Below are 57671 nucleotides of genomic sequence, written 5' to 3' on the forward strand. Positions count from 1 at the left end.
CGCGCACCAGTCTCGATATCGGTGCCCGCTTTATGCTGGACAACCTGCCCATCCACAGTGCCCGCAAGGTGATCGATCTGGGCTGTGGCAACGGGGTGCTGGGTCTGTCGCTGCTCGCCAAAGACAGCGAGGTGGAGGTGACCTTTATCGATGAATCCTATATGGCGGTCGCCTCGGCACAGCTCAACGTCGAGCACAATCTGCCCGATGCACTGCCGCGCGCCCACTTTATGGTCAATAACTGTCTCGACGGGGTGGCGGTCGGCTCGGCGGATCGGATCCTCTGCAACCCTCCTTTCCATCAGTTGCAGGCGATCACCGATCATATCGCCTGGCAGATGTTCAGCGATGCGCGCCGGGTGTTGCCTCAAGGGGGTGAACTCTGGATAGTAGGCAACCGTCATCTGGACTATCACAACAAACTCAAGCGCTTGTTTGCCAACGCACAAGTCGTTGCGTCGAACAGCAAATTCGTTATTTTGAAAGCCATCAAACGCTAAAGCCAAAGGAAACCATGATGAAAAAGTCACTCTTGCTGCTGGCCGCCCTGATGCTGGGCGGGTGTGCCACTCATTGGCCGGAGACAGCGCTGCTCAATCCGCAGGTGATCCCCGCCAACCAGCAATACTACTCTGGCAATCGCATCACCATGGAAGGGGTAGACAAGCGTGAGGCTGCCTACGTCTTCTCCATCAAACATAAAGAGAAAGCGCCCGTGCTGGTCAACAGCGAGCGTCCGCTCAACCTGCTGATGGCCGAGCGGCTGGCCGAAGGTCTGCGCAGCCAGGGTCTGGAAGTGGGCAACAGTGGCACCACCAACCTGACGCTGGTGATTTCCAACGCCGCAGTCAATGTGGAAGAGAAGACCTTTACCTATGTCACCAAATCCCGCGTCAGCCTGCAGGTGATCGCCGATTTTCAGGGCAACCGTCTGACCAAGCAGTTCAACATGTCCTCCAGCAAGGAGAGCCCGAGCGAGCCAAGCATGGCCGACCTGGAGTCTACACTGAACCTGCAACTGGGTAGCGTGCTGCAGCAGATCATGGCGGATGACGCGCTGCGCGGTTACCTGAAAGGTCAACCGAACGGTGCAGGGGTCTGATGATGAAAAAACTCTGGTTGCTGGCCATGCTGATCGCCCCGCTGGCGTTCGCAGGCCCGAAAGTCAGAATGGAGACCAACCACGGCAATATCGTGGTGGAGCTGGCTCCTAAGCAGGCGCCCCAGACGGTGAAGAACTTCCTGCGCTACGTGGCTGATGGCAGCTATGACGGCAGTATCTTCCACCGGGTGATCCAGGATTTCGTGGTGCAGGGTGGGGGTTACAACCAGCAGTTCCAGCAGCTGCCGACTTATGAACCTGTGGTCAACGAGTCGCGTGGCGGTCTGCCCAACAAGCGTGGCTCCATCGCTATGGCTCGCACCCAGGCGGTCGACAGCGCTACTCGCCAGTTCTACTTCAATCTGGTCGACAACAATAACCTCAACGCCGGTGGCTCAGCGGGTTATACCGTGTTCGGTCAGGTGGTGCAGGGGATGGAGGTGCTGGACAAGCTGGCTCAGGTACAGACCGGTTACAGCCCCATTTTGCGTGCCAACGATGTGCCGACCAGTCCCATCATTCTGAAGAAGGTGGTCTTGCTGGCAGAAACCCCGGCAGACAAGAAAGTCGACAAGAAAGCGGGCAAGTAACTCTCGCCGGACGCGGTTCGTCACCTCGCCTCGTCAGGTCACAATACAAGGCTCATCCCGTTCGGGATGGGCCTTTTCTCTATCCGGGCTTCTTTTGCCTATCTCTTTTTGCTTGCCTTGGCTATCTGCCATCAACCTGCCAAAATGACGCACTTTTCCAAAGTCGTCAGGTAGTTGAACATGATCCGCACACCGAGTTGGCGGGAATCGCTCGCTGTTTATCTCGAAGCCCGAGTACTCATTCTCTTTGCCATGGGCTTTTCATCGGGTCTGCCGCTGTTGCTGGTATTTGGCACCCTCTCATTCTGGTTGCGTGAGGCCGATGTCAGCCTGACCGATATCGGTTACATGAGCTGGGTGGCGCTGGCCTACGGCTTTAAATGGTTGTGGTCGCCGCTGGTGGATCGTATGCCATTGCCACTGCTCTCTACCCTGTTGGGGCGTCGTCGTAGCTGGATGTTCTTCTCCCAGCTATTGATCGCGGCTGCGTTGGTAGGGATGGCGTTTTGTGATCCCAAGAGCGGGTTGACTCATTTGGCCTTGTTCGCCCTGCTGGTGGCCTTTGCCTCGGCCACGCAGGATATCGTTATCGATGCCTATCGCATCGAATCCGCCCCCGAGCGGCTACAGGCGGCGATGGCTGCTTCTTACATGACCGGCTACCGGCTGGCGATGATCATGGCGGGCGCCGGTGCGCTGGCACTGGCAGCGTGGTTTGGCAGCAATAGTGGCTATGACTATCGTGGCTGGCAGATTACCTATCTGGTGATGGCGGGTCTGATGTCACTCGGGGTTATCACCACGCTGTTTTGCCACGAGCCGGATATCGATCTGGCCGAGCAGGGCAAGCAACAGGCCGAACGCAAGGCGCAGCTCCTGGAAAAAGGGTGGCCTGCGCTGCTGGCGAGTGCGGGGGCCTGGGGCTATGAGGCGGTCTGGTGTCCGTTCGCCGACTTCTTTCGTCGCTATGGCAGCTCGGCGCTGCTGATCTTGGCTCTGATCGCCTGCTATCGGGTTGCCGATGTGGTGATGGGGGTGATGTCCAACAGCTTCTATGTGGATATGCAGTTCAGTAAGACCGAGGTTGCCACCATTACCAAGGTGTTTGGCGTCATTATGACGCTAGTGGGGGCGGCGCTGGGGGGCGTGCTGGTGATGCGCTTCGGCACGCTGCGCATCCTGTTCTTGGGAGCGCTGCTCACTGCCAGCACCAACCTGCTGTTTGCCTTGCTCAATCAGGTTGGTCACAGCCTGGAACTGCTGACCCTGATTATCTCGCTGGATAACCTCAGTGCCGGTATCGCGACCGCGGCCTTCGTGACCTATCTCTCCAGCCTGACCAATGTGGCATTTTCGGCCACTCAGTACGCCCTGTTCAGCTCGGTAATGTTGCTGCTACCCAAGTTGCTGGCCGGTTTTTCCGGGCAGGTTGTGGAGCAAATTGGCTACAGCGCCTTCTTTGTCGGAACCAGTTTATTGGGCTTGCCCGTGTTGTTGTTGATTGTGCTTGTCGCCAGAAAAGGGAGTGAGTTGCTCTCAACGGCTGACAAATAGCAAGCGTTTGCGTAGAGTCGGGGGTGATTAGATTCACACTTCCGGATAAAGTTCCCGAGAAGTTGTTTCACCCCCAATTTTATTTGATTAGAATCCCTCTCGCTCCTTGTGGGCAGGCTACGGAAAACCTCAACTAACGCACAAGAGACCAATAAAATGGCCAAATTTACCAAGACTCTGATCGCTGCCGGTCTGCTGGCTGCCGCCGCTACCCCGGCCTTCGCTGCTGACTACAGCGGTGATATCCACAAGAATGATTTCAAATGGATGCAGTTCAACGTAATGCATACTATTGACCAGCGTCCGACGTTCACAGCTGATGGTAACTATAACGACACCTATTTTGAAATGGAGTTCGGTGGCCGTTCTGGAATGTTCGATCTTTACGGTTATGTTGATGTGTTTGATATCATGGATACCAAGCACAGTGATAAGCACGATAAGCAAAATATCTTTATGAAATTTGCGCCTCGTTTGTCACTTGATGCATTGACTGGTAAAGATCTTTCTGTTGGTCCGATTCAAGAGTGGTATGTCGCTTCTTTGAACAATGTTGCCGATGGTCAGATGGAGAATCTGATTGGTCTTGGTACTGACGTGATGGTTCCTTGGTTTGGCAAAGTGCCGATGAACTTGTACGCTCGCTATTCTAATGAGAACTCTAATTTCAAGAAAGAAGAGAGCTCTTGGAATGGTTATCAGTTCTCTATGAACTGGTTCAAACCGTTCTATACCTTCGCTAACGGTAGTTTCATTTCCTATCAAGGTTATCTGGATTACACCTTTGATATGGACACTTATGATCAAGCTGATCGTGCAAGTAGCGGCCTGGGCTTCCTGAATGGTATCCACTGGCACTCTGACCGCTTTGCCGCTGGTTATGATCTGAAATATTTCCATGAAATTTATGGTATTCAGAATAGCGACTTGAGCCAATCAACAGGTTTTGGTCACTACTTCTCTGTTTCCTACAAGTTCTAATAAAACTTGGGGTACAAAAAACCGGAGCATCTGCTCCGGTTTTTTTATGGCCGCGATGTAGATAGCGTGGCGCGAGTCATCAAGTGCGCCACGGCTGAGTGGATAAATCAGTCGCGGAAGTTCTGGAACTGCATAGGTTGACCCAGTTCGGCGCCACGGACCAGTGCCATGGTCTCTTGCAGATCGTCACGCTTCTTGCCGGTGACACGTACTTCATCACCCTGGATGGCGACCTGTACCTTGATTTTGGAGTCCTTGATCAGCTTGACCAGCTTCTTGGCGATCTCTTTCTCGATCCCCTGCTTGAATTTGACGGTCAGGTGGAAACGCTTGCCGGAGTGAACGGAGTCACCCACTTCCATGGAGCTGTTTTCGATGTTGCGCTTGAGCAGGGCGCCGCGCAGGATTTCGACCATCTGCTTGAGCTGGAAATCAGCATCGGCTTCCAGCTTTACCTCTTCCTTGTTCAACTCGAAGCTGGCTTCTACCCCACGAAAATCGAAACGGGTGGCCAGTTCACGATTGGCGTTGTCGACTGCGTTCAACACCTCGTTCATTTTGACTTCAGAGACAATATCGAATGACGGCATAGCCGGAGCTCCTCATGTTGCGTTATCGGGGGGCAAATCTACCAGAAAACGGGCAAATTTGCTGATTTTGATGGGGTTGCTCTGCTAGAATCCCCTGCGCACAGGACGGGTGGACCCGTTAGTGTCCACCAGCGACATCTTCACTTATCCCCGGTAACAGGTTGAGAGGATTGCAACCCTTACCCTGACAGAGTCACACCATGCCAAGCGGATTAAAGAATTCCCGACAGCCCGTTATTCCACCCGTTACTCCGAAGTGGTCGCTGTTGGGTTGTGGCGCCCTCGGCGGCGTTTTTGCCTCCCTGCTGACCCAGAGCGGTCAATCTACCCGTGTCTTGTTGCGCGAACATCATAAGTCCACGCTCCATCCGGGGATCGATTTCACCTCGCTGGAGGGGCATGTCCAGCTGCTCAATATCGAGCGCGGGTTTGTCAGCAAACCCGGCAAGATCCAGCGTCTGCTGGTGATGACCAAGGCCAGTCAGGTGATTGCCGCACTGACGCCGCTGGTGGGTAAGCTAGATGCCGGCGTGCCGATCGTGCTGCTGCACAACGGGATGGGGATTGCCGAGCAGGTGGTCGAGATGTTCCCGCACAATCCGGTGATTGCCGGTGTCACCAGCCATGGCGCCATGCAGTGCGGCCATTTCGTGTTCCGTCATACTGGCAAGGGTGAAACCTGGCTTGGCCCGATCAACGATGCCGCCAAGGCCCATGCCGCGCTCGCGGACGAGCTGGCGCTGGCACTGGGTCAGGCTGGTTGGGATGAACAGGTATTGACGCGCCAGTGGCAAAAGCTGGCCATCAACTGCGCCATCAATCCCCTGACTGCCCTCTACAAGCTGAAAAATGGCGAGCTGGCTGGCCCCCGTTTTGCCGATGCCCTGCAGCAGATCTGCGTGGAAGTGGCGGATGTGATGTGTGCCGAAGGGATTGCGACCACGGCAGAGGAGTTGCAGCGCCGGGTGATGACAGTGGTGGAACTGACCGCTGACAATTACTCCTCCATGCATCAGGATATGGAGCTGGGACGCGAGACCGAGATTGAGGCCATCACCGGCTTCCTGTTGGCCAAGGCTGCCCGGCATGGCATTGCCGTACCGGTCAATCAGGGTCTCTATCAGGCGATCAAAGAGAAGAGTCAGGCCGCCTGAGCCGTTACATGACAGAGCAAGCAGCAAGGAGGCGAACGTGAGTGTACTGGTGCTGGTGGCCCCCGGGTCGGAAGAGATAGAGACGGTTGCGATTGTCGATACCCTGGTGCGCGCCAGTATCGAGGTGGTGCTGGCCTCTTGCTGCCCTGCCGGATCCCGGCAGGTAAAAGCGTCGCGCGGGGTGCAGCTGGTGGCCGATTGTCATATCGACGAGCTAACCCGTCGGGACTTTGAAGCCATCGTGGTGCCCGGCGGTTTGCCCGGCAGTGAAGTGATCCGCGATACCCCGCTGGCCATTGATCTGCTCAAAGAGCAGGCCGCTCTTGGTCGTTGGCGTGCTGCCATCTGCGCCGCCCCTGTGGTGGTGTTGCAACATCACGGTCTGCTGGGTGGTGCCATCGTTACCTGTCATCCCGGCTTTCAGCCCCGACTACCGACATCGCAGCTGTCACATGAGCGGGTAGTCAGGGATGAGGCTCATCGCCTTATCACCAGCCAGGGGCCGGGCAGTGCCATCGAGTTTGCGCTCGAACTGGTTCGGGTGCTGCGCGGGGATGAGGTGGCTACCGCCGTGGCTGGCCCTATGGTGCTGCCTTGAGCGCACTCTGCTGCAGAATCAAGCTGGTCATGCTTTGAAAAATGGGCCCCGGTCATCTTGATCGGGGCCCGTTTGTTATCTGCCGTTGTCGGTCACGCCATCTTGTCCGGCTCAGTAGTCGTACTGTGAGCACTGTTTTTTGTTGTACTCAGTTTTCCAGCGTGCCAATTCTTGCTCTGTGCCGAGCTTGTCCCCTTTCTTGATGGCCTGTTCCAGTATCTCAATCCGGTCGTAGAGCCAGCGGCACTCTGCCGTCGGGTTGTTCTTGCCGATGCCGGTCAACGGTAGCAAACAGAGTCCCAACCAAAGATATTTCATCCCGAACGCTCCTTGTCATTGTGGTAGTAAAGGTCTCCTTGGAGTCTACTATTTTAGCCGCAACGAGAGAGATAGAGCTGCGGTTATCCTTGGGGTAAGATGATGCCATGTCTGTTTATTTATACAGTGGTATGCGCAAGATCATCCATATCGACATGGACTGTTTTTTTGCCGCGGTGGAGATGCGGGACAATCCGGCGTTGCGGGAGGTGCCGCTTGCCATCGGTGGGTCCTCCGAGCGGCGCGGCGTCATCTCGACCTGCAACTATGTGGCGCGCCGGTTCGGGGTGCGCTCCGCCATGCCGAGTGCATTGGCAAAAAAACTCTGCCCGCCGTTGGTACTGATCCCGGGGCGAATGGTGGTGTACAAGGATATCTCCCGTCAGCTCAGAGCAATTTTCCTGCGCTATACCGATCAGGTTGAACCGCTGTCGCTGGATGAGGCTTACCTCGATGTGACCCACAGCCGCTGCTGTGGCGGCAGCGCCACCCTGATGGCGCAAGAGATCCGGCAAGCCATCGTCTCCGAACTGGGATTGACCGCCTCGGCCGGAGTGGCCCCCAACAAGTTTCTCGCCAAGCTCGCCTCGGAGCAGCGCAAGCCTGATGGTCTGTTTGTCATTCGTCCCGACGAAGTGGCCGAATTTGTCTGCCAGTTGCCCCTCGGCAAACTGCCCGGGGTGGGGCGCAAGACTGCCGAGCGGCTGGAGGCTCAGGGGCTTTACACCTGTGAGGATGCGCGGGCCTTGTCGGCACAAGAGCTGTGCAGCCGTTTTGGCAAGCTGGGGGAGATGTTGACGACCCGGATCTGGGGGCTGGATGAACAGCCGGTGCAGGCGCACCGGATCCGCAAAACCATCGGGGTGGAGACCACCCTGGCGAGCGATGTTTGTGACGAAGCCGCCTGCCTGACGGTATTGCAGCAACTGCTGCCAGAGCTGGAGCGGCGATTTCAGCTGGCGTGCCCTGCCGAACAGGTGATGGGGCAGGGGATCAAGCTCAAGTTTGCCGACTTCCACCAGACCACTGTCTATCGCAGTCAGGGTGGTTATCAGCCAGCCTTGTTCGTCCCCCTGCTCAAAGAGGGGCTACAGCGGGCGCAAGGGCGTTCGGTTCGTCTGCTGGGCTTGGTGGTGGGTTTGCCAAAAGAGGGTGAAGTTAATCAACTCTCGCTGGATTTGCTGTGAGAGAGTTAAGTTTTTGTTTATAAAGTCGATAATCTATCCATATCTGTATGACGTAGGAATATTGGCATGAGCGCTCTTTCTGTCCAGGGTCGGATTACCCTAATCGCCGGTTGCTGTCTGTTGGTGACAGCCGCCGCTCTGGTTGCCTCTTCGATTTACAACGCGAACAAGATGCAACAGCAGGTGCGGCAAGCCACCATGCACGAGGCGCAGCAGTCTGCCGAGAACTGGATGAAGGCGATGGGCTCGGAGCAGGCGGCCAAGGTGACCAGCTATCTCGATGAAGCCTATTTCCGCGCCAGTTTGCTGGCGGAGAGCGTGTTGTTCCAGCGCAAGAATGCGGCCGAGAACTTTGTCCATTCGGAGGCGCTGCGCAGCGCCGTCAATCAGCAACTGCACGATGCCGTTGCCTCATCGACCAATCTGCTTGGTGTCTATGCGGTGTTCGAGCCTGATCAGCTGGATGGGGAAGACAGCAACTATCAGGGCTCAACGGCGCTCGGTTCCAACGACAAGGGGCGTTTTTCCAGTTACTGGGCCTATGACAACGGCAAGATAGAGCCGGAAGTGCAGAATGAGGATGTACTGGCCGATGAGAGCCCGACCGAGGCTGGTGGCATCGAAAACGAGTGGTATCGCTGCAGCATTCGCACCCGTGCCCTCTGCCTGCTGGAGCCCTATCTGGACGATGTGGGCGATAAACAGATATTGATGACCTCGGTGACGGTCCCGCTGCTGGAGCAGGAGACCTTGCTGGGGATGGTCGGGGTCGATATCTCGCTGGCCACTTTGCAGAGTCTGGTCAGTACCATGGACAAGGAGCTCTATGACGGCAAGGGCAGAATCTTGCTGGTCAGTCACGAGGGGCGCGTGGCGGGAGCCGATGAGTTCGATGTGACCATGGGGCGTGGGCTGGATCAGAAGTATCAGGGGCTGGCCAGCGAGCTGAAAGGCTGGCTCAGTCAGGGTCAGGAGCTGACTCGCTGGAGCAGCGACGGAGCCCTGTTGCAGACCTTTGTCCCGGTATCCATGCGTGGCACCGACCGTAAATGGGGCATCTACATTGAATTGCCACGGGCAGTAGTGCTGGCCTCGGCCCAGCAACTGCAAGATGCGCTGGCCAGTGAGGCCAATCGCAGCGTGGTCTCGCAGCTGTCAATCGGGGGGCTGATCTCGCTGGTTGCCCTGAGTTTTATCTGGTTGATGGCGCGCCAGATTGTGGCGCCCATCCGCGCCGTGGTTGCCCGTCTCAAGGATATCGCCAGCGGCGAGGGGGATTTGACCCAGCGTATCGAGATCCAGCGGCAAGACGAGATCGGCGAGCTGGCCAAGTGGTTCAACAGCTTCCTCAACAAGTTGCAATCCACCATCAGTCAGGTGATTGATACCGTCTCCGGTACGCGCAACAGTGCCGAGCGGGCCGCGCAGGTGGCCGAGCGCACCAGCAGCGGCATGCAGGCCCAGTATCAGGAGATCGATCTGGTGGCGACGGCATTTGAAGAGCTGAGCGCCACGGCGTTGCAGGTCTCCGGTAATGCCGGCTCGGCGGTGGCGGCTGCCAACACCACTGATGCCGCTGCGCAAGAGGGCAAATATGTCGTTGCCGACACCCAGGAGGCGATGCGCAAGCTGATGACCATCATCAACGATGCCCAGCCGGTGGTGGAGCGACTCTCCGCCAACAGCGACAACATCAACGATATTCTCACCGTGATTCAGGGAATTGCCGAGCAGACCAACTTGCTGGCGCTCAATGCGGCCATCGAGGCTGCGCGGGCCGGTGAGCAGGGTCGTGGCTTTGCCGTGGTGGCCGATGAGGTGCGTAATCTGGCCGGTCGCACCCAGAATGCCATCGTCGAGATCCAGACCCTGATCAGCCAACTGCAATCCGGTACCGGCGCCGTGGTCAAGGCGATCCGCGATGGTCACGGACAGGCTGACGAGACCCTCGCCAAGGTGGATCTCTCGGTGCAGGTGCTGGAGCAGATTATCCAGTCGGTCTCCACCATCCATCAGATGAACGAGCAGATTGCCCGGGCGGCGCAGGAGCAGAGCCGGGTTGCGGACGAGATCAACCGCAACGTCAGCAACATTCGCGATGTGAGTCACACCATTCGGGCCGAGGCGGCGACCTCCGCCGAAAATGGTCGCGAGCTCTCTGCGCTGGCGGACAAGCAGCAGCAGCTGGTGGGGCAGTTCAAGGTATAGAAGGGATGAAAAAAGGCGCCATCCAGCTGGAGGCGCCAAACACATTCAGATGACAGACTGGGTCAAACCGGTGAGATTTGAGCCCCTCTTCCCGCAGAGGAAGAAACACAACACCACAATCGCAGTCGAAAGACTCACTAAAAACACATGTAAACCAACACGTAGTAGAAAATGTGAGCCATATGACGACTGATTGCTGGGCGAATTATGTTTATTCACTGGTCGACCCGCAACCGACAAATTATAATGCGCCCCATTAGAAAAACTCATCGTCGGCTGGTGTCATGTCTCGTCGTTTACCCCCGCTCAATGCCCTCAAGGCCTTTGAAGCAGCGGCTCGTCACTTAAGCTTTACCCGCGCAGCAGAAGAGTTGTTTGTGACTCAGGCGGCCATCAGTCACCAGATCAAGGCGCTGGAGGAGTATCTTGGCATCAAGCTGTTCCGCCGCAAAAATCGCTCCTTGTTGCTGACCGAAGAGGGACAGGGCTATTTCCTGGATATCAAGGACATCTTTGCCTCCATCTCTGAGGCGACCGACAAGCTGCTGGCCCGCAGTGCCAAGGGGGCGTTGACTGTCAGTTTGCAGCCGAGTTTCGCCATCCAGTGGCTGGTGCCGCGGTTGGTCAAGTTCAGCGAGCGCCACCCCGATATCGACGTGCGGATCAAGGCGGTCGATCTCGACGAAGGGTCGCTTACCGATGATGTGGATGTGGCTATCTATTACGGGCGCGGCAACTGGCCGGGTCTGCGCTCGGACAAGCTGCATACCGAATACCTGATCCCGGTCTGTTCCCCCTTGCTGCTGACCGGGCCCAAACCGCTGCGTACGCCGCAAGATTTGACTCTTCATACCCTGCTGCACGATACCTCCCGCCGCGACTGGAAGGCCTGGTTCCGCCAGCTCGATATCGATGCACCCAACGTCAATCAGGGGCCCATCTTCAGCCACTCCACCATGGTGATCCAAGCGGCGATCCACGGCCAGGGGGTGGCGCTTGGCCACAGCGTGCTGGCACAACCCGAGATTGAGGCCGGCCGCCTTATCTGCCCGTTCGAGCAGGTGCTGGTGAGCAAAAATGCTTTCTATCTGGTGTGCCAGGAACAACAGTCGGATCAGGGCAAGATCGTGGCCTTCCGCGACTGGATGCTGGAGCTGGTGGAGCTGGAAGAGGCGCGTCGCAGGGCAAGGCTCGCCGATGCGTGAGGTGATCCGCGAGGGGGCAATTGATGCCCCCGTTCGCATTTTGCTGGCCCACGGGGCAGGCGCGGGGATGGATCATGCCTTTCTTACCGAGTTGTCACGTCTGCTGGCTGGCCCCGACATCGAAGTGGTGCGCTTCAACTTTCCCTACATGACCAAGCGTGCACAGGATGGCAAGCGCCGCCCGCCGGACAGAGCTCCTGTGTTGCTAGCCCATTGGCGCGACATGATCCGCGAGTTTGCCCATCCACGGCTGTTTCTGGCGGGCAAGTCGATGGGCGGGCGGATGGCGGCGGAACTCTATCGTGAAGGCGAGGGTGAGATGAATGCTGCAGGATTGCTCATTCTCGGGTATCCTTTCCACCCTCCGGCCAAGCCCGACAGTTGGCGAGGCGAGGTACTCAAGCATATTGCAGTGCCAACCCTGCTGTTGCAGGGGGAGCGCGACACCTTCGGTAGTCGCGCCGAACTGGCCGATTTCCCCTTCTCACCCACCGTATCGGTCCATTGGTTGACCGATGGTGATCATGGTTTCAAACCGCGTAAAGCCAGTGGCGTGAGTGAGCAGGAGAATATGCAGCATGCAGCGGCGGCCATCAGCCATTTTGTGGCTCGACATGGATAGCACGAGAGGGTTGGTTTGATTGCCAGCCGTGATGAGAGAGGGAGAGTGAGGATGCAGATCCATCGACATTGGCTGATACTGGCTGGTCTCTTCGGGTTGACGGCCACCATGCTGGGGGCTTATGGCGCCCATGGATTGGCGGCGACCGGCATTACGCCCGAGCGTCTGGCGGCGTTCAATACCGCCGTGCAATATCAGTTTTTTCACGCATTGGCCCTGCTGGTTCTGGGCTGGTGTGGTGTGCGCAGCAGGGTGATCCACCTGGCTGGCACCGCTTTTGTGCTGGGGATCATCGGATTTTCCGGCAGTATTTACGCCATGGTGCTGCTTGGCAGCAAGGGGCTGGGGTTGATTACCCCGGCCGGTGGCCTCTGTTTTATGTTGGGATGGACGGCCCTCTGCTGGGCTGGCTGTCGTCTTGGAGGAAAAAATGAATAATCTGCTGCTTTATTGCCGCCCCGGTTTTGAGAAAGAGGCGGCAGCAGAGATCACCGAGCGTGCCGGTAACATGCAGTGCTATGGTTTCGCCCGGGTCAAGGACGACAGCGGTTATGTGATCTTCGAACTGTATGACGAGGAGCAGGCGGACCTGCTGGCTCGCAAGCTGCCGTTCCGGGAGCTCATCTTCATCCGCCAGATGCTGGTGGTCACCCATGAGTTGAAGGATCTGGATGTCGCGGACAGGATCTCCCCGATCCTTGAGGCGGTGAGTGACTACACCATTTGCGGTGATCTGCGGGTCGAAACCGCGGATACCAACGAAGCGAAAGAGCTGTCGGCCTTCTGCCGCAAGTTCACCGTGCCGCTGCGTCAGGCGCTGCGCAGCAACGAGATCCTGACCAAGAAGGAGACGCCGAACCGTCCGGTGTTCCATGCCTTCTTCATGGCCAATGATCATGTCTTGCTGGGCTACTCCTATTCGTTCAACAACTCCGGATTCCATATGGGGATCCCGCGCCTGCGCTTCCCGGCCGATGCACCGAGCCGCTCCAGCCTCAAGCTGGAGGAGGCGTTTTACGTGTTCGTGCCGCGGGAAGAGTGGGATGTGCGTCTCTGTTCAGGCATGAAGGCGGTGGATCTGGGCGCCTGCCCGGGTGGCTGGACCTATCAGTTGGTGCGCCGTGGCATGATGGTGACGGCGGTCGACAACGGTATGATGGCCCAATCCCTGATGGATACCGGTCAGGTCAAGCATATCCGGGATGACGGTTTCGTCTGGCGTCCGAGCAAGAAGAACACCTACTGGCTGGTGTGCGACATGGTCGATAAACCGGCGCGGGTCGTTCACATGATTGCGGACTGGTTCCGTGAGGGCGATTGCCAGGAGGCGATGTTCAACCTCAAGCTGCCGATGAAGAAGCGTTATGCCGAGTCGGTGCACAATATCGAGGTGCTGCGCGAGATGCTCAAGGAGATCGACAACGCGTTCGTGATCCAGGCAAAGCAGCTCTATCACGATCGAGAAGAGATCACCGTGCATGTTTACAACAAGTACTGGGTCTCCAAACTCGAGCCCAAGGCGTGATGTAGCAGTTCTGCCCGTACGATAAATACCAAGGCCGACAGGGAAACCTGTCGGCCTTTTGCTATTCGGCTGCCGGAAAATATCAGAAACGGTAATCGAGGCGCAGGGAGGATTCGTCGTCCGTCACCTTGATCTCGATCTGCAGCGGGATGGTTTTGTCGACCGGATTGAACTGCATTTTGATGCCATCCCCTCTCAGTCTGATTGCCGTATGCAGTCCACCGGCTTTGAATTTGACCTTGGGTCTGAAGCGTTCAATTGACAGACTGATACTCTTTTCCGGGGTCAGATTGAGCTGCGGGTAGGAGGTGATCTTTTGATTACCAAAGTTGTCGGTGGAGACTTCAATACCAAACGACAGGGGGTTGGGCGCCTTGAGCAAGTCGTTGGTATCCAGGCTTGAACGCCATACCTCGGTGGCAGTCCGTTTTTCCTGCTGTGGCAGTTTGGCGATTTGGGTTGATTGGGCCGGTTCGAAGGCACTGGCAGTGCCACAAACCAGCATCAGACCCGACACCAGATAGCACCCGTATCCCTTCATGAAAAACACTCCCTGTTCTTCTTCTCTATTGAACATAGTTGCTGTTTGGGGAGTGGCAAAGGATTCGGAAATATAAAAAAGGGAGCCTAGGCTCCCTTTTAAAATCAATTGGTTAGCTTACAGGCGATCGATGATGGCTTGGGTGAATTCGCTGGTGGAAGCCGTGCCTCCCAGATCACGGGTGACCCGATCTCCGGATTCGATGGTAGCTCGTACCGCCTCGCGGATCCGTTCTGCTTTATCCTGCATGCCGAGGTACTCCAGCATCTGAATGGAGGCAAGGATCACCGAGGTCGGGTTGGCGATATTCTTGCCAGCTATGTCAGGCGCAGAGCCGTGGACCGCTTCGAAGATGGCCGCGCCATCGCCGATGTTGGCGCCGGGCGCCATGCCAAGGCCGCCGACCAGACCGGCGCAGAGATCCGAGAGGATATCGCCGAACAGGTTGGTGGTGACCATGACATCGAAACGCTCCGGGTACATCACCAGGTTCATGCAGGCGGCATCGACGATCATCTCTTCGCTCTGGATATCCGGGTAGTGGCTGGCGATGTCACGTGCCACTTCGAGGAACAGGCCGGAGGTCGACTTGAGGATGTTCGCCTTGTGGATGATGGTGACCTTCTTGCGCCCTTCCTGACGGGCCAGCTCGAAGGCGAACTTGACGATGCGCTCGGCCCCTTCGCGGGTGATGATGCTCATCGCCTCGGCACTCTTGTTGTCATCACTGCGCTTCTGACCTGCACCCGAGTACATCCCTTCGGTGTTTTCACGCACCGTGATGATGTCGATGTTGTCGTAACGGCTTCTGGTGCCCTTGAAGGAGATGACCGGACGCACGTTGGCGTAGAGGTTGAACTTCTTGCGCAGGGAGACGTTGATGGAGGTAAAACCGCCGCCGACCGGTGTGGTCAATGGCCCTTTCAGGCTCACCTTGTTCTTCTCAATCAGATCCAGGGTAGCCTGGGGCAGCAGCTCGCCATGCTTCTCGAGGGCAACCAGACCCGCATCAGCGTATTCGTACTCAAAGTCACAGCCCGCATGGGTCAGGATCTGGATGGCTGATTCAATGATGCTGGGGCCGATGCCGTCGCCGGGGATCACGGTAATTTTTCTTTTGGACATGAGAGGGTTCCACTTCCAGGGTATAGGGGAGGATGGGGCTGCTTTATAGCATTTACTCAGCAAACCAACCACATTCCTTTACATTCTACTCACTTTTATCAACAGCGAGGGTGAGTCTCGTCATGGTTCACGCCCTTGCCTGCATTTTTGTTCGGCACTTTAGTCTGGCTGGGGCGGGTAGCGGATGTCCCGCAGGTTGAATCCCAGCGGAATATCCTGCTGCAAGCGCACCAGCCGCTGGGCCAGCAGGGCCTCATCCTGATGTTGGCGCAGTTTGATCAGTGGCTTGGCAGCGTCCTCTTGCTGGCAGGCTTCGAGCATGGCTGCCAGATTGCCATATTGTTGCAACAGCTGGGTGGCGGTCTTGGGGCCGATCCCCGGAACCCCCTTGATATTGGAACCGCTGATACCGGTCAGGGCCCAGAAGTCGACCAGCTGAGCAGGGGCTACCCCATATTGCTGCTGGACGAAGGCCGCATCCAGCCAGCGCTTGTTGAAGTAGTCGCGCACCCGGATCTGCGGGCAGATCAGTTGGCAGAACCCCTTGTCGGTGGAGATGATGGTCGCCTGATGGCCGTGGCTGGCGATGCCGCTGGCGAGGGTTGCGATAAGATCATCCGCTTCATCGGTCTCGGAGAGCAGGGCGTCGACCCCGCACTCCCAGAAGGCATCCTGCAGGGTCGCCAACCCCTCACGCAGTTCGGGGGGCATGGGAGTTCGCCCCTCCTTGTAGGCCGGATAGACCTCTTTGCGCCAGCTATGCACCTCGCCATCAAACACGGCAATGACATGGGTTGGCTCGCTATTGGCCAGCAGCTTGCGGCAGGTATTGATAAGGTTGGCGCGGGTTGCAACCAGCGCCTGGGCAGGGGTCAGTGCCTGCTGGGCCTGTACCGCGTGCAGACGGCGAATGAGGTTGAGGGCATCGATGATGAGCAGGTGTGGCCGGATAGTTGACATGGGGCACTCTTGGCGGTCGGGACGCCCCATTGTAACAAACCGCTCGCCTTATGGGGGATTGATGGCGGTTGGGAAGGCATAGCGCCAATAAAGAGGGGCGCCGATGCGCCCCTCTGTCGATGATGTATCTGTACCCTAGCGGACGATTTCGTAGCAGGGCACATACTGGCTGCCCGGCAGCTTCATCCGCTGCTGCTTGACGAAGCTCTCCAGCAGCTTGTCCATCAGGTGCATCAGCTCCTTGTCGCCGTGCAACTTGAAGGGGCCCTTCTTCTCGATGGCGCGAATGCCCCCTTCCTTGACGTTGCCGGCGACGATGCCGGAGAAGGCACGACGCAGGTTGGCGGCCAGCAACTGGGGCGGCTGGTTGCGGTGCAGATCCAGACTGGCCATGCTGGCGTGATCCGGTTCGAAGGGGAGCTGGAACTCTGGCTCAATCTTGAGGGACCAGTTGAAGGAGTAGGCATCGCCGACCGATTTGCGGTATTCGCGGATTTTCGGCATCGCCTCTTTCATCACCCGGGCCACTTCCGGCGCATCGCCGACAATGATCCGGTAGAGTTTGGTCGCCGGTTCACTAAGGGTCGCCTTGATGAAGTCGTCGATAGCACGGAAGTAGTCGGCACTCTCTTTCGGGCCGGTCAGGATGATGGGCATCGGCTGCCGCTCGTTGGCCGGATGCATCATGATGCCGAGCAGATAGAGCAGCTCTTCGGCGGTGCCGACCCCGCCCGGGAAGATGATGATGCCGTGACCAAGGCGTACGAAGGCTTCCAGCCGTTTCTCGATATCTGGCAGGATCACCAGCTCGTTGACGATGGGGTTGGGCGGTTCGGCCGCAATGATGGAAGGCTCCGTGAGGCCGATGTAGCGCCCGTTGCGCACTCGCTGTTTGGCATGGCCGACGGCGGCCCCCTTCATTGGGCCCTCCATGGCGCCAGGGCCACAGCCGGTACAGATGTTCAGCTCACGCAAGCCCAGTTCGCTGCCCACGGCGCGGGTGTACTGGTATTCGATCTCGTTGATGGAGTGGCCACCCCAGCAGACGATCAGGTTGGGATCGGCGCCGGGCAGGATCACCTTGGCGTTGCGCAGGATGGCGAACACTACGTTGGAGATATGAGTGGAGTTGGTCAGATTGACCTGGCGGTTGGACTCGAGCTGATTGGAGACATAGAGAATGTCGCGCAGCACCGAGAAAAGGTGCTCCTGAATGCCGCGAATGATCTCGCCATCGACAAAGGCGTGCTCGGGGGCATTGAACAGTTCCAGCTTGACCCCGCGCTCGCGCCGGATCACATGAATATCGAACGATTTGAATCGCTCCAGGATCTCCTTGGAGCTGTCGGTATGGCTACCTGAATTGAGCACTGCCAGCGAGCAGTTGCGAAACAGTTGATAGATATCGCTGGAGGCAGTCTGCTTGAGGCGATCCACCTCGAGCTGTGACAGCAAATCCATGCTGCCGACGGGATTGATGTGCGTAATCATAGGTTCCCCTTTACTCACTTGTTATCGTTGTGTTTTTCCCTGGGGAGAAAAGGGGACGCTATGTTGCATCCCCTGAGATCGATAGTAGTGGTAACAGAGGGTGGAGGGAAATAGGGCGACGACTGTTCGCTGTTTTTTTAGCCGCTTGTCAGGCCAGTGTCACTTGATCCCGACCGGTGTGCTTGGAGTGGTAGAGCGCCTTGTCTGCCCGTTCAAACACATCTGACGGGTTGTCCCCATCCTTGAACAGGGTTGCGCCGATGGAGATGGTGATCTCCACCTTGGCATCGCGAAAACGGAACGGGATGCTCTTGATGGTCTGGCGCAGTGTCTCCAGCGGCTTCTGGAACTTGTCCGGGTTGATGTTGGGCAGCAACACCACAAACTCTTCCCCACCAAAACGGGCGATGAAATCTGTGTCACGCAGCGCGCTCTGCAGCGCTTTGGCGACCACTTTCAGCGCCTTGTCACCCGCCATATGGCCGTAGTTGTCATTGATATTCTTGAAGTGATCGATGTCGATGATCGCCATGCAGAGCGGAGTGCGGTAACGAAGCCAACGTTTGTATTCCTGCTCCAGCCGTTCATCGAGGGCGGCCCGGTTGTGTACCTGGGTCAGGCTGTCGAGGAACAGCTTGTGTTTTTGAATGGTCAGCCGCTTCTTGTACTCGGCGGTCTCCTCCTTCATCAAGCGCAGCTTGGACTCCATGGTGGAGAGGCGGGTAAGCAGGTGACGCTCTCGCGCCGCCGTGCTGTCACGCTCCTGCAGCAGCAGGTTGATGGCGCCCATATGGCCGGAGATGGCGCGCTTGAGCGCATCGATGGAGTTATGGCTGGCCAGGGAGTGATCGATCGCTTGCAACTCGTTGACCAGCGCCTCGCGGGTCTCGCGAGTTTCATTTTGCAGCGCACGCCCCTCATCGAGGGATTCGGTAAACCCGACATGTACTGCGGAGAGGCTTTCGTTGAGGGAGCTGAGGAAGGCGCGGGAGGCTTTGCGCTCCTCACGGGTGCCTTCGATGATGAGCTCGATCACCTGCAGGCAGGTTTCTGCCAGCAGGGCAGGGTTGATCCCGATCAGCAGCTGACGGCGAATGTCACTCAGGCTCTCGCCGATGGCGCCGGCAAAGTCGAGTTCGGTGATAAGCCGCTGCAGCTCATCGGCGATGCGAGCGTGATCCTTTAGATCAAACGGGTCGACATCGGGCTGGCCATCGTTGCTGGCAGTATCGCTTTCTTGTTGAGTTGCACCTGAAGGTGCCAACAGGGGCTGGCTTGGCAGCAGCTGGATCTTGATCGCCTGCTGGTAGAACTCCAGCAGCTTGATCACCTTCTTTTGGTGATCGGCAATGCCGTAACCGGCGGGACTTGCCAGAAATTCCTTGAGGGACTTGCGGGTCTCTTCCGGGAAGCCCTTGATGTTTTTCAGCTGTTTGGAACCAAGCTCGATGGCGGTCTGGGTCAGGGTGATCGACTCTTCCAGCGCATTGCTGTGCTGCTGCAGCAGTTTTTCAATGGCCAGCAGATCCTCGTCTAGCGCGGTAAATGCGGGGTTGTTATCCAGTTTCTGCTTGAGCTTGGCGAAGCGATTGTCCAGCTCGCGGTCGAAGCCACGGCAGGAGAGCATCAACTTGTTGATAAACTGAATACCGCGAGCACGCTCTGCATCGGAAAACGACAGCACGCCGTCGAGTTCCAGCTGTTTCTGCTGAAGGGATTCCCTGAGTCTTGCCAATTGTCCTGCTACGGCAGCGATGTCATTCATTATCAGGTCGCCCTGTTGTCATTATTGTTTTTGGTGTTGGATAGCAACAGTGGTCGAACTTGGTTTCGATCCTCGCCTGTTATCTACATTATTTCCTGGTGGTTATCGGCTGCCGGCTTCCTTGCAAGGCTGGGCCAATTAACCCATTGCTTTTCATGAGAAGAATTGACTTTTACCAGTCCCTTGTCAATTGCCATCAGGCCGCATTGCCACACATCTCCATTAAAAAATGCCGCTTGTTGGCAATCGATCGCCGCGAGCTCCAACCAGGCGTTTTGTTGGCATTTTTCACTGAGCTGAATGGCTCCCGACAGGGCGAGATAGCAGAGGTCAAACAGGCCATTGTGATCGAGCGCGGTCGCCGCTTTCGGCAGGAAGGGGTGACTGACAATCCCGAGGCTGATCTGGCGATCCAGCGGATAGTTGCAAGGGAAGGCGGCGATGGCGGTCAGCAGGTCTCCCGCCAGTTGATGCAGGTTGGTGACGTGGCGTTGTGGCACCACATAGAGCATGTGTCCTTCACGCAAGTCATAGATACGGCCATCTTGTGGGGTCAGGGTGTCCATATAGGCACCGAAGGCCTGCTCGATTTCTCTGCTGGCCTGATAGCCGTGGCGCTCCAGCGTATTGACCAGGAAAGGTACCCGGAACAGCAGATAGTGCAGCTTGTCATCGAACTCGCTGGAGGGCTGTTCGCTGAGGTACCAGCGATCCGATTTCAGCTGGCGCTTTGCCATCTCCCGCGGCCAGCGGTTCATCAGCCGCTGCCAGTTGGCCAGCCCCGAGCGTGGCTCGATCAGCAGGGCCTCATTGGTCCGTTTCAGTTGCAGGCGGGCAGTACGCAGCTTGAGCCAGAGGGTGAAGAAGAGGTAGATAAAGAGCGCCAGCAGCAGGCTGGTGGTGATACTCGACCAGAGATAGCGCTCCTGCTGATGCTGGCTGTTGTTAAGCCGCTGCTCCAGCTCCTTGATATGTTGCACCCGCTCGACCTGGACATAGTTGTCGCGGATCGCCGCCTGCTCCATGGCCTGTTCCTGCTGGCGCACCTCCTCGCCAAGACGGTGGAAGCGCTTGTAGCTGTCGAGTGCCTGACGCAGATACCCCTTCTGCTCATAGGCCAGCGACAACAGGCGGAATACCTCGTACTGACGGCGGGTATCGCCGAGCTGATTGGCCAGCGCGCGGGCGTTCTCCAACTGCAGGATGGCGATGGCGGCCTCCTGTTTCTTCAGATAGAGCTCGCCGAGCAGCAGCAGGGTATCGATCAGCGGCTCTTTGGCATCGCTCAGCTCGTGGGACTGACGTGCCGCATTGAGGTAGTTGCTGGCCAGCGAGAGGTTGCCGCTTTGCAGGTAGGTCTTGCCGATTTCGTATTTGAGCAGGGAGGCTTGCGGTCGGTTGCTCCCCTCATCGAGCAGATCCAGCGCATTGAAGAAGTAGACCAGCGCCATATTGAGGTCGCCCTGCTCGCGATTGAGTCGCGCCAGCACCATCAGGGAGTCACACAGCAGGGAGGGGTTGCCGATGGAGTGGAAGTAGTTGGCCGCCTCATTGGCATACTGCAGCGCTTTTTGGGGCTCCTGCTCCTGCTGATAGAGTTTGACTATCTGGTTCGACAGCAGGCCGAGAAAGAGCGGGTCGTTGAGGCTTTTGGCCTGTTGCTGGGCATCGATATATTCCCCCAGTGCCAGCTGTGGCTGCTGCAGCGCGCGATAAAGATCGCCGCTGATGGCGCTGACCCAGGCACTGGCGAGGGGATTGGGGGTCTTGGCGGCCCAGATCCGCGCGTCTGCCAGATGGGCCTTGGCATCATCGAAGTGCTGGTTCTCGATGTCGTAGCTGGTGCGTTGCAGGCGGCCATAAATCTGCAGCTGGCTCTGCTTGAGCGTGGGGACGGCCAGCTGTTCGTCCAGTTGATCCATCAGGGCGCGGCTGGTGCTCTGGTTATCCGGTTTGAGGGCCTGACTGCGGATCTTGAGATAGAGGCCGTGGGCCTTGAGTTCCGGTTGCCGCTCTTTGTCTGCCAGCGCCATCGCCTTGTCGAGCGCTTGCTGGGTGGCCTGATATTGGCCCAGTTGCAGCAGACACTCCCCTTTGAGCAGGTGGGCGCCTATGGTCTGGGCCGCCGTGCTGTAGCTCAGGATGGGCTCGCGATAACCGAACTCCTGGCGATTGCTGATGATTTGCTGGGGATTATTGGCTGCGCGCGTCAGGAAGGCGGTGGTGATCTGGACGCATCTGGCAGGATCGGTCAGTACCATCGATTGCGCTTGTTGCAGATCGATAGAGAGTTGCTCCTTGTCCAGATCCAGATTCGGAGCTGACAGGGAGGACATCATCATGGCCAGAAAAAACAGTTGATTCATTGGATTAAGGACGGCGCAGAGGTGTTGGCATGTTATCCAAGCCCCCCCCTGCGAGTCCAGCGTTTACTGTGGTTTGCTGGTGGCCGGCAAGTGGGTTTCGTCTGGATTTTATTATCCAGCCTCCTTATCCCTGCTGCGTAAAGCATCGATTGAAACCTTTTTGCCAGTCATGGAGGGCAGTGTGCCTGCCCTCTCTGTCGCAACTCGACTTTATTGGCGGATCAGACGCAAGTTGGCGGGCACGGCTTCGAAATCGGAGCGGAACGGGTTGATGTCGAGGCCGCCGCGGCGGGTATAGCGGGCATAGACGGTCAACTGCTCAGGCTGGCAATAGTGCTTGAGGTCGATAAAGATCCGCTCGATGCACTGCTCGTGGAACTCGTTGTGCTGGCGGAACGAGATGAGATAGCGCAGCAGCTTCTCCCGATCGAGTTTCGGCCCCTTGTAGCGGATCACCACAGAGCCCCAGTCGGGCTGGCTGGTGACCAGACAGTTGGATTTGAGCAGGTGGCTGTGCAGGGTATCTTCTACCTGTTCGCCACCGGCTGCCCCTTGCAGCAGGGACGCATCAAACTCGTAATTGTCTACCTCGATATCCTGCTCGTCGATGCACTCGCCGGGCAGCAGGGCAATCTGGTGTGGCGCCTGGTCGAGGGGGAACAGGGTCACCTTGACGGTCTCACCGGCACAGGCACTCAGATCCTTGGTCAGCATGGCGGCGACTGCCTCGATAGAGTCGCAACGGGTCTGGTTGAAGGAGTTGAGGTAGAGCTTGAAGGATTTGGATTCGATCAGGTTCGCACTGGTGGCAGGAATGGTCACTTCCCCCACCGCCACCATCGGCTTGCCCTTGGCGTTGAGCCAGGAGAGCTCATAGAGGGTCCAGACATCGCAACCGCTAAAGGGCAGATCATCGCCCAGCTGGAGATCATCCCGGTTCAGGCTACGTGGAACCGGCTGCAGCAGGGAGGGGGTGTACTGGCTGATGTAATCGGATTGCTGGCCCAGGCTCAGGCCGGTCAGGGCGCTGGCCCCGGCGTATCTATCTTGTTTGCTCACAGGGTTGCTCACGTAATGTGCTCATGATGAGTGGAATGAAACGGGCCATTGCAGGACCGGATGGTTGCAGCCGTTTGGCTTGGGCGTCGGCCTCTCTGTATCCCGGGTTCTGTTTCTCGGGTCGCCAGGTCGGCTGGCAACCTTGTCTGTTACCGGGTTTGGTGGTGCAATAGCGGACTTTGCCAGCAATTGTGGGGATTTTCGATGTCGGATCAAGTTTTGTCTGCCCTGGAGCACTTTTTTGCCCGCTGGCAACGTGATGGCGAGGCCAGACGAGGCCTGCCCCTGTGCGAGTGGGAGGCGGACTGGCGTTCCCCCTGCCAGCTTGGTGAGCCCGCCGATGGTCGGGTGGCTTGGCGTCCTGACCATCGCCCCGAGCCCGCCGATTTTACGGCCATGGCCGATGCCCTTGAGCTGACAATTCATCCCAGCGCCATTGCCCTGTTTGGCCACTGGTTCAGCCGCCCCATCCCCTGCCTTTTCAAGGGGCTGCGCCTTGAACTGATCCTGCCGTGGAACGACGCGGATCTCGACCTGCTCAAGGAGAACCTCATCGGCCACCTGCTGATGCTGCGCAAGCTAAAACGAACCCCCTCCATCTTCATTGCCACCACCCGCAACGAGATGACGCTCATTTCCCTTGATAACGAGAGTGGTCAGGTGTGGCTGGAGTGGCTCGATTCAGGCCGCCGTCTGACGCTGGCTCCCTCTTTGCCGGCGTTTCTGGAACGGCTGGAGACGTTGCCGCAATAGCGCCGCTTCGAGCCAAGGTTACCCATCGGAACGAAAAGAGCCTTGCCATGCGGCAAGGCTCTTTTTTATGGCATCGCGTACAGGGAACGCGCTTAATCCTTGAAATCCCAGGAGAGGTTGGAGACCAGGCGGCAGCTGTCGCACTTGAAGTCGAAGATCTCGTGCAGTGGCTCTGCCAGCGCCCACTCACCGCCACAGCTGGGGCAGGGGCGCGCCTTCTCCTCGGCCGCGCTCAACCCGCCCACCCGGTAGAGGTAGTAGTAGGTGGGGATGCCGCTCAGCACTTCCAGCCGCTTGGCCAGGTCGGTGCCGCGCCGGTAGAGGCGGCTGCCCACTTCGCCGATTTCGTGCAGCGCCGCATGTTCGGCGATGGAGCCGTTCATCTGCAACTGATCGCACGCCTCCCAATCCTCCTGCCACTTGATGATCTGCTTCTGATCGCCGTTGGCGACTGCGGGCAGCTGGTAGAGCGGAATGGGGGCGAAGTGGTCGCCACAGCGCAGCGGCGAGCAGGTGTGCAGGAAGCTGGTGTAGAGCATCATCCAGCTCGGCCGCTCGCCCTGCTGGCCGCAAGGATCTGTGCTGTCGGATAGCAGATCCGCCCCCTGCAGTTGGAGTTTCGGCGCCAGCAGTCCGGCCTGATTGAGCTGCTGTTCGGCCAGCTTGACCTGATCGCTCTGGTTGTCCGGATGCAAACTATCCTGCTCTGGGCAGACTACCCGACTGACGAAATAGCCGTCGTGCATGCTGGTGGGGAATTCCCGCCCGAGGATCTGGCCCTGATAACGCAGCATGTCGAGGTAGTTGACGATGGCCCGCTCGGCGTCGCCAAGGGAGGTATCGCGGTAACACTCAAAGCAGAGTTCGACGATATACATGGTTCAGCCTTGCCCCTGCTGGAGGAGCAGGTCGGTCAGGCGATCCACCTTCTGTTCGATGCGTGCGAGCTGTTCGGCGAGTTGCTGCAGGGTGAGCTCCGGCGCTGGCTGGGGCTCGGCCTCTGGCAGGAGCTCACTCTCGGCGGTCGCGATGGGCTGCTGCTTCCACTGGCTCAGCACTTTCAGCAGCTCGGCCATCGGCACCGGCTGGGTGAGGCGGGCCTTGATCATGGCAGTGGTGGGCGTCAGGCCCTTGGCGGCCAGCTCGTTGGCAATTCGGATGATCTCGTGGGCGGACATAAGCATGCTCTGGGTGAGAAGGAGGGATCGATATCGGGGCGGGATCTTAACCAAAGCCGGCAGGGGAGGAAAGGGGCGGGCGGCTAGCGGGGCTGGCGCAACATCACATCGAGCTGGTCGATCGCCTCGCACCAGTCGGAGTCGTTCCACAGGGCATCGCGCAGAAAGCTTGCCTGGGCGGCGTTCCAGAAATCGGCCTCCGGCAACAGGGTTTCATTGTCGAGGTGATGGTCGTGCACAAAGCGGTGCAAGCTCAGCTCGTCGTTGGCCATCCCGAGCTGGGCAAACAGGGCTGGCAGATCGTGGACAAGGGGTTCCATCTCGTCTCTCCCTTTGTTTAATCCCTGAGATTATAGACAGGCACAGCCATCGGGCGCAGAGACGAGATTGGGGATCAGGCTGAGGGGATTCGATGGGGTGGCAGATCAACGCCCACGACGTGCAGCCCCTGCATCTTGAGGGTGCCCTGATAGTGGCTCTCGCCATCGCTGGAGAATTCAAACTGATAGTGGGTCAGCAGCCGCAGGGGATTGCGGGCCAGCTCCCGCCGGTTGCGGGCCAGCGACAGCAGTTGCAGATCATGGTGCTGGCAGTAGCGGCGCATGTATTGCCAGGCCACTTCTGCCTGTTGGCGTTGCAGCCAGAACAGGCCGGCAATCGCAATCAGCAACAAAATTCCGAGCATCTCTCCCATAGGCGGGCTTCCTTATCGTGATGTCGATAACCGGGAGTCCTGCTCGGTACTCCCGATCTCCTTGTCTATTTCCCGCCGTGTTGCCTCGTGGCGTGAGGGGGAGGCGAGGGATCAGGCCGAGGCAAACAGACGGCCGATGGCCTTGCCCAGCACATCGCTGCGCTCGGGGTCACGCAGTCTGGCCAGCATATCATTGCGCAGGGCTGGTAAAGTGACCAACTCGGCAAAAACCTGATTGAAGAACTGGGTCGGTTGCAGTGCCAGTTGTTCCAGATAGTGGCTGAGCAGATTGGCATCTTTCAGATCGGGCCAGAGCCGGCCGGCGATGGCGAGCAGCAGCGCAGGGCTCGGCTGGGTTTGCAGCAGGGTCAGCAGCTTGTTGGTGCGCAGCGTGCTGCCGGGGCAGGAGGCCATGGCGCGGCAGAGGTAGGCCAGGGTCTCCGGGTTGGGGGCGGCGCACTCCTGCTCCTTGCCGATCCGCTCGAGCAGGGCGCCTTGTACTGCCGGCGGCAGCGGGGCGTTTTCAAGGCTCTGGCAGAGGGCGTAGAGCGGCTCTTGCGGCAGTTTGGGCAGCGCCTTGCAGATCAGCGCCAGATTGCGCTCATCATGCAGTCGCTCGGCCAGATCGGCAAAGCCCTGCAGCCCCAGCGTCTGCCAACCGGTGTCGTTGGGGGCGGCCAGATAGTGGCAGAGGGCATCGTAATAGGCTGAAGGGGCCTGCTCCAGCTGGCGCGCCAGCTTGGCGTGCAGACTGGCCATTTTTGCCTCCGCCGGGCGGAAGGTGTAGGGGTTGTCGGCCAAGCGCTGGGCTTTTTCCTCGTCCAGATCGCCGGTGAGCTTGTAGCCCAGGGTCTCCACCACCTGATCCATGAACAGCTTGGGGCCATTTGACATCAGCAGGCCGCGCTCATCGAGGGCAAACTTGAGGAACCAGAGGTAGTGGCGAGACTCGCTCGGCTGGAAGAAGTGCACACCCAGCCAGGCGTGCTGCTGCAGCGGCCAGGGGTAGGGCTCCTGCTGCTGTTCGATGCGCACAAAGGTATCGCTTGCCAGTGGCCGCACCTGGCGGCCCATGTCAAACAGCTGGAACTGGGTGCCAGCCTGAGTCAGAAATTCGGTCAAGGTATTGATGGCAGTAGGCGTCGCAGACATGGTGAGATCCGGCTAATGGTGATGCGGGCCGATTATAAGGCCCTTGCCGAGGATAGCCAGTGGCAGCAGACGCGCGTTGCGGCAGATATCAACATGGCAGCCATGCGGGGGGAGGTGTATAGTATCGCCCTTTTTTAACGGCGGCAGGCCGCGCTGGCTGCCGTGTATGTCGACGAGCTGGCTGAATCGCTGGTGCTGTGCGACTGAATGTATCGGTATCCTGGCTGACCCTGTCGGGTCAGCGGATCAATCTGTGGTTATGAGGAAGAGAGCGAGATGAATCAATATTTGCTGGTAGCTGGCCTGTTGGGGGAACTCACCGCCGAGTTGCAGCGCCTTGAGCGCTGGCAAGCTGACCATCCCGGTGATGAAGCCCTGGCAAGCACCCTGCCTTTTTGTGTCGATACCCTGAGCTTTGATCAGTGGCTGCAGTTCGTGCTGATCCCGCGCATGGAGCAGTTGGTGATGTTGCAGGCGCCGCTGCCCACCAGCGTCTCCCTCTATCCCATGGCCAGCGAAGTCTACAAAGAGGATCTGGCCGAAGCAGAAGCGCTGCTGCGCCTGATCGCCCGCTTCGATCTGCTGCTTTCCGGCAAAGTGATCGAACAATGATGCCTGCGCAAACTCGAGAAGAGAGTGACCTGAAGCTGACTCTGCTCTATCAGGATGAGTGGCTGGTGGCGGTCAACAAGCCGTCCGGTCTGCTGGTGCATCGCAGCTGGCTCGACAAGGGCGAGACCCGTTTTGCCATGCAGATGACCCGGGATCTCATCGGTGGTCGCCATGTCTATCCGGTGCATCGCCTCGACCGTCCCACCTCCGGGGTGCTGCTGTTTGCGCTCGATCCGGTGATTGCCCGCGCACTGACCGAAGCCTTCACCCAACGTCAGGTGCACAAGGAGTATCTGGCATTGGTGCGCGGTTGGGCGCCCGAGCAGGGGGTGATCGACTACCCCCTCAAGGAGCAGCTGGACAAGATTGCCGATGCAATGAGCAACCCGGATCGTCCGGCGCAGGATGCTGTCACCACCTTCCGTCGCCTGCATCAGGTCGAGCTGCCCCACGCGGTCTCCAAGAAGCACCCCACCAGTCGCTACAGTCTGGTCAGATTGTTCCCGAAGACCGGCCGCAAGCATCAGCTGCGCCGCCATATGGATCACCTGTTCCATCCCATTGTCGGGGATACCACCCATGGGGATGGTCGTCACAACCGTTTCTTTCGCGAGCACTTTGGCTGCGAACGGCTGCTGCTGGTGGCCCGCACCCTGAGCTTTACCCATCCGGTGCTCAAGGTGCCGATGCGGATCCAGGCGCCACTTGGTCAGGATGTGCTGCGCCTGTTTGCCGAGCTGGGCTGGCCCGCCAGCGAGAGCGACTACTAAGCGCCTGATCCTCAGCCTTGAACCGGTGGCATCTGACGCCAGCTTGCTGATAGAGTTGCTCAAAAGAGTGACTCAAGCAGGGAGAGGAGAATGGCGCAGATCGATATCGTGGTAGGGAGTGTCTACGGCGCAGCCATGCTGGTGGCCGAGACCTTGGCAGATGAGCTGGAACGCAAGGGGCATCATTGTTCTCTGCACGAAGAAGCACGGCTGGCGGACATTGACCCCGGCCGTTTTTTATTGCTGGTCAGTGCCACTACAGGGCAGGGGGACATTCCTCCCAATCTGCAGCCTTTTGCCAGCGATCTGGCTGATAAGGCACCCTGGCTCAAGGGGCAGCGTTATGCCCTGATTGCCATGGGTGACAGCAGCTATGACCATTTTTGTGGCGCGGGCCGTCGGCTGGATGGATTGCTGCAAGAGCTGGGGGCCACGCGAGTGATTCCCCCGCTGGAGCTGGATGCCACCGTGCACGATGAACCCGAACAGGTGGCACTCAGCTGGCTGAAAAAGTGGGATATTCAGCCCTGAATATTCTCTGAAATAGAGCCATATCAATCCCCTGACCTTTAACCGGCAGGGGATTGTTATTTGTGAACAGTCATTTCTCATATGTTCCCAGAAATTATCTCTGTTGTTGTTTTATTTTTTCTCTTTTGAGTCCTCTTTCGTGTGGAAATATGTTCATAGTTCTTTCTAAATAGTTCAATCGCTGAAAGCGATTTCAATCATGTTTTTAAAGAATTGTGGAGCTAATGAGACATTTCCTGATGGCTTATATTTTTGTTGGTATCGCTTTCAAGTGGTTTCTTGTTGCTTTAAACTTGCCTTTTGGGGTTTTATTTCTGCTAGTTTGTTGTTTTTGAGGGGTTTTCATGTGCTTTTTGTTGTGGTTTGGCAATGAGCGTTCATTTTGTGAGTGTTGTCATATCACCCAGATGGCATGCTCCATATAATCGCATCTGCTTGTCACTTGGATATATCTACTGGCTAAGCCTTGATTATTAGGACATCACTCATCCTCAGCGGGAAAAGGAAAATGACAATGAATGCAAAATGGCTTCCGATAGCTGCCGCAGTAAGTATGGCGCTCTCTTCCGGTGTTGTTGTTGCTGCTGACGCAGATAATGGTTGGGAAGTACATGGTTATGGTCGTCTGGGTGGTCAATGGAATGGCGATGGCGCCAGTAAAATGAACACCTTGGGGAAACAGGACTACCGTACTGTGACCTCTATGGATGAAAATGCCAACCAGGTCGAGTTGTCTGTAAAAAAGAAATTTGAAGGCAAAAATGGTGTAAAGGGTGAGTTTGTCACTCGTGCCGAATATGGTAACCAGAATGCAGGTGACACTGGCTATTTTGTTTCCTCTGAAGGCTCACTGCAGACAAAGCGTGATGATGCCCAATTTGAAATGAAAGAAGCCTATGTGGAGCTGGCTGGTTTTGATTTCCTTGATAAGGATACCAAGATTTGGGCAGGTCAACGTTATTTGAACCGTGAACAAGGGATCTTGACCAAAGAGTTCTGGAAGCAATCTTCCGGTGTCGGTGCTGGTTTCCAGAATGGTGGTTTTGGTATGGCCGTGGTATCAGCTGATGATGCAGGCCAAGTTCGTAATAGCCATGACTTCGGCAAAACCGGTGAAAATCGCACCGCTACGTCACTGAATATTTATTATTATGGTCTGCAAGCTCTTGGTGGCACTTTCGACTTCGATTTGAAGGGGATGAAGCAATCTAATACCGATGCTGATGCCGCATCAAACAGAGATCCGGTGACCGGAAAATACACCATCAATGCTGATACCGGTGTTGGTGCCTCTATTGCCTATAACCGTGATTATTATGGTTTTAAAGGTTGGTCCAAAACGGCTATCGCTTATGGCGAAGGTATGGCCTCCAATCGTGGGGTTAACTTCGGTTCCTGGAACGGTGGCTTTGGTAAAGACTCCAGCGCGCTGTTCTTCACCTCTTATGGTGTTGCAGAAGTGGCTCCTCGCTTGCAGCTTGGTAGTGAGTTGACTTATTGGGCTCCACAACATGTGAGCTGGGCTGATCCCCGTGCTGATCTAAATGTTGCCCGTACCATCTTTGCCCTGCAGCCATCCTACAAGATCAATGACAATCTGCGTTTGATCCTGACCGGTTCTTATGCGAACGAGAAAGTTGAAGATCAGAATGGTAAAGCGCAGTGGGGTCGCACGGATGTAAATACCCAGTTCTATGCTTTGGAAGTAGCTACAGCATTCACTGTTGATGCAGACTACTGGGGACGTCCACAGATCAAACCCTTCGTGACCTGGGTGAAATCCAGCGACGAAAATGCCTCTGGTGCGATCAGCATTGACTCCACCAAAGACAACGGCAAGCTGTCTACCTCACAAGTGTTCTTCGGGGTTGAAGCTGAAGTATGGTTCTAAGCTGATGCTCAGCTAACAGTAAAAGAAGCGGCGCATGTTCATGCGTCGCTTCTTGATTTAAAGGAATAGCTATTATGAGACGTAACACGAAAGTGGCAGTGATCGTGGCTGGAGTTCTGCTGTTGGGTGGGTGTGCCAGTCATAGCTCACAGTCAATTCCGGATTCTGGATTCGCTACCTTGATGGCGTCTCCCGCATGTTGCACGGATTTTGCTCAGATGCCCCTTGATGCATTGCCAGATGATGACAGCACTCTGGAAGTAGTCTTGGATTTTCTTCGCCTGTATTTGACTTCAATGATGGCAAATCTTACTTCAAAGCCTTTCAGCTGCCCAAGCAGCGTAGCCAAATAGATATCATGCTTAAGTCTTATTTCACTGATAGCATCATGTTGCCAAGTGTGCTTTTTTTAGACAAAAAGCTAAGGGTTATAAAAGAAGTCAATGCTGAGCAATTCCAGCTCGTTTATGGCAGCATCGGTCGTCGTATTTCCCTGGATAGCCATATTACCTTAGACCAAGCGTCATCTGGCCAGCAGGCTGAGTTTATGATTATCAAGGCGGACCCCAAAAGTCGTCAGGGTGAGACTAAGGTAATGTCTGCGGCAAGAAAATGGGCAAAGGAGACTGGCTTGGCCGAGCCGGTGGAAGCTGATCCTGTGTTCTCACATAGCATGTCTGGTAATTTAGCTCTGTCGGTGCGTTCATCTGGCCAGCTCTTGAGTTCAGGGCAGGTAATGTCATTAGGTGCAGTGCAAAACCAGTCCATCACTCCCTCACCTCAGCCTACCGTAGGCAATAGCAAAAGTGCCATTGTGTTACCAGCATCAACTTCAGCACCTGCCATGCTGAGTGAAACAGAAGCCTTCTACCAGAGCCAGATCGAAAAAGCGGTCAAGGCGGGGGATATCGACAAGGCGATGAAGCTGGTGAACGAGGCCGAGCGGGCTGGTTCAACCAAGGCAAAAAGCGTGTTTATTGATGCGGTCAAGCGGTCGCAAAAATAGAATAATACGACCATTTACTGGTCAGATATATTTATTGAGGCCTCCCTTGTTGGAGGCCTTTTTAATCGGTAGACTGTAATAAATAAAAATCAAGTTGTTACGTTTGGTTACAATTGGTTTCCGTTAGATGCAAACGGCATTATTAAAATACAAAGTGAAACTGCTATTTATATGTCTTTGTAATAAAGTGATAATGCGGATTATTAACCCATATTAGAGGCGTTTTTTAGCCGCTAAACAAGTTGTGATCTTCCCTCCAAATTCAATATTCCCCCGCCTTCGAAAGCAGCAATTTATGACCCGCTGGGTTATATTCTGATGGTCAAAATAAACAAGCCCGACTCGAAGATATCTGAATGAATCAGTCCTTATTTCATCCAGATAGATCGTTCAGGGACGACAATCCATTCAGGAGCGCACACAATGTTCAAAAATGCTTTCTCTAATCTGCAAAAGGTTGGTAAGGCGCTGATGCTGCCAGTATCAGTCTTGCCAGTCGCAGGTATTCTGCTGGGGGTGGGTGCTGCCCACTTCAGCTGGATGCCGGAAATTGTCTCCCAGTTGATGGAGCAAGCCGGTGGTTCCGTATTTGGCCAGATGGCCCTGCTGTTCGCAGTGGGTGTTGCTCTGGGCTTTACCAATAACGACGGTGTATCCGGTCTGTCTGCCATCGTTGGCTACGGCATCATGGTTGCAACCCTGAAGGTCATGGCACCTGTGATGGGTGTTGAAACCATCGAAACCGGCGTGCTGGGTGGTATCCTGGCCGGTGGTATCGCTGCCTGGGCCTTCAACCGTTTCTACAAGATCCAGCTGCCAGAGTACCTGGGCTTCTTCGCGGGCAAACGTGCCGTACCCATCATCACCGGTTTCCTCTCCATCGGTCTGGGTGTGATCCTGTCCGTGATTTGGCCGCCAGTGGGTGGCGCCATCGGTGCCTTCTCTGACTGGGCTGCCAACCAGAATCCGGTACTGGCTTTCGGTATCTACGGCGTGGTTGAGCGCTCCCTGATCCCGTTCGGTCTGCACCACATCTGGAACGTACCGTTCTTCTATCAGGCGGGTACCTGCGTCAACGGTGCCGGTGAAACTGTTCACGGTATCATGACCTGCTTCCTGACTGCTGATGACGCTTCCCGCGCTGCCGGTAACGGCTTCGGTCAGCTGGCTGGTGGCTACCTGTTCAAAATGTTCGGTCTGCCTGCTGCTGCGTTCGCCATCGCTCACGCTGCCAAGCCGGAAAACCGCGCCAAGATCGTTGGTATCATGGCCTCTGCAGCCCTGACCTCTTTCCTGACCGGTATCACCGAGCCGATTGAATTCTCCTTCCTGTTCATCGCTCCGGTTCTGTACGCAATCCACGCTGTACTGGCTGGCCTGGCTTATGTGCTGACCAACTCTCTGGGTATCGTACACGGTCACACCTTCTCCAACGGCTTCATCGACTTCGTGGTGCAATCTCCGCGTGCCGACAACATGCTGCTGCTGGTAGGTCTGGGTCTGGTTTACGCGGCCATCTACTACGTGGTATTCAGCTTCGTTATCCGTGCCATGAACCTGAAAACCCCGGGTCGTGAAGACGAGACTGCTGAAGAGGCCGTTGGCCAAGGCAAAGACGAAATGTCTGCTGCTCTGGTTGCCGCCTTCGGTGGTAAAGAGAACATCGCTTCTCTGGATGCCTGCATCACCCGTCTGCGTGTTGGTGTGAAAGATGTTGCCAAGGTTGACCAGGCTGGTCTGAAGAAACTGGGTGCTGCCGGTGTGGTAGTGGCTGGTTCCGGCGTTCAAGCCATCTTCGGTACCAAGTCCGACAACCTGAAAACCGACATGGACATCTGGATGAAGAGCAACTAATTCTGTTGCCTGAATATCAGCGTGTTTGAAGAGGGAGGCGAAAGCCTCCCTCTTGCTATTTGTGGTTATGGAGCGTGCGAGTCACAGCAGGTCGAACTCGGCAGGAGTCTCGTTACCCAAGATGCGATGTGTAACGGGATGCCCTATGTCGGCACAACCGCTGGTGTGCCTCGCTCGACTTATCGCATGTCATCACCTGATAAACCTATATAAAGTCAGCCAATAAAAAGAGCGCCACATCGGGCGCTCTTTAAGCAAGAGGGGGAGGGTTAGAGTTTCTCCAGATCCCGTTCGATTTCGCTGATCTTGTTTTGTACCACTTTTTCCAGATGGCGCAGGTCGCGCAGGATCTTCTGCTTGATGTCCGGGTCGGCTTGCTGATGGACGCCCTGGGTCAGGTTGTCCAGCTCATCCACCACATACTTGAGGTTGGCGTTGATCTCGGTGACATCCTTGTACTCATGGGTACCGGAGTCGACCAGCATGGTCTTGCGCTGGCGGGGATACTTGAATTTGACACTCTTGGCGAAGAACTCGCCCTTCTGCTTCTTGAAGTAGATCTTGAGGATGTCGTGGTTGGCCTCCTGGCGCAGGGTATAGCTGTCGACGGAGGCGGGATCCTGGATCCCCAGGCTCTTCAGATTCTCGTACATCAGGCTTCCTCGGTTTGAAACGATCCTGTCCCATCCATCTTAACCGATGCCTCATGGCTTGCCTGTGACAGGGGCGCCAAAATCAAAAGGGCGCCATCAGGCGCCCTTTTCATCACAGCAATGCTGATTACTCGTCGATGGAGCGCAGCAGGGCGTTGATGCCGACTTTGGCGCGGGTTTTGGCATCGACCTTCTTGACGATCACCGCCGCGTAGAGGCTGTATTTGCCGCATTTGGAGGGCAGGGAGCCGGAGACGACCACGGAGCCAGCCGGTACGCGGCCGTAGTGGATCTCGCCGGTTTCGCGGTCATAGATGCGGGTGGACTGGCCGATAAAGACGCCCATGGAGATGACGGAACCTTCCTCGACGATGACCCCTTCAACCACTTCGGAGCGGGCACCGATAAAGCAGTTGTCTTCGATGATGGTCGGGTTGGCCTGCAGTGGCTCCAGTACGCCACCGATGCCGACGCCGCCGGAGAGATGCACGTTTTTACCGATCTGGGCGCAAGAGCCGACAGTGGCCCAGGTATCGACCATGGTACCTTCGTCAACGAAGGCGCCGATGTTGACATAGGAGGGCATCAGCACGGTATTGGGGGCGATAAAGGAGCCTTTGCGGGCTGTTGCCGGCGGCACCACGCGCACACCCGCTTCCTTGAACTGCTCGGCGGTGTAGTTGGAGAACTTGAGGGGAACCTTGTCGTAGTACTGGGCATCGTCGCCCTTGATAATGCCGTTGTCGTTGATGCGGAAGTAGAGCAGTACCGCTTTCTTCAACCACTGATGGACAACCCACTCACCGGCGATCTTCTCGGCAACCCGTGCCTTGCCGGAGTCCAGCAGGTCGATGGCTTGCAGGATGGCGGACTTGGTGGCGCTATCCACGGAGCCCGGAGTAATGGTGTCGCGGCGCTCGAAGGCCGCTTCAATGATCTGTTGCAACTCGGTCATGACAGGTTTCCTTTAAAAAATTCTGTTTGTTGTATCACACTTTTCCGACTGTTTTTAAGGGGTTGACCGGAATTCTTCCGGCCAGCGGCCATTTCTTCATCCGGTGTGCGCCAACCAGTTGTTTGGTATGGCAAAAAACGCCCAACAACCAGCCTCTTTCGAATCACTCTTCGCTTAATCCAGTACCGACTGCTGGGGGTTGAGCTGGTGTACCAGTCGCTCTTCCAGCTGTTTTTGCTGCTCGGCGGTCAATGGCTCGCCATCGAGGCTGGTCAGGCTGAAAAAGTCCTCGACCCTCTCACCGAAAGTGGCAATTTTGGCGGCGTGCAGCGACAGTCCACACTGCTGGAAAACGGCACCGATCCGCGCCAGCAGGCCGGGAGTATCGAGGGCCGTCAGCTCCATCAGGGTGTGACGGCTCTCCCCTTTATGGGGCAGGAAGACCACCCGGGTCGGCACGCTGAACTGGCGGTGGCGCCGCGACAGCGGCTTGTTGCGCAGCACCAGTTTGCCCGGCTCCTGCAGCGCCTTCTCCAGCGCCTTCTTGATGGTGGCGGTGCGGTTGGGGCTGATGGGGTCGCCGCTCGGCTCCAGCACCACGAAGGTATCGAGCACATAGTTACTGCGCGAGTTCATGATCTGGGCGTCGTGGATGTTGAGGTTCTTCTGATCCAGCGCCGAGGCAACGGTGGCAAACAGATTCGGCGTGTCGCGGCAGTAGATAAACACCTCGCTGCCGCCGCGGGTCGGGTGTTTGCCGATGATCACCAGCGGTGCCGGATTGTCGCCATGCTCGATGATGTGGCGGCAGTGCCAGGCGATCTGCTCCGGGCTGTGGCGCAGGAAGTAGTCGGCCTTGAAATCGGCCCAGAGCTGATTGATCGCCTCTTCCGATATATCCCGTTGCGCAAGCAGTTGCTTGGCCTGACGCTGGTTTTCGCGAATGCGCAGCCGCATGTCGGGCGGGTTCTCCAACCCCTGGCGCAGCGCCTTCTGGGTCGCGAAGTAGAGCTCCCGCAGCAGGGTGCCCTTCCAGTCGTTCCACAGGGTGTCGTTGGTGGCGCAGATATCGGCCACGGTAAGGCAGTAGAGCAGGTCGAGATGCTGCTCGTCGCGCACCTTCTGGGCAAAGTCGGTGACCACGTCGGGATCGTAGATATCGCGGCGCTGGGCGGTAACCGACATCAGCAGATGGTGGCGCACCAGCCAGGCGACCAGTCGGCTCTCGTAGCGATCCAGACCGTGCAGCTGGCAGAACTCCAGCGCATCGACGGCGCCGAGTTCCGAGTGATCGCCGCGCCGCCCTTTGGCGATATCGTGGAACAGGGCGGCGATGCTGAGCAGCTCCGGTTTGCGCAGCCGGGTGAAGACCTCGTGGCAGAGCGGGTGGCTCTGGCGACTGGCCGGATTGGGGAACTGGTGAATGTTCTTGAGCAGCCGGTGGGTGTGCTCATCCACCGTGTAGGCGTGGAACATGTCGAACTGCATCTGGCCGACGATCAGGTTCCATTGGGGCAGATAGGCGGCGAGGATGCCGTATTTGTGCATCAGGGTGAGCGGCAGGCCGATGCCGTTGGGGTGGCGCAGCAGCGCCATAAAGAGGCGACGGCAGTCGGGCAGATCCTGCAACCAGCAGTTGAGTTTGCGGCGCGCCTCGCGCAGTTGGCGCAAGGTTGCCGAGTGGATACCCGCAATCTCGGGATGCTGGGCCATCTGATAGAAGAGGCGCAGGATAGCGGCCGGTTCACGGCTAAACAGCTCCGCATCCACCGCATCGATGAGGCGGCCACGGATCTGGAATTCGTCGGAGAGGCGGCGCACATCCATGGCGGTGTTGCCGAGGATCGCCTCGTCAAACAGCTGCAGCAGCATCTCGTTAAGCTCCGAGACCCGCCGCACCGTCTGGTAGAAGCGTTTCATCATCTGCTCGACCGGAGTGTTGCCTTCCCCTTCAAACCCCAGCATCTGGGCCACGGTGCGCTGGCGATCGAACAGCAGGCGGTTATCTCCCTTGTTGATCGCCATGTGCAGGGCAAAGCGCACTTTCCAAAGAAAATTCTGGCAGTCGAGCAGCTCGCGGTACTCGGCCCGGTTGAGGAAGCCGTGGCTGGTCATCTCGAACAAGGTGGTGGCGCCAAAGTGGCGGCGGGCGACCCAGGCAAGGGTCTGAATATCCCGCAGACCGCCCGGATTGCTCTTGAGATCGGGCTCCAGCTTGTAGGCGGTGCCGAGAAACTGTTGATGACGCTCCGCCTGCTCCTGGCGCTTGGCGCGAAAGAAGGCTTCGCTCGGCCAGAAGTGTTGGGGGCCGGTGGCCTCCTTGAGTTGACGGAACCCCTCCTTGCGACCGGTGATGTAGCGCGCCTCGATGAGGTTGGTGGCCACCGTGATGTCGGCCTTACCCTGCTCGATGCACTCCGCCACGTTGCGTACCGCCTGACCCACCTCAAGCTTGAGATCCCACAGCAAGGTGATGAACTCACCGATGCGCAGTCCCAACACCTCGTCCAGCTCGTCGCCGTCATAGAGGATCAGCAGGTCGATATCGGAGTGGGGGTGCAGCTCGCCGCGGCCATAGCCCCCCACCGCGATCAGGGTTAGGTCGCTCTTGTCGAAGCCGAACTTCTGCCACAGCCGGCAGAGCAACTGATCCATGTACTCGGAGCGGGTGGCGACCAGCTCGATGATGTTGTCGCCGGCATCAAAACGGGCGTGCAGCCAGCCGAGAAAGCGGCTCAGGTACTCTTTGCAGTTGTCGCGAGTGAGCTGGTCATCGGGTAACAAATGGGGGGAAAGCAGGCTGGCGTCCATGGCATCTCACACGCAAGTGGCAGGCAAATGGCTGAAACAGAAATAAAAACCCCGGCGCTTTGGAAGTTCAGGGCCGGGGTTCGATGTTAGCTGTGTTTGATGAAGCGGTCGATAGTGTCATCGGGGCGCAGGGTAAGCACCTCGCAGCCATCCTCGGTCACCAGCAGGGTGTGTTCCCACTGGGCGGAGTCGCCGCCATCCTTGGTTGTCACGGTCCAGCCATCCTTCGGATTGACCTTGCAGTGATACTTCTTGCTGTTGACCATGGGCTCGATGGTGAAGCACATGCCCGCTTTCAGCTCCAGCTTGCCACTGTTGCGGTAGTGGAGGATCTGCGGCTCTTCGTGGAACTCGGCACCGATGCCGTGGCCGCAGTAGTCACGAACCACGGAGAAGCCGGCCTTCTCGACGATGGGCTGAATGACGGCACCAATCTCGGTAATGCAGGCACCCGGACGCACCTTCTTGATGGCGGCGTAGAGGCTCTCTTGCGCAACCTTGCAGAGCTGGCGGCGCAGCGGGGTGGTTTCACCCACGATGAACATGGCCGAGGTATCGCCGTGGTAACCATCCTTGATGACGGTGATATCCAGGTTGATGATGTCGCCATCGCGCAGCTTCTTGTGGTTCGGGATACCGTGGCAGATCACATCGTTCACCGAGGTGCAGATGGATTTGGGAAAGCCGTGGTAGTTGAGCGGAGCTGGAACCGCCTGTTGTACGTCGACAATATAGTCGTGGCAGAGGGTGTTCAGTTCGTCAGTGGTGACGCCAGCTTTGACATGGGGCGCAATCATGACCAGCACATCGGCGGCCAATTGGCCGGCAACGCGCATCTTTTCAATCTCTTCCGGTGTCTTGATTTTAATGGACATGGGATCTCTCTTGCGGCCTGCCGCTGGGCCTGCGAGGGCAGACAGGACAGGTAATGAAAAATAGATGCGTTTGCAATCAGGGCAAAATTTTATCCGCAACCCCCGCGTACTTCCAGTGTGATTGTCATCACAACGTCAAATCGGCGTCGCAGCATCCTCTGGCGGGATCCATATTTACACCTGTTTAGGGTGTCGGCCGGTGGTGTCCTGAACAAAGTTATGGTATAAAGCGCGCCGGAATGGGGAACTTGCGTCCCGATTTCATCACCCTTACTTAAACAACACACACACATCGACACATATGCCGGGGTGCCTTAACGGGTCGGTTATATGGGATGTGTGGAGGCCTAACCCCAATACAGAGGTATAAAATGGCTAAAGTTTCTATGCGCGACATGCTGCAAGCCGGCGTTCACTTCGGTCACCAGACTCGTTACTGGAACCCGAAAATGAAATCCTACATCTTCGGTGCTCGCAGCAAAGTTCACATCATCAACCTGGAAAAAACCGTTCCGATGTTTGACGATGCCATGAACTTCATCAGCTCCGTAGCTGCCAAGAAAGGCAAGGTACTGTTCGTTGGTACCAAGCGTGCCGCGTCTGAAGCCGTAAAAGAAGCCGCTGAGCGTTGCGACCAGTTCTATGTAAACCACCGCTGGCTGGGCGGTATGCTGACCAACTGGAAAACCGTTCGTCAGTCTATCAAGCGCCTGAAAGATCTGGAAACCCAGAGCCAAGACGGTACCTTCGACAAGCTGACCAAGAAAGAGGCGCTGATGCGTACTCGCGAAATGGAAAAGCTGGAGAAGAGCCTGGGTGGTATCAAGAACATGGGCGGCCTGCCTGACGTTCTGTTCGTTGTCGATGCCGACCACGAGCATATCGCTATCAAAGAAGCCAATAACCTGGGTATCCCGGTAGTTTCCATCGTTGATACCAACTCCAACCCGGACGGCGTTGACTATGTCATCCCGGGTAACGACGACGCTATCCGTGCCGTACAGCTGTACCTGAATGCTGCTGCTGACACCGTACTGGAAGCTCGCGCTCAGGACATCGTTGTTCAAGCCGAACAAGATGGCTTCGTTGAAGCTGAGTAATTGATAAGGACTGTAAAGCCCTTATTAACCAAGCTGATGTAATTGGTTAGCAGGGGCCCTTATGGCCCCTGTTTCTTGTCAATTCAAGACCGAGGATACTGGACATGGCTAACGTTACTGCCGCCCTGGTAAAAGAACTGCGCGAGCGCACCGCCGCTGGCATGATGGATTGCAAAAAAGCACTGGAAGAAGCTGCTGGTGATATCGAGCTGGCAATTGAGAACATGCGCAAATCCGGTCAGGCCAAAGCTGCCAAGAAAGCTGGCCGTATCGCCGCTGAAGGCGTTATCTTTGCTCGCACCGAAGGCAACGTTGCCGTCATGATCGAGCTGAACAGCGAAACCGACTTCGTCGCCAAAGATGCCAGCTTCATGGCAATGGGCCAGAAGATCGCTGACATCGCTGCGACCCAGAAAATTGCTGACGTTGACGCGCTGAAAGCCGCTGACTTCGGTAACGGCGAATCCGTCGAGCTGACCATCACCAACCTGATCGCCAAGATCGGTGAGAACATGAACCTGCGTCGCGTGATGCTGGTTGAAGGTGACAACCTGGGTACCTACGTTCACGGTTCCCGCATTGGTGTTATCACCAAGCTGACCGGTGGTTCTGCCGAGCTGGCCAAAGATCTGGCCATGCACGTTGCTGCCAACAGCCCGCAATTCGTCAAGCCTGAAGACGTGTCTGCTGAAGTCGTTGCCAAAGAGCGCGAAATCCAGATCGACATCGCCATCAACTCCGGCAAGCCGAAAGAGATCGCCGAGAAGATGGTTGAAGGCCGCATGAAGAAGTTCACCGGTGAGGTTTCCCTGACTGGCCAACCGTTCGTGAAAGATCCTTCCATGACCGTTGCCGAGCTGCTGAAGAAAGAAGGCGCTGACGTTGTTTCCTTCACCCGTTTCGAAGTGGGCGAAGGCATCGAGAAGCAAGAGACCGATTTCGCTGCTGAAGTTGCAGCCCAAATCGCGGCCGCTCAAAAGGCCTAATCGAACCGGTTTTTCCGTTTCCCCAGACCGCGACTTATGTCGCGGTCTTTATATGACCAGGAATCAGTGACATGAGTACCAATCCCAAACCTGCATACAGACGTGTTCTTCTGAAGTTGAGTGGTGAAGCCCTGCAAGGATCCGAGGGTTTCGGCATTGATCCGGCGGTGCTGGAGCGTATGGCCCAAGAGATCAAGGAGCTGGTTGAGTTGGGTGTTCAGGTCGGTCTGGTCATCGGTGGCGGCAACCTGTTCCGTGGTGCCGGTCTTGCCAAAGCGGGCATGAACCGCGTGGTGGGCGACCACATGGGTATGCTGGCAACCGTGATGAACGGTCTGGCCATGCGTGATGCCTTGCATCGTGCTTATGTGAATGCCCGTCTGATGTCTGCCATCTCCCTGCAGGGTGTCTGTGACTCCTACAGCTGGGCCGAGGCAATCAGCCAGCTGCGTGCTGGTAAAGTCGTTATCTTCTCTGCCGGTACCGGCAACCCCTTCTTCACTACCGATTCTGCGGCTTGCCTGCGCGGGATCGAGATCGAAGCCGACGTGGTGCTCAAAGCCACCAAGGTTGATGGTGTATACAACGAAGATCCGGTCAAGAATCCGGATGCCGTGCTGTATCATGAACTGAGTTATGATGAAGTTCTTGAAAAAGAGCTCAAGGTGATGGATCTTGCTGCCTTTACCCTGGCACGTGACCATGATCTGCCGATCCGCGTGTTCAACATGAACAAACCGGGTGCCCTGCGCCGGGTTGTCATGGGTGAACCGGAAGGCACTCTGATCCACCACGTTGGTAAATAAGATAAAAGTGAGCCACCTGGCGCTCTTATCCTATCCATCACATCAGTAAATAAGATAGACACGGGCCGTGTAGCGGCTCGTTCGCCAAAAGGAAAACCACTGTGATCAACGAGATTAAAAACGACGCCAAGGACCGTATGGGCAAGAGCGTAGAAGCGCTCAAGACTCAAATGTCCAAGATCCGTACCGGCCGCGCTCACCCGAGCCTGCTCGACGGCATCCAGGTTGAGTATTACGGTGCTGCCACTCCGCTGAAACAGTTGGCCAACGTCGTGGCAGAAGATGCTCGCACCCTCTCCATCTCCATTTTTGACCGCTCCATGATCCAGGCGGTAGAGAAGGCGATCCTGACCTCCGATCTGGGCCTGAACCCGTCCAGCAATGGCCAGACCCTGCGCGTGCCGCTGCCGCCGCTGACCGAAGAGCGTCGTCGTGACCTGACCAAGATCGTCCGTGCCGAAGCGGAAAACGCTCGTGTTGCCGTGCGCAACATCCGTCGTGACGCCAACGCTGATCTGAAAGCGCTGCTGAAGGACAAAGAGATCTCCGAAGACGACGACCGTCGCGCTCAGGAAGAGATCCAGAAACTGACCGACTCCTACATCAAGCTGGTCGATGAGGCCCTTGCCGTAAAGGAGAAGGAGCTAATGGAAATCTAACCGTCTGAAAGGTATATTACGAGCGCCGTGTAGTGCCCCTGCACGGCGCTTTTGTCTTTGTGGGAGAATTACATGTCGCTTTTGGCTGCGTTGGGTGATTGTGCCAACTCGTCTTTACCCCGTCACGTCGCCATCATCATGGATGGTAACGGTCGCTGGGCCCAGAACCGAGGCAAGATGCGGGTTTATGGCCACAAGGCGGGCGTCAAGTCAGTGCGCGAGGCCGTTACCTTTGCTGCGCGTGCCAAGATCGAGGCATTGACTCTGTTTGCATTCTCCAGCGAGAACTGGCGCCGCCCGGAAGGGGAGGTCAGTGCCTTGATGGAACTGTTCATCACAGTGCTGGGTCGTGAGGTGCAGAAACTGCACAACAACGGGATCCGGCTCAAGGTGATTGGCGATACTGCTCGCTTTAGTGAGCGGTTGCAGGCCAAAATCGCCAAGGCGGAAGCCTTGACCGCCAATAACAAGGGGTTGACCCTGAACATTGCGGCCAACTATGGCGGCCAGTGGGATATCGCCCAAGCGGCCCGCAAGCTCGCTAAAGCAGTGGCGGCCGGTGAACTGGCCGCTGACGACATTGATGAATCCATGTTGACCCGCGAGGTTTGCATGGCCGATCTGCCACCCGTGGACCTGTTGATCCGCACCGGTGGCGATCATCGCATCAGCAACTTTGTGTTATGGCAGCTCGCCTATGCCGAGCTCTATTTTACCCCGGTATTGTGGCCCGATTTCAACGAGGCCGAGTTCAGTGAGGCGGTCGCCTCTTTCGTTGCCCGCGAGCGTCGCTTCGGTTGCACGGGTGAACAGATACGGGAATTGATCGCCGAGCAGCAGACCGGCTAAACCCCGCTCCCAAGAGAGAGGTTTCTTTTGCTAAAACAACGAATTATTACTGCTTTGATGTTGATCCCTCTGGTGTTGGGGGCGCTCTTCTTTCTGCCATTGAAATTTTTTGCCCTGTTGGCTGCGCTGGTGTTTTTGTTGGCCAGTCGCGAATGGAGTGGGTTTGTCTCTGCTGCTCCGCAACAATGGTTACCCATCGTATTTTGTCTGTTGCTCGGTGCCAGCCTCTTTTGGCTGCCGGTGGAGCAACTCTGGACGCCCCATCTGCACCCCCTCGTGATGGGCGTGCTCTGGACCGCGGTAAGCTGGTGGCTGCTGGGTCTGCTGCTGGTGCTGCGCTATCCCCAAAGCGCCAAGCTGTGGAAAGAGTCTATCTGGCTCAAGTCGCTGTTTGGTCTGGTGACCCTGGTTCCTTTCTTCTGGTCGCTGGTCGCCATCCGTGGTTACAACTTTTACCATGACCCCATGATGGGCGCCTGGATCCTGTTGTTCGTGATGGGACTGGTCTGGGCGGCAGATTCTGGCGCGTATTTTTTCGGCAAGGCGTTCGGTAAGCACAAGCTGGCACCGGCTGTGAGTCCGGGCAAAACCATCGAAGGAATGTGTGGCGGCCTCTTTACCGCCAGCCTGCTGGCCATCGGCGTTACCTGGTCGATGGGATTTGTTCCTGCCAAGATGATCACCGTGCTGTTTTGCTCTCTGCTGGCGGTGCTGGCCTCTGTGCTCGGCGATCTGACCGAGAGCATGTTCAAGCGCGAAGCAGGCATCAAGGACTCCGGCACTCTGCTGCCGGGTCATGGCGGCATTCTCGACCGGATTGACAGCCTGACCGCCGCCCTGCCGGTGTTTCTGCTCAGTTATCTGCTACTCAGTCAGGAGTTTTGATGCACAAGTCACTGGTTATTCTGGGGGCCTCCGGCTCCATCGGTCAGAGTACCTTGAAAGTGCTGCGCCATAACCCGGGCAGTTGGCAAGTGTTGGCGTTGACCGCCGCCCGCAACGTGGATGCAATGTTGCGGGACTGCCTCGAATTCTCCCCCGTTTTGCCGTGATGGTCGATGAGGAGGCCGCCCGTGAGCTGGCTGCCCGTCTGAAAGCGCATGGCAGTGCGACCCGGGTCATGTCTGGTGCAGCAGCCCTTTGCGATGTGGCCGCTCACCCCGACACCCATAGCGTGATGGCCGCCATCGTCGGTGCGGCCGGTCTGGCCCCGACCATGGCTGCGGTACGTGCCGGCAAGCGTATTTTGCTGGCCAACAAGGAGGCGCTGGTGATGTCCGGTGCTTTCTTCATGGAAGCCGTGCGCGAGCATGGCGCCGAGCTGCTGCCTATCGACAGCGAACACAATGCCATCTTCCAGTGTCTGCCGACCGCCGTGCAGCGCCAGCCCGGTTTTTGCGATCTGGCGGCGGCGGGGATCAGCAAGATTTTGCTGACCGGTTCCGGCGGCCCGTTCCGTTACACCGAGATCGGCGAGCTGGCGAAGGTGACGCCGGCGCAGGCCATCGCTCATCCCAACTGGTCGATGGGGGCCAAGATTTCGGTCGACTCCGCCACCATGATCAACAAGGGGCTGGAGTACATTGAGGCGCGCTGGCTGTTCAATGCGGCGCCCGAGCAGATCCAGGTGGTGATCCACCCGCAGTCGGTGATCCATTCCATGGTGCAGTACAAGGATGGCTCCGTGCTGGCTCAGCTTGGCAATCCGGATATGTGTACCCCCATCGCCCATGCGCTGGCTTATCCCAATCGCATCCCCTCCAGTGTGGAACCTTTGGATTTCTTCAGTGTCGGAGAGTTCAGCTTTATCCGGCCTGATTATGATCGCTACCCCTGTCTGGCGCTGGCCATCAATGCCTGCCAGAAGGGACAAGCGGCGACCACTGCGCTCAATGCAGCCAACGAGGAGGCGGTTGCCGCCTTCCTGGCCGGGCGCATCGGTTTTATGGATATTGCCCGGATCAACGAGGCCGTGATGCTGGCGCTGGAGAGCTGCGCCATCGGCTCGCTCGATGATCTGTTTGCCCTGGACGGTGCGGCAAGAGCCCGTGCTCACACTTTGATTGAGGAGCTTGGCTGATGGGCGGTGTGTTGTGGAATATCGGTGCCTTTGTTGTTGCGCTGGGCCTGCTGGTCGCGGTGCACGAGTTTGGTCACTTCTGGGTGGCCCGTCGTTGTGGCGTCAAGGTTGAGCGCTTCTCCATCGGTTTTGGCAAGGCGATCTGGCGCCGGATGGGTAAAGATGGCACCGAATATGTGCTGGCGCTGATCCCCCTCGGTGGTTACGTCAAGATGCTCGATGGCCGGGTCGATGAACTCAAGCCCGGTGACGAGCAGTATGCCTTCAACCACAAGAGTGTCTGGGCGCGGATGGCGATTGTTGCCGCGGGCCCCATGGCCAACTTCGTTTTTGCCCTGTTTGCCCTCTGGCTGATGTTTATCATCGGGGTGCCGAGCGTCAAGCCGGTGATCGGTGAGGTGCGTCCTGCATCCATAGTTGCCGAGGCGGGTGTGCTGCCGGGGATGGAGATTGTCGGGGTCGGCGATGAGCAGACCGGTGACTGGGAGAGCGTCACTTACGCCCTTATCAGCCATCTGGGTGATGATGCAGTCACCCTGAAAGTGCAGGCACCCAATACCAGCTATGCTACCGATAAAACCTTGTCGCTGACCGGCTGGACCTTCGATCCGGATAAAGAGTCGCCCATCGGCAGTTTGGGAATTGTCCCCTTGAGTGGCAAAGTGCTGCCAGTCGTGGCTGCCGTGGTGACCAAGAGTGCCAGTGAAAAGGCGGGGCTGCAGGTTGGTGACCGTATCAAACAGGTCGGCGATCAGCCTATTACCGCGTGGGCCCAGTTTGTCGAGCTGGTGCAGCAGGCTCCGGGCGAACCCCTGCAAGTGGTGGTTGAGCGCAACAACAGTGATCTCAACGTGACCCTGACCCCGGATAGCCGCAAGGTGCAGGGCAAGCTGGTAGGATTCGTCGGTCTCTCGCCGCAACTGGTTCCATTACCGGATGAATATCGAATTCTGTTACAGTATGGGCCTTTACAGGCGCTGTGGCATGGCGCGGACAAGACCTGGAGCCTGATCACGCTCACCTTTGACATGATTGGCAAGTTGATCGGTGGCATCGTGTCGCTGGACAACCTGAGCGGCCCCATCTCCATTGCCAAGGGCGCCGGCAGCAGTGCCGACTATGGTCTGGTCTATTTCTTGAGTTTTCTGGCGCTGATCAGCGTCAACCTGGGAATTATCAATCTGTTCCCCCTGCCGGTGCTCGATGGTGGCCATCTGGTCTATTTCCTGATCGAAGCTGTCACCGGCAAGCCGGTATCAGAGAAAATACAGGAAGTGGGTTTCAGGATCGGCGCCGCCATTCTGATGTTATTGATGGGCATTGCGCTGTTTAACGATTTCGCTCGCCTCTGAGGCCAGAGCATCAACAAGGACACATAAGAACAAAATGGCTGTTAAAAAAGCATTGGTGTTGAGTTGCCTGCTGGGTGCCAGTTTCCTGGCCCAGGCGGCCCCTGCCTCTTTTGTGGTGCAAGATATCCAGGTCGAAGGTCTGCAACGGGTGACCCTGGGTGCCGCACTGTTGAACCTGCCGATCCGGGTCGGTGATACCGTCGATTCCGTGGCTCTGGCCAGCGCCATCAAAAAGCTCTATGCCTCGGGTAACTTCGAGGATGTGAAGGTTTACCGTGACGGCCAGGTGCTGCAGGTGATGGTCAAGGAGCGTCCGACCATCTCCAGCATCGAGTTTGCCGGCAACAAGGATATCAAAGAGGAGCAACTGACCCAGAGTCTGGAGTCCTCCGGTATCCGTGTGGGCGATCCGCTGGATCGCACCGTGCTCACCTCCCTCGAGAAGGGACTGGAAGATTTCTACTATGGCGTGGGTAAATACTCCGCCAAGGTCAAGGCCATCGTCACCCCGTTGCCGCGTAACCGGGTCGACCTCAAGTTCACCTTCGTGGAAGGGGAAGCGGCCAAGATCCAGCAGATCAACATCGTCGGCAATAGCGTCTTCCCTGAAGAGAAGCTGATTGCCCAGCTCTCTTTGCGCGACGAAGTGCCCTGGTGGAACTTTACCGCCGACCAGCGCTATCAGAAGCAGAAACTGGCCGGTGATATCGAGACCCTGCGCTCCTACTACATGGACCGCGGTTATATCCGCTTCCAGCAGGAGTCTACCCAGGTCTCCATGACCCCCGACAAGAAGGGCGTCTACGTTACCCTCAACATCAAGGAAGGGGATCAGTACAAGGTCTCCGGTGTCCAGCTCAAGGGTGACCTGATCGATCGCGGTGGCGAGATGAAGGGATTGATCCCGATCGCCATCGGCAGCACCTACTCCGCCAGCCAGGTGACTCATACCGAAGAGGTGCTCTCCAAGTTCCTCGGCCGCTACGGCTACGCCTATCCGAAAGTGGTCACCTTCCCGCAGATCAATGACAAAACCAAGGAAGTGGAGCTGATCGTCAACGTTGAGCCGGGCCCCCGTGTCTATGTGCGCAATATCAACTTCAGCGGTAATGCCACCACCGAAGATCAGGTGCTGCGTCGCGAGATGCGCCAGATGGAAGGCACCTGGCTCTCTTCCGACAATATCGAGCAGTCCAAGAGCCGTCTCAACCGCCTTGGCTACTTCGAGAGCGTCGAAGTGGACACCAAGCGGGTGCCGGGCAACGATGATCTGGTTGACCTCGACTTCAAGGTCAAGGAGCAGCCAGCAGGCTCCATCAACGCCGGTATCGGTTACGGTACCGAATCGGGTCTGAGCCTGCAGGCGGGGATCTCCCAGGACAACTTTATGGGTACCGGTAAAAAGGTCTCCATCAATGCCAGCACCAACGACTACTCCAAGAACGTTGACCTGAGCTACAACGACCCCTACTTCACCGTGGATGGTGTCAGCCTGGGTGGTCGGGTCTACTACAACCAGTTCCGCGCCGATGATGCCGATATCGTCGATTACGAGAATGAAACCATCGGTTTCCGTCTCTCCAGCGGCTTCCCGGTCAACGAGTTCAACCGTCTCGACTTCAGTACCGGTATCGAGAGCACCAAGCTGAGCCGTCCGTCTTTTAATGCCCAGAATTATGCGCAGTGTTTGAAGGAAAATGAGAATAATACTGACTATTGCTGGAACCAGTGGAACGATAATCGCCAGTCGGTGCAGATGGATCAGTTCTGGAATATCTACTCACAGGATGGCGCCAACCTTGACTTCGTGACCGTCGATCTGACCGCTGGCTGGACCCGCTCCACCCTGAACAAGGGGATGTTCCCGACCGCCGGTGAGCGTCAGCGTGTCAACGCCAAGGTGACTGTGCCGGGCATGGAGCTGCAGTACTACAAGCTCTCTGCCGAAGATGCCCATTATTTTCCGCTCGATGCGGATCATAGCTGGGTGATGATCGGCAAGGGGCGTATCTCCTACGGTAATGGCTATGGTGATGATCCCATGCTGCCGTTCTTCGAGAACTACTATGCCGGTGGTTTCGATACGGTACGGGGCTTCAAGAGCAATACCATTGGTCCTAAGGCGGTCTACAAGGTCTATAACAAGCCAAGTGTTGCTGGGCAAAGTCCGACCTGTCAGACAAATGCTGACGGTTCTTGCTTGTACGAAGGTTCCGATACCTCTGTAGGGGGGAATGCCTTAGCCGTTGCGTCATTTGAATTGGTCTTCCCGACCCCGTTCGTCTCCGAGACTTATCGTCCGCAGATCCGTACCACCGCATTTGTCGATGCAGGTACTGTCTGGAGCACTGATTTTGCCAACGGGGCATATCCTTGTGCCGCCAGTTCTAATTGCAATTACTTGAGCCAGGACTACTCCAGCCCGGGCAATATCCGGGTCTCTGCCGGTGTCTCCCTGCAGTGGCTCTCGCCGATGGGTCCGCTGGTGTTCGCCCTGGCCAAGCCGATCAAGAAATACGAAGGGGATCGCACCGAGTTCTTCTCCTTCAACATCGGTCGTACTTTCTAAGCAGAGTTTCGCCCCCACCCATGCGGTGGGGGTCTTCAATGATGGGACGCGCGGTATGCGTGCCTCACCAGGTAACAAGACGGTCCTAACGCCGCTTGCATAATCGGGTAAATCAGGTAGCCCTCGCCATGAGGGAACAAGGAGTAAGTGTGAATAAAGCGTTGAAAGTAGCTGGTTTGAGCTTTGCACTGATGGCTGCCGGCATGGGTTCTGCCTTCGCTGAGACCAAGATCGCCGTGGTCGATATGGGCGAAGTCTTCCAAAAGCTGCCACAGCGTGAAGCCGTTGCAGCCAAGCTGAAAGGTGAATTCGAGCCGCGCATGCGTGAGCTGCAGAAGCTGGAACAGGAAGGCCAGAAGCTGGTCGAGAAGTTCCGCAAGGATGAAGCCTTCATGAGCGCCGAGCAGAAGAAGCAGAACCAGGAGAAGCTGGCCAAGCTGCAGATGGAGTTCAACCAGAAGCGTCAAGCCTTTGAGCAGGACAACGGCCGCCGTCAGTCCGAAGAGCGCAACAAGATCCTGACCAAAGTACAGGCTGCCATCGATTCCATCGCCAAGAGCAATGGTTACGATCTGGTGCTGGAGCGCAATGCCGCCCCGTATGCCGCCAGCAAGCTGGACATCTCCGGCCAGGTTATTTCTCAGGTAAGCAAGAGCAACTAATTGATGGCATTCACTCTCGCACAGCTGGCCCAGCAACTGGGGGCCCAGGTCCATGGCGACGGAACCCTGGAAATCCGCAAGGTAGCGACACTGGAAAAGGCCGGGGAGGGGGATATCACCTTCCTGTCCAACAAAAAGTACCGGCACTATCTGGAGCAGAGCAAGGCGACTGCCGTGCTCATTACCGAAGCGGATCTGCCATTTTGTCCCACCAATGCCCTGGTGCTCAAAGACCCCTATGTGGGCTTTGCCCGGGTAGCCCAACTGCTGGACACCACCCCGCAGCCGGCCACGGATATCCATCCGAGCGCCGTTATCGCGGCTGACGTGCAACTGGGCGAGAGAGTGGCCATCGGCGCCAATGCAGTGATCGAATCCGGCGTCGTGCTGGGTGACGATGTACGCATTGGCCCGGGCTGTTTTATTGGCAAAAATACCCGGCTGGGAGCCCGCTCCCGGCTGTGGGCCAACGTCACCCTCTATCACAATGTGACCATGGGTACCGACTGTCTGGTTCAATCCGGCACAGTGATCGGCGCCGATGGTTTCGGTTATGCCAACGAGCGTGGCGAGTGGATCAAGATCCCCCAGCTCGGCGGTGTGACCATTGGCAACCGGGTCGAGATCGGTGCCTGTACCACCATTGACCGCGGTGCGCTGGAAGATACCCGCATTGCTGACAACGTCATCATCGACAACCAGTGCCAGATCGCCCACAACGTGGAGATCGGTTACGGCACCGCCGTGGCGGGCTCTACCGTGATGGCTGGTAGTCTCAAGGTCGGCAAATACTGTATCATTGGCGGCGCTTCCGTCTTTAACGGGCATATGGAGATCTGCGACCAGGCCACCGTCACCGGTATGGCCATGGTGATGCGACCCATTACCGAGCCCGGTGTCTACTCTTCCGGCATCCCTCTGCAAACCAATAAAGAGTGGCGCAAGACCGCCGCCCGGGTGATGCGTATCGAAGAGATGCACAAGCGGTTAAGCAAGCTTGAGAAGAAGCTGGATCAAGAATAATCACGATTGGTATAGGGTACTGTTTTGACTACTGAAAAGAAGAGCCTGGGTATCCAGGAAATCATGGATCTGCTGCCCCACCGTTATCCGTTTCTGATGGTGGATCGTGTAGACGACTACGAGATCAGCGATGAGCGCAAAACCCTGCGCGCCATCAAGAACGTCTCGTTCAACGAGCCGATCTTCCAGGGGCACTTCCCGGCCAAGCCGGTGTTCCCGGGCGTACTGATCCTGGAAGCGATGGCACAGGCCACCGGTATCCTGGCCTTTACCATGGTGGGCAAGCCGTCTCCCAACGAACTCTACTATTTTGCCTCAATCGACAACGCTCGCTTCAAGCGCCCGGTCGGCCCCGGTGACCAACTGGTGCTGGACGTGGAGTTCCTGAAAGAGCGTCGCGGTATTGCCAAGTTCACCGGTGTCGCCACCGTCGACGGTGAAGTGGTCTGTACCGCCGAGCTGATGTGCGCCAAACGCGAGGTTTAACACACGTGATCGACCAGACTGCCATCATTCACGATACTGCCATCGTCCATGAGTCTGCCGTGATCGGTAAAGGGGTTGAAATCGGCCCCTTTTCTGTCATCGGCGCCGAGGTGGAAATCGGTGACAACACCTGGGTAGGTTCCCATGTGGTGATCAAGGGGCCGACCAAGATTGGTCGCGGCAACAAGATCTTCCAGCACACCTCCATCGGTGAGGATTGCCAGGACAAGAAGTACGCCGGTGAGCGCACCTTCCTCGAGATTGGCGACAACAACGTCATTCGCGAGAACTGCACTTTCCACCGTGGCACCATTCAGGATCAGAGCCTGACCAAGGTGGGCAGCGGTAACCTGTTCATGGTCAACGTTCATGTTGCCCACGACTGCATCATCGGTGACAACTGCATCTTCGCCAACAACGCGACCCTGGCGGGCCACGTGGTGATCGGTGACTTCGTGATCTTTGGTGGTCTCTCCGCCATTCACCAGTTTGGCCGCGTCGGCTCCCACGCCTTCGTCGGTGGCTGCGCCGCCCTGAACAAGGATGTGCCGCCTTACGTGATGGCCGCCGGCAACTACGCCAAGCCGTTCGGGGTCAACTCCGAAGGTCTGCGTCGCCGCGGTTTCAGCGCCGAGGCCATCTCCGCCGTCAAGCGTGCCTACAAAGAGATCTTCCGCTCCGGCAAGACCATCGAAGAGGTGCTGCCGGTGCTGAGCGAGATGGCGCAAGCCGAACCGGCCGTCCAGCTCTATGTGGACTTCCTCAAAGATAACGAGCGCGGGATCATCCGTGCCTGATCCGGTTCGTATCGGTATCGTCGCCGGAGAGGTCTCCGGCGACATTCTGGCTGCCGGTCTGGTGCGCGAGCTGCAAGCCCGCTACCCGGATGCGCAGTTCGAAGGGATCGCCGGGCCGCGGATGCAGGCCCTCGGCGTCAAGGCGCTGTTCGAGATGGAAGAGCTCTCCGTCATGGGGATCACCGAGGTGCTGGGCCGTCTGCCGCGCATCCTCAAGGTCCGTCGCGAACTGCTGCGCCACTTTATTGCCAATCCGCCCGATATCTTCATCGGCGTGGATGCACCGGATTTCAATATCGGAGTGGAGCTGAAACTGCGCCGCGCCGGTATCAAGACGGTTCACTATGTCAGCCCCTCGGTGTGGGCCTGGCGCCAGAACCGCATTCACAAGATCAAGGCCGCCACCGACATGGTGCTCGCCTTCCTGCCGTTCGAGAAAGCCTTTTACGACCGTTTCGACGCCCCTTGCCGTTTTGTCGGCCACACCATGGCGGATGATATTCCGCTGGTACCGGATCAGGCTGCCGTGCGTCGCAATCTCGGTATCGATGCCAATCGCCGCTGGCTGGCAGTGCTGCCGGGCAGCCGCACCGCAGAAGTGGGCTTTATGTCCCCCCTGTTTCTCGAAGCGTGCAAACACCTGACGGTGCGCTATCCGGATCTCGGCTTCATCGTGCCGCTGGTCAACCAGAAACGGCGCGAGCAGTTTATGGCCATCAAGGCTGAGGTAGCGCCGGGTCTCGACATGGTGCTGCTGGAAGGGCAGGGCCGCGAGGCGATGATCGCCGCTGACGTGGTGATGCTGGCCTCCGGCACCGCGGCGCTCGAAGCCATGCTGGTGAAAAAGCCGATGGTGGTGGGCTACAAGCTCAAGCCCTTCAGCTACTGGCTGGCCCAGCGATTGGTGAAGACCGAATTTGTCTCTCTGCCCAACCTGCTGGCTGGGCGCATGCTGGTGCCGGAACTCATCCAGCACGAGTGCACTCCGGAGAATCTGGTGGAAGAGGTGAGCAAATATTTCGAGCACGACAACAGTGCGCTGGTCAACACCTTCACCGAGCTGCACCAGCTGATCCGCTGTAATGCCGACTCGCAGGCCGCCGATGCGGTGGCGGATCTGCTCGGCAGATAACGCTATTTCGGACCGTCGATTGCGCCGCGCAGCCCGTTAATCCGTTTTCCGAGCGGTGATGCCGCGTCAGTCGACCTCTGTCAGGCCCCACGGGGCCTGTTTTGATTCAAGGCTACAAGATGATGATCGATATTCCTGACGACAAGCTGGTTGCCGGTGTGGACGAAGTGGGCCGTGGCCCGCTGGTGGGCGACGTGGTCACCGCCGCGGTCATTCTCGACCCGGCCAATCCGATTGCCGGCCTCAACGACTCCAAGAAGCTCTCCGAGAAGAAACGTCTCGCCCTGTTTGACGAGATCAAAGAGAAGGCGCTCGCCTGGGCCATCGGTCGCGCCACTCCGGAGGAGATCGACGAGCTCAACATTCTGCATGCCACCATGCTGGCGATGCAGCGCGCCGTGGCGGGACTGAAGGTGACGCCCGAGCTGGTCTTTATCGATGGCAACCGCTGCCCGGCATTGCCGATGGAAGCGCGCGCCGTGGTCAAGGGCGATAGCCTGGTGGCCGCCATCAGCGCCGCCTCGATCCTTGCCAAGGTGACCCGAGATGCGGAGATGACCGAGCTGGACAGCCGCCATCCCGAGTACGGCTTTGCCCGCCACAAGGGTTACCCTACGCCTGAGCACCTCGCCATTCTGGCCGAGCGCGGCCCGTTGCCCGAATATCGCAAGAGCTTCAAACCGGTGCGCCGCGCACTGGGGATCGAGTAGACCATGCCATTTAGTTTGAGCAGCGAGAGGAGATGACGATGGCTGCCCCCCGTTTTATCCACCTGCGAGTCCACTCCGACTTCTCCATGGTCGATGGCCTGCAGAAGATCAATCCCATCGTCGGGGCGGCGGCGGCCAACAACATGCCGGCGCTGGCGCTGACCGATCAGATGAACATGTGCGGTCTGGTGCGCTTCTATGGCGCCGCCCACGGCAAGGGGATCAAGCCCATCGTCGGGGCCGACTTCTGGGTGCAGAGCGATGAGCTCGGCGACGAGCAGTTCCGTCTCACCCTGCTCGCCATGGATAACGACGGCTACCAGAACATCACCCTGCTTATTTCCCGCGGTTACCAGCGCGGCCACGTGCAAGGGCGGCCGGTTATCGACAAGAGCTGGCTCGCCGAGCATGCCAAGGGGGTGATCGTCCTCTCCGGCGGGCGCGAGGGGGATGTGGGCAAGTTCCTGCTCAAGGGCAACCGGCAGATGACCGAGCAGTGTGTCGCCTTCTATCAGACCCACTTCCCCGATGCCTACTATCTCGAACTGCTGCGTACCGGTCGACCCGACGAAGAGGTCTACCTGCACATGGCGGTGGCCATCGCTACCGAGTTCGAGCTGCCAGTGGTCGCCACCAACGAGGTGGTGTTCCTCAACGCCGATGACTTCGATGCCCACGAGATCCGGGTTGCCATCCACGATGGCTATACCCTGATGGACAAACGCCGTCCCCGTCGCTACAGCCCCCAGCAGTACCTGCGCAGTCAGGAGGAGATGGCAGAGCTGTTTGCCGACATTCCCGAAGCGCTGGAAAACACGGTGGAGATCGCCAAGCGCTGCAACGTGACGGTGCGTCTCGGCGAATACTTCCTGCCCAACTTCCCGACCGGCGACATGACTACCGAAGATTTTCTGGTGGCCAAGTCGAAAGAGGGTCTGGAGGAGCGTCTCGAGTTTCTGTTCCCGGATCCGGCGGTGCGGGCCGAGCGCCGTCCCGAGTATGACGAGCGTCTCGATGTCGAGCTGAAAGTGATCAACCAGATGGGCTTCCCGGGTTACTTCCTCATCGTGATGGAGTTTATCCAGTGGTCCAAGGACAACGGCATCCCCGTTGGTCCGGGCCGGGGGTCGGGGGCAGGCTCTCTGGTGGCCTACGCCCTCAAGATCACCGACCTCGACCCGCTGGAATTTGACCTGCTGTTCGAACGTTTCCTGAACCCCGAGCGGGTATCCATGCCCGACTTCGACGTCGACTTCTGCATGGATCGGCGCGACGAGGTGATCGAGCACGTCTCCGACATGTATGGCCGGGATGCGGTGTCCCAGATCATCACCTTCGGCAGCATGGCGGCCAAGGCGGTGGTGCGAGACGTGGGCCGGGTGCTGGGCCACGCTTACGGCTTTGTGGATCGCATCTCCAAGCTGATCCCGCCGGATCCGGGCATGACGCTGGCCAAGGCATTCGAGGCCGAGCCCAAGCTGCCCGAGCTCTACGAACAGGATGAGGAGGTCAAGGACCTCATCGACATGGCCCGCCGCCTGGAAGGGGTCGTGCGCAACGCCGGTAAACACGCCGGTGGCGTGGTGATCGCACCCACCAAGATCACCGACTTTGCGCCGCTCTATTGCGATGATGAGGGCCATCACCCGGTCACCCAGTTCGATAAGAACGATGTGGAATACGCCGGTCTGGTGAAGTTCGACTTCCTGGGTCTGCGGACGCTCACCATCATCGACTGGGCGCTCGGCATGATAAACCCGCGTCTTGCCAAAGAGGGCAAGCCGCCGGTGGATATCGCCGCCATCCCCATCGATGACAAGAAGTCGTTCGACCTGCTGCAGCGCTACGAGACCACGGCGGTATTCCAGTTGGAATCCCGCGGCATGAAGGATCTCATCAAGCGGCTGCCCCGACTGCTTCGAAGATATGATCGCACTGGTGGCCCTGTTCCGACCGGGCCCGCTCCAGTCAGGCATGGTGGATAACTTCATCGACCGCAAGCACGGTAATGAAGCGATCTCCTATCCGGACGAGAAGTGGCAGCACGAGAGCCTGAAACCGATTCTGGAACCGACCTACGGCATCATCCTCTATCAGGAGCAGGTGATGCAGATCGCCCAGACCCTGGCGGGTTATACGCTCGGTGGCGCGGACATGTTGCGCCGTGCCATGGGTAAGAAAAAGCCCGAGGAGATGGCCAAGCAGCGAGCCGGTTTCGAGGAGGGCGCCGTCAAGAATGGCGTCGACGGCGAACTGGCGATGAAGATCTTCGATCTGGTGGAGAAGTTTGCGGGCTACGGCTTCAACAAATCCCACTCCGCCGCCTATGCGCTGGTCTCCTACCAGACCCTCTGGCTCAAGACCCACTTCCCGGCCGAGTTCATGGCGGCGGTGATGACCGCTGATATGGACAACACCGACAAGATCGTGACTCTGGTGGATGAGTGCCAGCGGATGGGGCTCACTGTGATCCCGCCGGATGTGAACACCGGCCGTTATCGCTTCTCGGTCAACGAAGATGGCCATATCGTCTACGGGATTGGGGCGGTGAAAGGGGTCGGTGAAGGCCCTATCGATGCGATCTTGAGCGCACGGGATCAGGACGGCCCGTTCCGCGATCTGTTCGACTTCTGTAACCGGGTCGACATCAAGAAGCTCAACAAGCGGGTGATGGAGAAGCTGATCCTCTCCGGCGCCATGGATCGGCTCGGCCCCCACCGTGCCGCTCTGATGGCGACCCTGGATGAGGCGATGCGGGCCGCCGAGCAGCACGCCAAGGCGCAGGCAGTGGGGCAGGTCGACATGTTCGGCGTGCTCACCGAAGAGATTGACGACGTCAAAAAGGCGTTTGCCAACGTGCCGCACTGGCCTGACAAGGTGTGGCTGGAAGGGGAGCGCGAGACCCTCGGGCTCTATCTCACCGGTCACCCCATCAACCAGTACAGCAGCGAATTGCGTCGTTATACCTCGGGTCGCCTGTGCGATCTGCATCCCACTTCACGCGATACCGTAACCACGGCGGCGGGGCTGGTGATTGCGGCCCGCAGCATGGTGACCAAGCGTGGCAACAAGATGGGGATCTTCACCCTGGACGACCGTTCTGGTCGCCTTGATGTGACCCTGTTCAGTGAAGCGCTGGAAAAATATGAAGAATTGATGCAAAAAGACCGCATTTTGGTGGTTTCTGGACAGGTCAGCTTTGATGACTTCTCCGGTGGCCTTAAAATGTCGGCTCGAGAATTACTGGATATCAACGATGCGAGGGAGCGTTTTGCCAGAGCAATCCGCATCTCCCTCGATGAACAGCGGATTGATGATCGCTTTTTCCCGCGTTTGTGCGAGATTTTGGAGCCCGCCCGTGCCGGAGTCTGTCCGGTTCAGGTAAACTATCGTCGCCCCGGCTCCCGGGTGCGATTGACGCTCGGTACCGAGTGGCGGGTGACGCCCACCGATCAACTGATAGATGACTTGCGAGTCCTGCTTGGACGAGAGCGGGTTGAATTGGTTTTTGATTAGAGGTTCTAAGGCCCTATGAGTCTTTTTCTGGATTTTGAACAGCCGATTGCCGAGTTGCAGGCGCAGATTGATGAACTCAAACATGTGAGTGAAGGCAATCACGCCGTGGATCTGAAAGACGAGATCCGCCGGCTGGAGAAGAAAAACGAAGAGCTGACCAAGAAGATCTTCGGTGATCTGGGTGCCTGGCAGGTATCCCAGATGGCGCGTCATCCCCAGCGCCCCTACACCTTTGACTATATCGAGCATATCTTCACCGATTTCGACG

At 57.4% G+C, this 57671-nt stretch carries 52 protein-coding genes and 4 pseudogenes (2 of these 56 cut by a window edge); 38 read left to right on the top strand and 18 right to left on the bottom strand.

The window, feature by feature from the left end:
* The 5 genes from ACTG2S_RS06630 to ACTG2S_RS06650 form a co-directional block, all read left to right on the top strand.
* Positions 1-500, top strand: partial view of a methyltransferase gene (locus tag ACTG2S_RS06630; RefSeq protein ID WP_274160218.1) — the 3' portion only. Its footprint begins 634 nt before the window's first position; only the last 500 of its 1134 coding nucleotides appear in the window; its start codon lies beyond the left edge, outside the window; it ends in the stop codon at positions 498-500.
* A 17-nt stretch (positions 501-517) separates the two neighbouring features.
* Positions 518-1102: a YajG family lipoprotein gene (locus ACTG2S_RS06635; RefSeq protein WP_005349692.1), complete on the top strand. Its 585-nt coding sequence runs from the start codon at positions 518-520 to the stop codon at positions 1100-1102.
* 2 nt (positions 1103-1104) lie between these two features.
* Complete coding sequence (locus ACTG2S_RS06640; RefSeq protein ID WP_274160244.1) at positions 1105-1692, top strand: peptidylprolyl isomerase; 588 nt, start codon at positions 1105-1107, stop codon at positions 1690-1692.
* Between the two features lie 174 nt (positions 1693-1866).
* A complete protein-coding gene (locus tag ACTG2S_RS06645) occupies positions 1867-3246 on the top strand; it encodes an AmpG family muropeptide MFS transporter (RefSeq protein ID WP_439982187.1) in 1380 nt (459 codons plus the stop codon).
* 156 nt (positions 3247-3402) lie between these two features.
* Positions 3403-4227, top strand: a complete 825-nt coding sequence (locus ACTG2S_RS06650; RefSeq protein ID WP_429079593.1) for an outer membrane protein OmpK — start codon at positions 3403-3405, stop codon at positions 4225-4227.
* A gap of 107 nt (positions 4228-4334) precedes the next feature.
* Here the strand turns inward: ACTG2S_RS06650 and ACTG2S_RS06655 are convergent, their stop codons facing one another.
* Positions 4335-4817: a YajQ family cyclic di-GMP-binding protein gene (locus tag ACTG2S_RS06655; protein ID WP_005338634.1), complete on the bottom strand. Its 483-nt coding sequence runs from the start codon at positions 4815-4817 to the stop codon at positions 4335-4337.
* A gap of 200 nt (positions 4818-5017) precedes the next feature.
* On the opposite strand from ACTG2S_RS06655, the gene ACTG2S_RS06660 reads away from it, so the two are divergent.
* Positions 5018-5971 (top strand): ketopantoate reductase family protein, encoded by a 954-nt coding sequence (locus ACTG2S_RS06660; RefSeq protein WP_110303313.1) that lies wholly within the window; start codon positions 5018-5020, stop codon positions 5969-5971.
* A gap of 37 nt (positions 5972-6008) precedes the next feature.
* Complete coding sequence (locus ACTG2S_RS06665; RefSeq protein ID WP_181269141.1) at positions 6009-6569, top strand: DJ-1 family glyoxalase III; 561 nt, start codon at positions 6009-6011, stop codon at positions 6567-6569.
* A 111-nt stretch (positions 6570-6680) separates the two neighbouring features.
* Here ACTG2S_RS06665 and ACTG2S_RS06670 read toward each other — a convergent pair whose 3' ends face one another.
* Positions 6681-6887, bottom strand: coding sequence for a hypothetical protein (locus ACTG2S_RS06670; RefSeq protein ID WP_005338629.1), 207 nt, complete (start codon positions 6885-6887; stop codon positions 6681-6683).
* A gap of 131 nt (positions 6888-7018) precedes the next feature.
* Here ACTG2S_RS06670 and dinB point away from each other — a divergent pair, with 131 nt between their 5' ends.
* From dinB to rlmM, 6 genes are all read left to right on the top strand, one after another.
* On the top strand, positions 7019-8074 hold the full coding sequence (gene dinB, locus ACTG2S_RS06675; RefSeq protein ID WP_439983238.1) for a DNA polymerase IV: 1056 nt from the start codon (positions 7019-7021) through the stop codon (positions 8072-8074).
* Between the two features lie 66 nt (positions 8075-8140).
* A complete protein-coding gene (locus ACTG2S_RS06680) occupies positions 8141-10282 on the top strand; it encodes a methyl-accepting chemotaxis protein (RefSeq protein ID WP_439982190.1) in 2142 nt (713 codons plus the stop codon).
* A 284-nt stretch (positions 10283-10566) separates the two neighbouring features.
* Positions 10567-11487 (top strand): transcriptional regulator GcvA, encoded by a 921-nt coding sequence (locus ACTG2S_RS06685; RefSeq protein WP_201937315.1) that lies wholly within the window; start codon positions 10567-10569, stop codon positions 11485-11487.
* On the top strand, positions 11480-12109 hold the full coding sequence (locus ACTG2S_RS06690; protein WP_439982192.1) for an alpha/beta family hydrolase: 630 nt from the start codon (positions 11480-11482) through the stop codon (positions 12107-12109). The genes ACTG2S_RS06685 and ACTG2S_RS06690 overlap by 8 nt, the downstream gene beginning before the upstream one ends.
* Positions 12110-12160: 51 nt before the next feature.
* Positions 12161-12547 carry a DUF423 domain-containing protein gene (locus tag ACTG2S_RS06695; RefSeq protein WP_279503798.1) on the top strand — a complete coding sequence of 129 codons (387 nt, stop codon included), beginning with the start codon at positions 12161-12163 and terminating at the stop codon, positions 12545-12547.
* A complete protein-coding gene (gene rlmM, locus ACTG2S_RS06700; RefSeq protein WP_005338617.1) occupies positions 12540-13634 on the top strand; it encodes a 23S rRNA (cytidine(2498)-2'-O)-methyltransferase RlmM in 1095 nt (364 codons plus the stop codon). The genes ACTG2S_RS06695 and rlmM overlap by 8 nt, the downstream gene beginning before the upstream one ends.
* 82 nt (positions 13635-13716) lie before the next feature.
* Here the strand turns inward: rlmM and ACTG2S_RS06705 are convergent, their stop codons facing one another.
* The 7 genes from ACTG2S_RS06705 to queF form a co-directional block, all read right to left on the bottom strand.
* Complete coding sequence (locus ACTG2S_RS06705) at positions 13717-14175, bottom strand: hypothetical protein (RefSeq protein ID WP_201945708.1); 459 nt, start codon at positions 14173-14175, stop codon at positions 13717-13719.
* A 117-nt stretch (positions 14176-14292) separates the two neighbouring features.
* Positions 14293-15300 (bottom strand): isocitrate dehydrogenase, encoded by a 1008-nt coding sequence (locus ACTG2S_RS06710; protein WP_136501477.1) that lies wholly within the window; start codon positions 15298-15300, stop codon positions 14293-14295.
* Between the two features lie 159 nt (positions 15301-15459).
* Positions 15460-16260 carry a flap endonuclease Xni gene (xni, locus tag ACTG2S_RS06715; RefSeq protein ID WP_182962946.1) on the bottom strand — a complete coding sequence of 267 codons (801 nt, stop codon included), beginning with the start codon at positions 16258-16260 and terminating at the stop codon, positions 15460-15462.
* Between the two features lie 135 nt (positions 16261-16395).
* Positions 16396-17751: a nucleotide 5'-monophosphate nucleosidase PpnN gene (ppnN, locus tag ACTG2S_RS06720; RefSeq protein WP_439982194.1), complete on the bottom strand. Its 1356-nt coding sequence runs from the start codon at positions 17749-17751 to the stop codon at positions 16396-16398.
* Between the two features lie 148 nt (positions 17752-17899).
* Positions 17900-19516 carry a GGDEF domain-containing protein gene (locus ACTG2S_RS06725; protein WP_040068492.1) on the bottom strand — a complete coding sequence of 539 codons (1617 nt, stop codon included), beginning with the start codon at positions 19514-19516 and terminating at the stop codon, positions 17900-17902.
* 83 nt (positions 19517-19599) lie between these two features.
* Positions 19600-21882: a tetratricopeptide repeat protein gene (locus tag ACTG2S_RS06730; RefSeq protein ID WP_005338609.1), complete on the bottom strand. Its 2283-nt coding sequence runs from the start codon at positions 21880-21882 to the stop codon at positions 19600-19602.
* A 210-nt stretch (positions 21883-22092) separates the two neighbouring features.
* Positions 22093-22941, bottom strand: coding sequence for an NADPH-dependent 7-cyano-7-deazaguanine reductase QueF (gene queF / locus ACTG2S_RS06735; protein WP_236381356.1), 849 nt, complete (start codon positions 22939-22941; stop codon positions 22093-22095).
* A gap of 204 nt (positions 22942-23145) precedes the next feature.
* Between queF and syd the strand changes: the two genes are divergently transcribed.
* Positions 23146-23694 carry a SecY-interacting protein gene (gene syd / locus ACTG2S_RS06740; protein ID WP_181269137.1) on the top strand — a complete coding sequence of 183 codons (549 nt, stop codon included), beginning with the start codon at positions 23146-23148 and terminating at the stop codon, positions 23692-23694.
* 92 nt (positions 23695-23786) lie between these two features.
* Here syd and ACTG2S_RS06745 read toward each other — a convergent pair whose 3' ends face one another.
* The 5 genes from ACTG2S_RS06745 to ACTG2S_RS06765 all read right to left on the bottom strand — a co-directional run bounded on the left by ACTG2S_RS06745 (position 23787) and on the right by ACTG2S_RS06765 (position 26718).
* Positions 23787-24572, bottom strand: a complete 786-nt coding sequence (locus tag ACTG2S_RS06745; RefSeq protein WP_042081119.1) for a Zn-ribbon-containing protein — start codon at positions 24570-24572, stop codon at positions 23787-23789.
* A 3-nt stretch (positions 24573-24575) separates the two neighbouring features.
* A complete protein-coding gene (locus tag ACTG2S_RS06750) occupies positions 24576-24872 on the bottom strand; it encodes a hypothetical protein (protein WP_064338557.1) in 297 nt (98 codons plus the stop codon).
* An 83-nt stretch (positions 24873-24955) separates the two neighbouring features.
* Positions 24956-25192, bottom strand: a complete 237-nt coding sequence (locus ACTG2S_RS06755) for a DUF2789 family protein (protein ID WP_139473975.1) — start codon at positions 25190-25192, stop codon at positions 24956-24958.
* 74 nt (positions 25193-25266) lie between these two features.
* A complete protein-coding gene (locus tag ACTG2S_RS06760) occupies positions 25267-25566 on the bottom strand; it encodes a DUF3301 domain-containing protein (RefSeq protein ID WP_042657215.1) in 300 nt (99 codons plus the stop codon).
* Between the two features lie 111 nt (positions 25567-25677).
* Positions 25678-26718, bottom strand: coding sequence for a DUF3549 family protein (locus ACTG2S_RS06765; protein WP_274160225.1), 1041 nt, complete (start codon positions 26716-26718; stop codon positions 25678-25680).
* A gap of 276 nt (positions 26719-26994) precedes the next feature.
* Between ACTG2S_RS06765 and ACTG2S_RS06770 the strand changes: the two genes are divergently transcribed.
* From ACTG2S_RS06770 to ptsG, 7 genes and pseudogenes are all read left to right on the top strand, one after another.
* Complete coding sequence (locus ACTG2S_RS06770) at positions 26995-27330, top strand: YqcC family protein (RefSeq protein WP_005338596.1); 336 nt, start codon at positions 26995-26997, stop codon at positions 27328-27330.
* The gene (truC, locus tag ACTG2S_RS06775) at positions 27327-28100 is read left to right on the top strand and encodes a tRNA pseudouridine(65) synthase TruC (protein WP_019445213.1); all 774 of its coding nucleotides are present in this window, start codon (positions 27327-27329) and stop codon (positions 28098-28100) included. Before ACTG2S_RS06770 ends, truC begins: the two co-directional genes overlap by 4 nt.
* A gap of 90 nt (positions 28101-28190) precedes the next feature.
* Entirely contained in the window at positions 28191-28631 is a 441-nt protein-coding gene (locus tag ACTG2S_RS06780; protein WP_439982195.1) for a flavodoxin, read from the top strand.
* A gap of 514 nt (positions 28632-29145) precedes the next feature.
* Positions 29146-30522, top strand: coding sequence for a carbohydrate porin (locus ACTG2S_RS06785; protein ID WP_164537527.1), 1377 nt, complete (start codon positions 29146-29148; stop codon positions 30520-30522).
* Between the two features lie 313 nt (positions 30523-30835).
* Positions 30836-31210: pseudogene (locus tag ACTG2S_RS06790) on the top strand (MalM family protein); the annotation flags it as partial.
* Between the two features lie 141 nt (positions 31211-31351).
* Positions 31352-31528, top strand: a pseudogene (locus ACTG2S_RS06795) (MalM family protein); the annotation flags it as partial.
* Positions 31529-31951: 423 nt separating this feature from the next.
* Positions 31952-33382, top strand: a complete 1431-nt coding sequence (gene ptsG / locus ACTG2S_RS06800) for a PTS glucose transporter subunit IIBC (protein WP_005338586.1) — start codon at positions 31952-31954, stop codon at positions 33380-33382.
* 269 nt (positions 33383-33651) lie between these two features.
* Here the strand turns inward: ptsG and ACTG2S_RS06805 are convergent, their stop codons facing one another.
* The 4 genes from ACTG2S_RS06805 to map all read right to left on the bottom strand — a co-directional run bounded on the left by ACTG2S_RS06805 (position 33652) and on the right by map (position 38676).
* On the bottom strand, positions 33652-34035 hold the full coding sequence (locus ACTG2S_RS06805) for a DUF3461 family protein (RefSeq protein ID WP_005338583.1): 384 nt from the start codon (positions 34033-34035) through the stop codon (positions 33652-33654).
* A 127-nt stretch (positions 34036-34162) separates the two neighbouring features.
* Positions 34163-34990, bottom strand: a complete 828-nt coding sequence (gene dapD / locus ACTG2S_RS06810) for a 2,3,4,5-tetrahydropyridine-2,6-dicarboxylate N-succinyltransferase (protein WP_005338581.1) — start codon at positions 34988-34990, stop codon at positions 34163-34165.
* Positions 34991-35164: 174 nt separating this feature from the next.
* The gene (gene glnD / locus ACTG2S_RS06815) at positions 35165-37801 is read right to left on the bottom strand and encodes a bifunctional uridylyltransferase/uridylyl-removing protein GlnD (RefSeq protein ID WP_279497890.1); all 2637 of its coding nucleotides are present in this window, start codon (positions 37799-37801) and stop codon (positions 35165-35167) included.
* A gap of 86 nt (positions 37802-37887) precedes the next feature.
* Complete coding sequence (map, locus tag ACTG2S_RS06820; protein WP_005338579.1) at positions 37888-38676, bottom strand: type I methionyl aminopeptidase; 789 nt, start codon at positions 38674-38676, stop codon at positions 37888-37890.
* A gap of 371 nt (positions 38677-39047) precedes the next feature.
* Between map and rpsB the strand changes: the two genes are divergently transcribed.
* The 17 genes and pseudogenes from rpsB to accA form a co-directional block, all read left to right on the top strand.
* Positions 39048-39776 carry a 30S ribosomal protein S2 gene (rpsB, locus tag ACTG2S_RS06825; RefSeq protein ID WP_005303470.1) on the top strand — a complete coding sequence of 243 codons (729 nt, stop codon included), beginning with the start codon at positions 39048-39050 and terminating at the stop codon, positions 39774-39776.
* Positions 39777-39880: 104 nt separating this feature from the next.
* Positions 39881-40762: a translation elongation factor Ts gene (tsf, locus tag ACTG2S_RS06830; protein WP_005338578.1), complete on the top strand. Its 882-nt coding sequence runs from the start codon at positions 39881-39883 to the stop codon at positions 40760-40762.
* 71 nt (positions 40763-40833) lie between these two features.
* Complete coding sequence (gene pyrH / locus ACTG2S_RS06835) at positions 40834-41568, top strand: UMP kinase (protein WP_005338577.1); 735 nt, start codon at positions 40834-40836, stop codon at positions 41566-41568.
* Positions 41569-41669: 101 nt separating this feature from the next.
* Positions 41670-42227 carry a ribosome recycling factor gene (gene frr / locus ACTG2S_RS06840; protein WP_005338576.1) on the top strand — a complete coding sequence of 186 codons (558 nt, stop codon included), beginning with the start codon at positions 41670-41672 and terminating at the stop codon, positions 42225-42227.
* 72 nt (positions 42228-42299) lie between these two features.
* Complete coding sequence (uppS, locus tag ACTG2S_RS06845; RefSeq protein WP_005338574.1) at positions 42300-43076, top strand: polyprenyl diphosphate synthase; 777 nt, start codon at positions 42300-42302, stop codon at positions 43074-43076.
* A gap of 27 nt (positions 43077-43103) precedes the next feature.
* The gene (locus ACTG2S_RS06850) at positions 43104-43961 is read left to right on the top strand and encodes a phosphatidate cytidylyltransferase (protein WP_026034918.1); all 858 of its coding nucleotides are present in this window, start codon (positions 43104-43106) and stop codon (positions 43959-43961) included.
* Positions 43961-45156: pseudogene (gene ispC, locus ACTG2S_RS06855) on the top strand (1-deoxy-D-xylulose-5-phosphate reductoisomerase). The gene ACTG2S_RS06850 and the pseudogene ispC overlap by 1 nt, the downstream one beginning before the upstream one ends.
* Positions 45156-46508: a sigma E protease regulator RseP gene (gene rseP, locus ACTG2S_RS06860; protein ID WP_076492922.1), complete on the top strand. Its 1353-nt coding sequence runs from the start codon at positions 45156-45158 to the stop codon at positions 46506-46508. Before ispC ends, rseP begins: the two are co-directional and overlap by 1 nt.
* A gap of 34 nt (positions 46509-46542) precedes the next feature.
* Complete coding sequence (gene bamA, locus ACTG2S_RS06865; RefSeq protein WP_274160229.1) at positions 46543-49077, top strand: outer membrane protein assembly factor BamA; 2535 nt, start codon at positions 46543-46545, stop codon at positions 49075-49077.
* Positions 49078-49226: 149 nt separating this feature from the next.
* Positions 49227-49739, top strand: coding sequence for an OmpH family outer membrane protein (locus ACTG2S_RS06870; RefSeq protein ID WP_005338563.1), 513 nt, complete (start codon positions 49227-49229; stop codon positions 49737-49739).
* A 3-nt stretch (positions 49740-49742) separates the two neighbouring features.
* Positions 49743-50762: a UDP-3-O-(3-hydroxymyristoyl)glucosamine N-acyltransferase gene (gene lpxD / locus ACTG2S_RS06875; protein WP_088869967.1), complete on the top strand. Its 1020-nt coding sequence runs from the start codon at positions 49743-49745 to the stop codon at positions 50760-50762.
* A gap of 24 nt (positions 50763-50786) precedes the next feature.
* Positions 50787-51248 carry a 3-hydroxyacyl-ACP dehydratase FabZ gene (gene fabZ, locus ACTG2S_RS06880; RefSeq protein WP_005338559.1) on the top strand — a complete coding sequence of 154 codons (462 nt, stop codon included), beginning with the start codon at positions 50787-50789 and terminating at the stop codon, positions 51246-51248.
* 5 nt (positions 51249-51253) lie between these two features.
* Positions 51254-52045: an acyl-ACP--UDP-N-acetylglucosamine O-acyltransferase gene (gene lpxA, locus ACTG2S_RS06885; protein WP_100646591.1), complete on the top strand. Its 792-nt coding sequence runs from the start codon at positions 51254-51256 to the stop codon at positions 52043-52045.
* Positions 52038-53177, top strand: a complete 1140-nt coding sequence (lpxB, locus tag ACTG2S_RS06890) for a lipid-A-disaccharide synthase (protein WP_040098041.1) — start codon at positions 52038-52040, stop codon at positions 53175-53177. The genes lpxA and lpxB overlap by 8 nt, the downstream gene beginning before the upstream one ends.
* A 119-nt stretch (positions 53178-53296) precedes the next feature.
* Positions 53297-53887 carry a ribonuclease HII gene (gene rnhB / locus ACTG2S_RS06895; protein ID WP_069526239.1) on the top strand — a complete coding sequence of 197 codons (591 nt, stop codon included), beginning with the start codon at positions 53297-53299 and terminating at the stop codon, positions 53885-53887.
* Positions 53888-53925: 38 nt separating this feature from the next.
* Positions 53926-57403, top strand: a pseudogene (gene dnaE / locus ACTG2S_RS06900) (DNA polymerase III subunit alpha).
* A 15-nt stretch (positions 57404-57418) separates the two neighbouring features.
* On the top strand, positions 57419-57671 hold the 5' end (the start) of the coding sequence (accA, locus tag ACTG2S_RS06905; protein ID WP_005338549.1) for an acetyl-CoA carboxylase carboxyl transferase subunit alpha. The gene runs 698 nt beyond the window's last position; 253 of the gene's 951 nt are visible here — the first part of the coding sequence; its start codon is at positions 57419-57421; its stop codon lies off the right edge, out of view.

Origin of the sequence: Aeromonas sp. 82P (assembly GCF_051919365.1) — a bacterium.
Classification (GTDB): Bacteria; Pseudomonadota; Gammaproteobacteria; order Enterobacterales; family Aeromonadaceae; genus Aeromonas; species Aeromonas veronii.

Bases quoted from the DNA above. Each gene is read 5' to 3' on its own strand.
- rpsB (WP_005303470.1), top strand. From the start codon at position 39,048: ATGGCTAAAGTTTCTATGCGCGACATGCTGCAAGCCGGCGTTCACTTC.
- ACTG2S_RS06730 (WP_005338609.1), bottom strand. From the start codon at position 21,882: ATGAATCAACTGTTTTTTCTGGCCATGATGATGTCCTCCCTGTCAGCT.
- ACTG2S_RS06690 (WP_439982192.1), top strand. From the start codon at position 11,480: ATGCGTGAGGTGATCCGCGAGGGGGCAATTGATGCCCCCGTTCGCATT.
- rseP (WP_076492922.1), top strand. From the start codon at position 45,156: ATGGGCGGTGTGTTGTGGAATATCGGTGCCTTTGTTGTTGCGCTGGGC.
- ACTG2S_RS06755 (WP_139473975.1), bottom strand. From the start codon at position 25,192: ATGGAACCCCTTGTCCACGATCTGCCAGCCCTGTTTGCCCAGCTCGGG.
- dapD (WP_005338581.1), bottom strand. From the start codon at position 34,990: ATGACCGAGTTGCAACAGATCATTGAAGCGGCCTTCGAGCGCCGCGAC.
- ACTG2S_RS06765 (WP_274160225.1), bottom strand. From the start codon at position 26,718: ATGTCTGCGACGCCTACTGCCATCAATACCTTGACCGAATTTCTGACT.
- ACTG2S_RS06805 (WP_005338583.1), bottom strand. From the start codon at position 34,035: ATGTACGAGAATCTGAAGAGCCTGGGGATCCAGGATCCCGCCTCCGTC.
- xni (WP_182962946.1), bottom strand. From the start codon at position 16,260: ATGTCAACTATCCGGCCACACCTGCTCATCATCGATGCCCTCAACCTC.
- ACTG2S_RS06685 (WP_201937315.1), top strand. From the start codon at position 10,567: ATGTCTCGTCGTTTACCCCCGCTCAATGCCCTCAAGGCCTTTGAAGCA.
- ACTG2S_RS06745 (WP_042081119.1), bottom strand. From the start codon at position 24,572: ATGTATATCGTCGAACTCTGCTTTGAGTGTTACCGCGATACCTCCCTT.
- ACTG2S_RS06655 (WP_005338634.1), bottom strand. From the start codon at position 4,817: ATGCCGTCATTCGATATTGTCTCTGAAGTCAAAATGAACGAGGTGTTG.
- ACTG2S_RS06650 (WP_429079593.1), top strand. From the start codon at position 3,403: ATGGCCAAATTTACCAAGACTCTGATCGCTGCCGGTCTGCTGGCTGCC.
- rnhB (WP_069526239.1), top strand. From the start codon at position 53,297: ATGATGATCGATATTCCTGACGACAAGCTGGTTGCCGGTGTGGACGAA.
- rlmM (WP_005338617.1), top strand. From the start codon at position 12,540: ATGAATAATCTGCTGCTTTATTGCCGCCCCGGTTTTGAGAAAGAGGCG.
- ppnN (WP_439982194.1), bottom strand. From the start codon at position 17,751: ATGATTACGCACATCAATCCCGTCGGCAGCATGGATTTGCTGTCACAG.
- tsf (WP_005338578.1), top strand. From the start codon at position 39,881: ATGGCTAACGTTACTGCCGCCCTGGTAAAAGAACTGCGCGAGCGCACC.
- ACTG2S_RS06680 (WP_439982190.1), top strand. From the start codon at position 8,141: ATGAGCGCTCTTTCTGTCCAGGGTCGGATTACCCTAATCGCCGGTTGC.
- map (WP_005338579.1), bottom strand. From the start codon at position 38,676: ATGTCCATTAAAATCAAGACACCGGAAGAGATTGAAAAGATGCGCGTT.
- ACTG2S_RS06750 (WP_064338557.1), bottom strand. From the start codon at position 24,872: ATGTCCGCCCACGAGATCATCCGAATTGCCAACGAGCTGGCCGCCAAG.
- uppS (WP_005338574.1), top strand. From the start codon at position 42,300: ATGTCGCTTTTGGCTGCGTTGGGTGATTGTGCCAACTCGTCTTTACCC.
- ACTG2S_RS06705 (WP_201945708.1), bottom strand. From the start codon at position 14,175: ATGAAGGGATACGGGTGCTATCTGGTGTCGGGTCTGATGCTGGTTTGT.
- syd (WP_181269137.1), top strand. From the start codon at position 23,146: ATGTCGGATCAAGTTTTGTCTGCCCTGGAGCACTTTTTTGCCCGCTGG.
- ACTG2S_RS06710 (WP_136501477.1), bottom strand. From the start codon at position 15,300: ATGTCCAAAAGAAAAATTACCGTGATCCCCGGCGACGGCATCGGCCCC.
- dinB (WP_439983238.1), top strand. From the start codon at position 7,019: ATGCGCAAGATCATCCATATCGACATGGACTGTTTTTTTGCCGCGGTG.
- lpxD (WP_088869967.1), top strand. From the start codon at position 49,743: ATGGCATTCACTCTCGCACAGCTGGCCCAGCAACTGGGGGCCCAGGTC.
- ACTG2S_RS06660 (WP_110303313.1), top strand. From the start codon at position 5,018: ATGCCAAGCGGATTAAAGAATTCCCGACAGCCCGTTATTCCACCCGTT.
- ptsG (WP_005338586.1), top strand. From the start codon at position 31,952: ATGTTCAAAAATGCTTTCTCTAATCTGCAAAAGGTTGGTAAGGCGCTG.
- ACTG2S_RS06760 (WP_042657215.1), bottom strand. From the start codon at position 25,566: ATGGGAGAGATGCTCGGAATTTTGTTGCTGATTGCGATTGCCGGCCTG.
- ACTG2S_RS06785 (WP_164537527.1), top strand. From the start codon at position 29,146: ATGAATGCAAAATGGCTTCCGATAGCTGCCGCAGTAAGTATGGCGCTC.
- ACTG2S_RS06670 (WP_005338629.1), bottom strand. From the start codon at position 6,887: ATGAAATATCTTTGGTTGGGACTCTGTTTGCTACCGTTGACCGGCATC.
- pyrH (WP_005338577.1), top strand. From the start codon at position 40,834: ATGAGTACCAATCCCAAACCTGCATACAGACGTGTTCTTCTGAAGTTG.
- bamA (WP_274160229.1), top strand. From the start codon at position 46,543: ATGGCTGTTAAAAAAGCATTGGTGTTGAGTTGCCTGCTGGGTGCCAGT.
- ACTG2S_RS06695 (WP_279503798.1), top strand. From the start codon at position 12,161: ATGCAGATCCATCGACATTGGCTGATACTGGCTGGTCTCTTCGGGTTG.
- glnD (WP_279497890.1), bottom strand. From the start codon at position 37,801: ATGGACGCCAGCCTGCTTTCCCCCCATTTGTTACCCGATGACCAGCTC.
- ACTG2S_RS06635 (WP_005349692.1), top strand. From the start codon at position 518: ATGAAAAAGTCACTCTTGCTGCTGGCCGCCCTGATGCTGGGCGGGTGT.
- ACTG2S_RS06640 (WP_274160244.1), top strand. From the start codon at position 1,105: ATGAAAAAACTCTGGTTGCTGGCCATGCTGATCGCCCCGCTGGCGTTC.
- truC (WP_019445213.1), top strand. From the start codon at position 27,327: ATGATGCCTGCGCAAACTCGAGAAGAGAGTGACCTGAAGCTGACTCTG.
- ACTG2S_RS06725 (WP_040068492.1), bottom strand. From the start codon at position 19,516: ATGAATGACATCGCTGCCGTAGCAGGACAATTGGCAAGACTCAGGGAA.
- ACTG2S_RS06770 (WP_005338596.1), top strand. From the start codon at position 26,995: ATGAATCAATATTTGCTGGTAGCTGGCCTGTTGGGGGAACTCACCGCC.
- ACTG2S_RS06780 (WP_439982195.1), top strand. From the start codon at position 28,191: ATGGCGCAGATCGATATCGTGGTAGGGAGTGTCTACGGCGCAGCCATG.